This is a genomic window from Microbacterium sp. Root1433D1 (assembly GCF_001426835.1).
Classification (GTDB): domain Bacteria; phylum Actinomycetota; class Actinomycetes; order Actinomycetales; family Microbacteriaceae; genus Microbacterium; species Microbacterium maritypicum.
The window spans coordinates 173,240-230,784 of sequence record NZ_LMFN01000002.1 but is presented as its reverse complement, the minus strand read 5'-3'; the positions used below and the strand labels follow the sequence as shown (position 1 = coordinate 230,784).

The 57,545-nt window shown below is 67.2% G+C and carries 57 protein-coding genes (2 of these 57 running past the window's edge); 12 read left to right on the top strand and 45 right to left on the bottom strand.

The features are described 5' to 3' along the window. The 13 genes from ASD13_RS06985 to ASD13_RS06925 form a co-directional block, all read right to left on the bottom strand. Positions 1–475, bottom strand: the start of a protein-coding gene (locus ASD13_RS06985; RefSeq protein WP_055867482.1) for a phosphoglycerate kinase. The gene continues 740 nt to the left of window position 1, outside the view; only the first 475 of its 1,215 coding nucleotides appear in the window; its start codon is at positions 473–475; the stop codon falls past the left edge of the window. A 10-nt stretch (positions 476–485) separates the two neighbouring features. Next, on the bottom strand, positions 486–1,496 hold the full coding sequence (gap, locus tag ASD13_RS06980; RefSeq protein WP_017830288.1) for a type I glyceraldehyde-3-phosphate dehydrogenase: 1,011 nt from the start codon (positions 1,494–1,496) through the stop codon (positions 486–488). 115 nt (positions 1,497–1,611) lie between these two features. Continuing rightward, positions 1,612–2,238 carry a superoxide dismutase gene (locus ASD13_RS06975; RefSeq protein WP_017830287.1) on the bottom strand — a complete coding sequence of 209 codons (627 nt, stop codon included), beginning with the start codon at positions 2,236–2,238 and terminating at the stop codon, positions 1,612–1,614. Between the two features lie 188 nt (positions 2,239–2,426). Beyond that, on the bottom strand, positions 2,427–3,404 hold the full coding sequence (gene whiA / locus ASD13_RS06970) for a DNA-binding protein WhiA (RefSeq protein WP_017202788.1): 978 nt from the start codon (positions 3,402–3,404) through the stop codon (positions 2,427–2,429). A gap of 67 nt (positions 3,405–3,471) precedes the next feature. Next, positions 3,472–4,344, bottom strand: a complete 873-nt coding sequence (rapZ, locus tag ASD13_RS06965; protein ID WP_017830284.1) for an RNase adapter RapZ — start codon at positions 4,342–4,344, stop codon at positions 3,472–3,474. Positions 4,345–4,378: 34 nt separating this feature from the next. Next, positions 4,379–6,283 carry an excinuclease ABC subunit UvrC gene (gene uvrC, locus ASD13_RS06960; protein WP_055867479.1) on the bottom strand — a complete coding sequence of 635 codons (1,905 nt, stop codon included), beginning with the start codon at positions 6,281–6,283 and terminating at the stop codon, positions 4,379–4,381. Then, on the bottom strand, positions 6,283–9,171 hold the full coding sequence (gene uvrA, locus ASD13_RS06955; protein ID WP_055867475.1) for an excinuclease ABC subunit UvrA: 2,889 nt from the start codon (positions 9,169–9,171) through the stop codon (positions 6,283–6,285). Before uvrA ends, uvrC begins: the two co-directional genes overlap by 1 nt. A gap of 57 nt (positions 9,172–9,228) precedes the next feature. Then, entirely contained in the window at positions 9,229–9,774 is a 546-nt protein-coding gene (locus tag ASD13_RS06950) for a hypothetical protein (protein WP_055867471.1), read from the bottom strand. Then, on the bottom strand, positions 9,771–11,084 hold the full coding sequence (locus ASD13_RS06945; RefSeq protein WP_235562491.1) for a DUF58 domain-containing protein: 1,314 nt from the start codon (positions 11,082–11,084) through the stop codon (positions 9,771–9,773). The genes ASD13_RS06950 and ASD13_RS06945 overlap by 4 nt, the downstream gene beginning before the upstream one ends. After that, a complete protein-coding gene (locus tag ASD13_RS06940; protein WP_055867457.1) occupies positions 11,081–12,052 on the bottom strand; it encodes an AAA family ATPase in 972 nt (323 codons plus the stop codon). Before ASD13_RS06940 ends, ASD13_RS06945 begins: the two co-directional genes overlap by 4 nt. After that, positions 12,049–12,522, bottom strand: coding sequence for a hypothetical protein (locus tag ASD13_RS06935; RefSeq protein WP_235562490.1), 474 nt, complete (start codon positions 12,520–12,522; stop codon positions 12,049–12,051). Before ASD13_RS06935 ends, ASD13_RS06940 begins: the two co-directional genes overlap by 4 nt. After that, a complete protein-coding gene (locus ASD13_RS06930) occupies positions 12,519–13,277 on the bottom strand; it encodes a DUF4129 domain-containing protein (RefSeq protein WP_055867452.1) in 759 nt (252 codons plus the stop codon). Before ASD13_RS06930 ends, ASD13_RS06935 begins: the two co-directional genes overlap by 4 nt. A 60-nt stretch (positions 13,278–13,337) precedes the next feature. After that, the gene (locus ASD13_RS06925) at positions 13,338–13,781 is read right to left on the bottom strand and encodes a MarR family winged helix-turn-helix transcriptional regulator (protein WP_017830276.1); all 444 of its coding nucleotides are present in this window, start codon (positions 13,779–13,781) and stop codon (positions 13,338–13,340) included. A gap of 45 nt (positions 13,782–13,826) precedes the next feature. Here ASD13_RS06925 and ASD13_RS06920 point away from each other — a divergent pair, with 45 nt between their 5' ends. Then, entirely contained in the window at positions 13,827–14,069 is a 243-nt protein-coding gene (locus ASD13_RS06920; protein ID WP_017830275.1) for a hypothetical protein, read from the top strand. Positions 14,070–14,071: 2 nt separating this feature from the next. On the opposite strand, the gene ASD13_RS06915 is transcribed toward ASD13_RS06920, so the two are convergent. From ASD13_RS06915 to rpsA, 11 genes are all read right to left on the bottom strand, one after another. Beyond that, positions 14,072–14,422: a TfoX/Sxy family protein gene (locus tag ASD13_RS06915; RefSeq protein ID WP_235562489.1), complete on the bottom strand. Its 351-nt coding sequence runs from the start codon at positions 14,420–14,422 to the stop codon at positions 14,072–14,074. A 14-nt stretch (positions 14,423–14,436) separates the two neighbouring features. Further along, positions 14,437–16,509, bottom strand: a complete 2,073-nt coding sequence (uvrB, locus tag ASD13_RS06910) for an excinuclease ABC subunit UvrB (protein WP_055867449.1) — start codon at positions 16,507–16,509, stop codon at positions 14,437–14,439. 58 nt (positions 16,510–16,567) lie between these two features. Further along, on the bottom strand, positions 16,568–17,785 hold the full coding sequence (locus ASD13_RS06905; protein ID WP_082531436.1) for an MFS transporter: 1,218 nt from the start codon (positions 17,783–17,785) through the stop codon (positions 16,568–16,570). Further along, positions 17,782–18,381, bottom strand: coding sequence for a dephospho-CoA kinase (gene coaE / locus ASD13_RS06900; protein WP_055867444.1), 600 nt, complete (start codon positions 18,379–18,381; stop codon positions 17,782–17,784). Before coaE ends, ASD13_RS06905 begins: the two co-directional genes overlap by 4 nt. Positions 18,382–18,413: 32 nt before the next feature. Next, a complete protein-coding gene (locus ASD13_RS06895) occupies positions 18,414–18,905 on the bottom strand; it encodes a CoA-binding protein (RefSeq protein WP_055869131.1) in 492 nt (163 codons plus the stop codon). 86 nt (positions 18,906–18,991) lie between these two features. Then, complete coding sequence (locus tag ASD13_RS06890; protein ID WP_055867441.1) at positions 18,992–20,296, bottom strand: O-acetylhomoserine aminocarboxypropyltransferase/cysteine synthase family protein; 1,305 nt, start codon at positions 20,294–20,296, stop codon at positions 18,992–18,994. Continuing rightward, the gene (gene acs / locus ASD13_RS06885; RefSeq protein ID WP_055867438.1) at positions 20,293–22,302 is read right to left on the bottom strand and encodes an acetate--CoA ligase; all 2,010 of its coding nucleotides are present in this window, start codon (positions 22,300–22,302) and stop codon (positions 20,293–20,295) included. Before acs ends, ASD13_RS06890 begins: the two co-directional genes overlap by 4 nt. Beyond that, entirely contained in the window at positions 22,293–23,153 is an 861-nt protein-coding gene (locus ASD13_RS06880; RefSeq protein ID WP_055867435.1) for an ABC transporter permease, read from the bottom strand. Before ASD13_RS06880 ends, acs begins: the two co-directional genes overlap by 10 nt. After that, positions 23,150–24,190 (bottom strand): aliphatic sulfonate ABC transporter substrate-binding protein, encoded by a 1,041-nt coding sequence (locus ASD13_RS06875; RefSeq protein ID WP_055867432.1) that lies wholly within the window; start codon positions 24,188–24,190, stop codon positions 23,150–23,152. The genes ASD13_RS06880 and ASD13_RS06875 overlap by 4 nt, the downstream gene beginning before the upstream one ends. Next, positions 24,187–24,954 carry an ABC transporter ATP-binding protein gene (locus tag ASD13_RS06870; protein ID WP_235562541.1) on the bottom strand — a complete coding sequence of 256 codons (768 nt, stop codon included), beginning with the start codon at positions 24,952–24,954 and terminating at the stop codon, positions 24,187–24,189. The genes ASD13_RS06875 and ASD13_RS06870 overlap by 4 nt, the downstream gene beginning before the upstream one ends. A 223-nt stretch (positions 24,955–25,177) precedes the next feature. Continuing rightward, positions 25,178–26,632, bottom strand: a complete 1,455-nt coding sequence (gene rpsA / locus ASD13_RS06865) for a 30S ribosomal protein S1 (RefSeq protein WP_017830264.1) — start codon at positions 26,630–26,632, stop codon at positions 25,178–25,180. A 239-nt stretch (positions 26,633–26,871) separates the two neighbouring features. Here rpsA and ASD13_RS17150 point away from each other — a divergent pair, with 239 nt between their 5' ends. Together ASD13_RS17150 and ASD13_RS06860 are read left to right on the top strand one after the other, a co-directional pair. Continuing rightward, positions 26,872–27,423: a hypothetical protein gene (locus ASD13_RS17150; protein WP_235562488.1), complete on the top strand. Its 552-nt coding sequence runs from the start codon at positions 26,872–26,874 to the stop codon at positions 27,421–27,423. 14 nt (positions 27,424–27,437) lie between these two features. After that, complete coding sequence (locus tag ASD13_RS06860) at positions 27,438–28,214, top strand: hypothetical protein (protein ID WP_235562487.1); 777 nt, start codon at positions 27,438–27,440, stop codon at positions 28,212–28,214. Positions 28,215–28,229: 15 nt separating this feature from the next. On the opposite strand, the gene ASD13_RS06855 is transcribed toward ASD13_RS06860, so the two are convergent. Further along, positions 28,230–28,955, bottom strand: a complete 726-nt coding sequence (locus tag ASD13_RS06855) for a hypothetical protein (protein WP_055867429.1) — start codon at positions 28,953–28,955, stop codon at positions 28,230–28,232. Positions 28,956–29,044: 89 nt separating this feature from the next. On the opposite strand from ASD13_RS06855, the gene ASD13_RS06850 reads away from it, so the two are divergent. Then, entirely contained in the window at positions 29,045–29,983 is a 939-nt protein-coding gene (locus tag ASD13_RS06850) for a 5'-3' exonuclease (protein ID WP_055869129.1), read from the top strand. A gap of 18 nt (positions 29,984–30,001) precedes the next feature. Here the strand turns inward: ASD13_RS06850 and ASD13_RS06845 are convergent, their stop codons facing one another. Together ASD13_RS06845 and trpD are read right to left on the bottom strand one after the other, a co-directional pair. Next, positions 30,002–30,988 carry a PHP domain-containing protein gene (locus tag ASD13_RS06845; RefSeq protein ID WP_200935122.1) on the bottom strand — a complete coding sequence of 329 codons (987 nt, stop codon included), beginning with the start codon at positions 30,986–30,988 and terminating at the stop codon, positions 30,002–30,004. 2 nt (positions 30,989–30,990) lie between these two features. Then, positions 30,991–32,061, bottom strand: a complete 1,071-nt coding sequence (gene trpD, locus ASD13_RS06840; RefSeq protein WP_017830258.1) for an anthranilate phosphoribosyltransferase — start codon at positions 32,059–32,061, stop codon at positions 30,991–30,993. Positions 32,062–32,253: 192 nt separating this feature from the next. On the opposite strand from trpD, the gene ctaE reads away from it, so the two are divergent. The 7 genes from ctaE (at position 32,254) to ASD13_RS06805 (ending at position 38,196) form a co-directional block, all read left to right on the top strand. Beyond that, positions 32,254–32,907, top strand: a complete 654-nt coding sequence (gene ctaE, locus ASD13_RS06835) for an aa3-type cytochrome oxidase subunit III (protein WP_131491265.1) — start codon at positions 32,254–32,256, stop codon at positions 32,905–32,907. A 20-nt stretch (positions 32,908–32,927) separates the two neighbouring features. Further along, positions 32,928–33,731: a cytochrome bc1 complex diheme cytochrome c subunit gene (gene qcrC, locus ASD13_RS06830; protein ID WP_055867422.1), complete on the top strand. Its 804-nt coding sequence runs from the start codon at positions 32,928–32,930 to the stop codon at positions 33,729–33,731. A gap of 36 nt (positions 33,732–33,767) precedes the next feature. Then, positions 33,768–34,844 carry a cytochrome bc1 complex Rieske iron-sulfur subunit gene (qcrA, locus tag ASD13_RS06825; protein WP_055867419.1) on the top strand — a complete coding sequence of 359 codons (1,077 nt, stop codon included), beginning with the start codon at positions 33,768–33,770 and terminating at the stop codon, positions 34,842–34,844. Continuing rightward, the gene (gene qcrB / locus ASD13_RS06820; RefSeq protein WP_055867417.1) at positions 34,841–36,652 is read left to right on the top strand and encodes a cytochrome bc1 complex cytochrome b subunit; all 1,812 of its coding nucleotides are present in this window, start codon (positions 34,841–34,843) and stop codon (positions 36,650–36,652) included. Before qcrA ends, qcrB begins: the two co-directional genes overlap by 4 nt. Before the next feature lie 81 nt (positions 36,653–36,733). Beyond that, positions 36,734–37,138 (top strand): RidA family protein, encoded by a 405-nt coding sequence (locus ASD13_RS06815; protein WP_055867414.1) that lies wholly within the window; start codon positions 36,734–36,736, stop codon positions 37,136–37,138. A 2-nt stretch (positions 37,139–37,140) separates the two neighbouring features. Next, positions 37,141–37,653: a GNAT family N-acetyltransferase gene (locus tag ASD13_RS06810; protein WP_055867411.1), complete on the top strand. Its 513-nt coding sequence runs from the start codon at positions 37,141–37,143 to the stop codon at positions 37,651–37,653. Between the two features lie 123 nt (positions 37,654–37,776). Beyond that, positions 37,777–38,196 (top strand): rhodanese-like domain-containing protein, encoded by a 420-nt coding sequence (locus ASD13_RS06805; protein ID WP_055867402.1) that lies wholly within the window; start codon positions 37,777–37,779, stop codon positions 38,194–38,196. 68 nt (positions 38,197–38,264) lie between these two features. Here the strand turns inward: ASD13_RS06805 and ASD13_RS06800 are convergent, their stop codons facing one another. The 5 genes from ASD13_RS06800 to ASD13_RS06780 form a co-directional block, all read right to left on the bottom strand. Beyond that, positions 38,265–38,699 carry a cytochrome c oxidase subunit 4 gene (locus ASD13_RS06800; protein WP_017830250.1) on the bottom strand — a complete coding sequence of 145 codons (435 nt, stop codon included), beginning with the start codon at positions 38,697–38,699 and terminating at the stop codon, positions 38,265–38,267. Between the two features lie 3 nt (positions 38,700–38,702). Then, on the bottom strand, positions 38,703–40,436 hold the full coding sequence (ctaD, locus tag ASD13_RS06795; RefSeq protein ID WP_017830249.1) for an aa3-type cytochrome oxidase subunit I: 1,734 nt from the start codon (positions 40,434–40,436) through the stop codon (positions 38,703–38,705). 3 nt (positions 40,437–40,439) lie between these two features. Beyond that, positions 40,440–41,342, bottom strand: a complete 903-nt coding sequence (ctaC, locus tag ASD13_RS06790) for an aa3-type cytochrome oxidase subunit II (RefSeq protein ID WP_055867399.1) — start codon at positions 41,340–41,342, stop codon at positions 40,440–40,442. A 140-nt stretch (positions 41,343–41,482) separates the two neighbouring features. Further along, positions 41,483–41,845, bottom strand: coding sequence for an iron-sulfur cluster insertion protein ErpA (erpA, locus tag ASD13_RS06785; protein WP_017830247.1), 363 nt, complete (start codon positions 41,843–41,845; stop codon positions 41,483–41,485). 70 nt (positions 41,846–41,915) lie between these two features. Then, on the bottom strand, positions 41,916–43,319 hold the full coding sequence (locus ASD13_RS06780; protein ID WP_055867396.1) for a dipeptidase: 1,404 nt from the start codon (positions 43,317–43,319) through the stop codon (positions 41,916–41,918). Positions 43,320–43,365: 46 nt separating this feature from the next. Here ASD13_RS06780 and ASD13_RS06775 point away from each other — a divergent pair, with 46 nt between their 5' ends. Next, entirely contained in the window at positions 43,366–43,938 is a 573-nt protein-coding gene (locus tag ASD13_RS06775; RefSeq protein WP_017830245.1) for a DUF3043 domain-containing protein, read from the top strand. Here ASD13_RS06775 and ASD13_RS06770 read toward each other — a convergent pair. The 13 genes from ASD13_RS06770 to ASD13_RS06705 form a co-directional block, all read right to left on the bottom strand. Beyond that, positions 43,913–44,950 carry a quinone-dependent dihydroorotate dehydrogenase gene (locus tag ASD13_RS06770; RefSeq protein WP_055867392.1) on the bottom strand — a complete coding sequence of 346 codons (1,038 nt, stop codon included), beginning with the start codon at positions 44,948–44,950 and terminating at the stop codon, positions 43,913–43,915. The genes ASD13_RS06775 and ASD13_RS06770 overlap by 26 nt on opposite strands. A gap of 10 nt (positions 44,951–44,960) precedes the next feature. Then, entirely contained in the window at positions 44,961–45,431 is a 471-nt protein-coding gene (gene nrdR, locus ASD13_RS06765) for a transcriptional regulator NrdR (protein WP_017830243.1), read from the bottom strand. 10 nt (positions 45,432–45,441) lie between these two features. Continuing rightward, positions 45,442–46,746 (bottom strand): histidinol dehydrogenase, encoded by a 1,305-nt coding sequence (gene hisD, locus ASD13_RS06760; RefSeq protein WP_055867390.1) that lies wholly within the window; start codon positions 46,744–46,746, stop codon positions 45,442–45,444. A 1-nt stretch (position 46,747) separates the two neighbouring features. Further along, the gene (locus tag ASD13_RS06755; protein WP_055867386.1) at positions 46,748–47,983 is read right to left on the bottom strand and encodes a hypothetical protein; all 1,236 of its coding nucleotides are present in this window, start codon (positions 47,981–47,983) and stop codon (positions 46,748–46,750) included. Between the two features lie 72 nt (positions 47,984–48,055). Next, positions 48,056–51,574 carry a DNA polymerase III subunit alpha gene (gene dnaE / locus ASD13_RS06750; RefSeq protein WP_055867383.1) on the bottom strand — a complete coding sequence of 1,173 codons (3,519 nt, stop codon included), beginning with the start codon at positions 51,572–51,574 and terminating at the stop codon, positions 48,056–48,058. Positions 51,575–51,635: 61 nt separating this feature from the next. After that, positions 51,636–52,763 (bottom strand): hypothetical protein, encoded by a 1,128-nt coding sequence (locus ASD13_RS06745; RefSeq protein ID WP_055867380.1) that lies wholly within the window; start codon positions 52,761–52,763, stop codon positions 51,636–51,638. Continuing rightward, complete coding sequence (locus ASD13_RS06740; RefSeq protein ID WP_055867377.1) at positions 52,738–53,343, bottom strand: RNA polymerase sigma factor; 606 nt, start codon at positions 53,341–53,343, stop codon at positions 52,738–52,740. Before ASD13_RS06740 ends, ASD13_RS06745 begins: the two co-directional genes overlap by 26 nt. Before the next feature lie 41 nt (positions 53,344–53,384). Then, positions 53,385–54,515 (bottom strand): hypothetical protein, encoded by a 1,131-nt coding sequence (locus ASD13_RS17370; RefSeq protein WP_157535603.1) that lies wholly within the window; start codon positions 54,513–54,515, stop codon positions 53,385–53,387. After that, entirely contained in the window at positions 54,502–55,092 is a 591-nt protein-coding gene (locus ASD13_RS06725; RefSeq protein WP_055867365.1) for an RNA polymerase sigma factor, read from the bottom strand. The genes ASD13_RS17370 and ASD13_RS06725 overlap by 14 nt, the downstream gene beginning before the upstream one ends. 31 nt (positions 55,093–55,123) lie before the next feature. Next, on the bottom strand, positions 55,124–55,723 hold the full coding sequence (locus ASD13_RS06720) for a GNAT family N-acetyltransferase (protein WP_055867362.1): 600 nt from the start codon (positions 55,721–55,723) through the stop codon (positions 55,124–55,126). Positions 55,724–55,771: 48 nt separating this feature from the next. Further along, positions 55,772–56,692, bottom strand: a complete 921-nt coding sequence (locus ASD13_RS06715; protein WP_055867358.1) for an RluA family pseudouridine synthase — start codon at positions 56,690–56,692, stop codon at positions 55,772–55,774. Positions 56,693–56,694: 2 nt separating this feature from the next. Then, the gene (gene lspA, locus ASD13_RS06710) at positions 56,695–57,375 is read right to left on the bottom strand and encodes a signal peptidase II (RefSeq protein ID WP_235562485.1); all 681 of its coding nucleotides are present in this window, start codon (positions 57,373–57,375) and stop codon (positions 56,695–56,697) included. Positions 57,376–57,384: 9 nt separating this feature from the next. Continuing rightward, on the bottom strand, positions 57,385–57,545 hold the 3' portion of the coding sequence (locus ASD13_RS06705; RefSeq protein ID WP_055867351.1) for a DivIVA domain-containing protein. 436 nt of this gene lie beyond the right edge of the window; only the last 161 of its 597 coding nucleotides appear in the window; its start codon lies off the right edge, out of view; its stop codon occupies positions 57,385–57,387.

The following is a 57,545-nucleotide window of genomic DNA, read 5'->3' as shown; positions in this document are numbered from 1 at the left end:
CCTGCTTGCGGTGAACGACTCCGAACCCGTCGGAGACGAGAACGTCCCCGAGCGTGGCCAGCTCCGCGGCGAACGCGGCGCGGGTGGCGTCATCCTTCGACGTCTCTCCCGCGTTGAACCGCAGGTTCTCGATGACGACGACCCCGCCGTCCTCGAGCGAGGCGACGGCCTCCTGAGCCGACTCGCCGACGGTGTCGCGTGCGAAGGCGACAGGAGCGCCGAGCAGCTCGGACAGCCGCTGGGCCACCGGCTCCAGGCTGTACTGAGGATCGGGCGCGCCATCCGGGCGGCCGAGGTGGGAGCACACGACCACGCGGGCACCCGCGTTGATCAGTGCATTGAGGGTCGGCAACGAGGCGCGGACACGGCCATCGTCCGTGATGATCCCATCCCGCAGGGGGACGTTGAGATCACAACGGACGATGACGCGCTTGCCCTCGAGCGACCCCAGTGTGTCCAGGGTGCGCAGAGTCATGTGTCTGAGCTTAGAGGCGCTCGGCCACGTACTCGGTCAGGTCGACGAGACGGTTGGAGTAGCCCCACTCGTTGTCGTACCAGCTGGAGACCTTGATCAGGTTGCCGCTGACGTTGGTGAGCGTCGAGTCGAAGATCGACGAGTGCGGGTTGTGCACGATGTCGCTCGAGACGATCGGGTCCTCGTTGTACTGGAGGAAACCGGCGAGGCGACCCTCGGCAGCAGCCTTCTTGTACGCCTCGTTGACCTCGTCGACCGTCAGGTTCTCGCGGTCCGTGATGAGGGTGAGGTCGACGATCGAGCCGGTGGGAACCGGGACGCGGTACGAGGAGCCGCTCAGCTTGCCCTGGAGCTCCGGCAGCACCTCGCCGATGGCCTTGGCGGCACCGGTGGAGGCGGGAGTGATGTTGATCGCGGCGGCGCGTGCACGGCGGAGGTCGCTGTGCGGGCCGTCCTGCAGGTTCTGGTCGGCGGTGTACGCGTGCGCGGTCATCATGAAGCCGCGGTCGATACCGAAGGCGTCGTTGAAGACCTGTGCCAGCGGTGCGAGGCAGTTCGTGGTGCAGGACGCGTTGGAGATGATGTGATCCGTCTCCGGGTTGTACGTGTCCTCGTTCACGCCCATGACGAACGTGCCGTCGACGCCGGTGCCCGGTGCCGAGATGAGGACCTTCTTCGCGCCGGCCTCGATGTGCTTCTTGGCGAGCTCGGCCTTGGTGAAGAAGCCGGTCGACTCGATCACGATGTCGACTCCCAGCTCGCCCCACGGGAGGCCTGCGGGGTCGCGCTCGGCGAACGCCTTGATCGTCTTGCCGTTGACGGTGATGCTGTCCTCGTCGTAGCTGATCTCGGCGTCGAGGACGCCGCCCACCGAGTCGTACTTCAGCAGGTGCGCCAGGGTCTTGTTGTCGGTGAGGTCGTTGACGGCGACGATCTCAAGGTCCGCTCCCTGCGCGAGAGCCGCGCGGAAGTAGTTGCGTCCGATGCGGCCGAAGCCGTTGATACCGATCTTGACAGACACTCAGGTCTCCCTGTTTCTCGTGCGCTGCACGCAGCTTTCCAGCAAGCGTGAAGCGCGGGGTTTTTTGGCTGAGAGGGCGTCCCGACGAGCCGTGGCCCGTCGGGACGCGACCCGATTACGACAGTACCAGCAGGCCGTTCGTCTGCTTACGGGCGACCTCGAGGCGCTGGGCGACGTTCTCCCAGTTCGCGATGTTCCACGCGGCCTTGACGTAGTCGGCCTTGACGTTGAGGTAGTCGAGGTAGAAGGCGTGCTCCCACATGTCGAGCTGGAACAACGGGATCGTGCCCTGCGCGGTGTTCGACTGCTGGTCGAACAGCTGCTGGATGATCAGGCGCGAGCCGATCGAGTCCCAGCTGAGCACCGCCCAGCCGGAGCCCTGGATGCCGGTCGCTGCAGCCGTGAAGTGGGCCTGGAACTTCTCGAACGAGCCGAAGTACTCATCGATGGCCGCCTTCAGCTCACCCTCGGGCTGGCCTCCGCCGTTCGGCGAGAGGTTCGTCCAGAAGATCGAGTGGTTGACGTGACCGCCGAGGTTGAAGGCGAGGTCCTTCTCGAGCTTGTTGACGTTCGCGAGGTTGCCGCTCTCGCGGGCCTCGGCGAGCTGGTCGAGCGCGGTGTTCGCGCCGGCGACGTAGGCCGCGTGGTGCTTGTCATGGTGCAGTTCCATGATCTTGCCGCTGATGTGCGGCTCGAGAGCTGCGAAGTCGTAGGGAAGGTCGGGGAGCGTGTAGGTCGCCATATCGCTTTCATCCAATCCGCGCCGCGCCGCGGCGCTTGCCGATCCTCCGCGCCGCCGATGTGCGGCGTAGAGCGGACGTGATTCATCCTACTGACGACAACACGGCTGCGTCCCCGATCCTTCCGTCGTATGACGAAGACCCGCCGCCCTCATGTCGGGCGGCGGGTCTTCGTCGAAGGGGTGCGGGGTCAGACGTCGAGTCCGACGGGGACCGCGGCTTCCGTTCCGGGGATGCCCTCCTGCTGGGCGCGCTTGTCGGCCATCGCGAGCAGGCGGCGGATGCGGCCGGCGACGGCGTCCTTCGTCAGGGGCGGGTCGGCGTGGTGGCCGAGCTCATCGAGGCTGGCATCGCGGTGCGCGAGACGCAGCTCGCCGGCCACCTTCAGATGATCGGGCACCTCGTCGGCCAGAATCTCCAGCGCACGCTCGACGCGCGCGCACGCGGCGACGGCAGCCTGCGCGGAACGGCGCAGGTTCGCGTCGTCGAAGTTCACCAGACGGTTGACGCCGGCCCTCACCTCACGGCGCTGACGGAGCTCTTCCCACGCGATCGCGGTCTTCTGGGCGCCCATCTCGTTGAGGATGGTGCGGATGGCCTCCCCCTCGCGCACGACCACGCGCGGCATGCCCCGCACCTCGCGCGCCTTGGCGGCGACGCCGAGTCGGTGAGCGGCGCCGACGAGCGCCATCGCCGCCTCCGAGGACGGGCAGACGACTTCCAGCATCGCCGAGCGTCCGGGCTCGCTCAGAGTGCCCGCAGCGAGGAACGCACCGCGCCAGAGACCCGCGACCTCGGCGCGCGAGCCGGTGGTGAGCCGGTTGGGCAGCCCCCGCACAGGACGCCGACGCTGGTCGAGCAAGCCGGTCTGACGAGCGAGGGTCTCCCCCTGCGCGATCACACGCACCGCCCAGCGGGCGCCGTCGTTCGCGGTGCTCGACTGCACCTGGGCGATCTCGGGTCGCACACCGTAGATCTCGGCGAGGTCACGCGCGACGCGGCGCGCGAGAGTCTCGGCATCCACCTCGGCCTCCACGGCCACACGACCGGCGATCGAATGCAGACCGCCGGCGAACCGGAGGATGGCGGTCACTTCCGCGACTCGCACCGTCGGGGGTGCATTGCGGATGCTGACCAGCTCGGCCTTGACGTCGGTGGTTAGTGCCACGACACTCCTTCACGTTCACGCGCCGGATCGCGACGCAAACGTCCAGCTTACTCGGCCGGGCGGCCCACTACTCTCGGCCGAGGTCCCGGTGACGGACGTTCACGGCGACGCCGGGGATCGCGGCCAGACGGCGGCCCAACTCCTCCGACATCGCCACGGAGCGGTGCTTTCCCCCCGTGCAGCCGATCGCGATCGTCGAGTGGCTCTTGTTCTCGCGCTGATATCCCTCGAGCACCGGCGCCAAAGCCGCGGAGTACGCATCCAGGAATTCCATCGCGCCATCGCGGGAGAGCACGTAGTCCCGGACCTCCTCGTCCTGGCCCGTCAAGCCTCGAAGCTCCTCGTTCCAGAACGGGTTCGGCAGGAACCGCATGTCGGCGACGATGTCGACATCGGTCGGCAGCCCGTACTTGAACCCGAAGCTCAGCAGGGTGACGCGATGGCGCGCCTGGCCCTCCTCCGAGAAGATGTCGGAGACCTGGGTCGCGAGCTGGTGGATGTTGAGGGTCGAGGTGTCGATGACGAGGTCGGCCGCTTCGCGGATCGGCGCGAGCCGGGCACGCTCGATGCGGATGCCGTCCAGCAGGGTTCCTTCGCCCTGCAGCGGATGCGGTCTGCGCACGGACTCGAACCGACGCACCAGCACGTCGTCGGACGCGTCGAGGAAGAGCACCCGCACGGAACCCCGTGAACGCAGCGCACGCGCCACCCCGGGGAAGTCGTCGAAGAGATTGCGGCCGCGCACATCGACCACGGCCGCGACCTTCGGAAGAGCGGTGCCGCCCATGTCGGTCAGATCCAGCAGCGGACGCAGGATCTGCGGGGGCAGGTTGTCGACCACGTACCAGCCGAGATCCTCGAGTGCGTTCGCCACCGTCGTCCGACCCGCGCCGGACATTCCCGTGACGATGAGGAACTCGCCCTTTTCCCCGTCAGCCATTGCTCAGTGCTCCCTCTCCCCCTCGGCCTCCAGCCTAGCGAGTGGACAGGTGCGTGTGGATGTTCTGAGCGAGCACGGGACCGATTCCCTGGACTTCTTCGATCTGCCCCGGCTCGGCCGCACGCAGAGCGGTGACCGAGCCGAAGTGCTTGAGCAGCACCTTGATGCGCGCGGCGCCGAGCCCCGGCACCTCGGCGAGCACCGAACCGATGTCGTTTCGCCGCTTCTTGCGCTGATGTGTGATCGCGAACCGGTGCGCCTCGTCGCGCAGACGCTGCAGCAGGTAGAGCGCCTCACTCGTGCGGGGCAGGATCACGGGGAAGTCGTCTCCGGGGAGCCAGACCTCTTCGAGTCGCTTGGCGATGCCGCAGACCGCGATCTCGGTGTGTCCGGCATCGCGCAGCGCTCGCGCCGCAGCTTCGACCTGCGGTTGGCCGCCGTCGACCAGGAGCAGCTGAGGCGGGTAGGCGAAACGGGGCTTGCGGCGCACCGTCGCCTCGCCGACGTCTTCCGCGACGACCTCGTCGGTCGTCGGGTCGATCGTCTCCGACTCGTCAGGACGATCGAGGTAGGCGAGCCGACGACGGAGCACCTGGTACATCGAGTCCGTGTCGTCCGTGGTCTCGGCGATGTTGAACGATCGGTACTGATCTTTGCGGGGCAGCCCGTCTTCGAAGACCACCATCGACGCCACGACATTCGTGCCGCCCAGGTGCGAGATGTCGAAGCACTCGATGCGCAGGGGCGCCTCGTCCATGCCGAGCGCCTCCTGCAGGTCTGTGAGTGCCTGGGTGCGCGCGACATAGTCGGTGGTGCGACGGGTCTTGTGCCGGATGAGCGCCTGCTGCGCGTTCAGAGTCGCGGTGCGCATGAGGTCGGCACGCTGACCACGCTGTGCGACCGCGATCTCGACCTTCTTGCCCCGACGCTCGCGCAGCCACTCCTCGAGCTCCGCGGCGTCGTCGGGCAGGGTGGGGACCAGGATGCGCCGCGGAACGTCCTGTGCCTCGCCGTAGGCCTGCTGCAGCACCTGCTCGACGAGCTCGCCGCTCGAGATGTCGATCTCCTTCTCGATCGTCAGCGCGCGCACACCGCGCACTCTGCCACCGCGGATCACGAAGTGCTGCACCGCAGCGGCCAGCTCGTCCTCGGCGATGCCGAACAGGTCGGCATCCTCGTCACTGGGGAGCACGAGTGCGCTCTTGCCGAGTACCGCCTCGATCGCGGAGAGCTTGTCGCGATACTTCGCCGCCGCTTCGTAGTCCATCGCCGCGGAGGCCGCCAGCATCCGCTTGGTGAGTTCACGGGTGAAGCGCTCGTCGCCACCGGCCATGAACGCGACGAAGTCGTCGACCATGGCGCGGTGCTCCTCGATGCTCACCGTCATCGAGCACGGACCACCGCACTTGCCGATCTGGCCGGGGAAGCACGGCCTGCCCGTCTGCATCGCGCGCCGGTAGCTGGAGTCGCTGCACGTACGGATCGGGAACGCCTTGACCATCAGGTCGATGGTCTCGTGCACCGCCCACACCTTCGGGAACGGACCGAAGTACCGCGCCCCCGGGATCTTCCGGTTGCGGGTCACGATCACGCGGGGCGCTTCGTCCGCGAGCGTCACCGCCATGAACGGGTACGACTTGTCGTCTTTGTAGCGCACGTTGAAGGGCGGATCGAACTCTTTGATCCACATGTACTCGAGCTGCAGCGAATCGACGTCGGTCGGCACGACGGTCCATTCGACGGAGGCCGCGGTGGTCACCATGCGCCGCGTGCGCTCGTGCAGCGTGCGCAGCGGCGCGAAGTAGTTCGAGAGGCGCTGACGAAGGTTCTTCGCCTTGCCGACGTAGAGCACCCGACCGGCGGCGTCGCGGAAGCGGTACACGCCGGGGTCGGTGGGGATCTCCCCCGGCCTCGGCTTGTACGACAGGACGTCGGCCATCAGCTGGCCTTCCGCGCGGAGCGCCCCTCACCCAGGATCTCGGAGAGGAACAGACCGGTGTGACTCTCCTCGACGCGCGCGATCTGCTCCGGTGTGCCCGTGGCGATGATCTGTCCGCCGCCGGAACCGCCCTCGGGTCCGAGGTCGATCACCCAGTCGGCCGACTTGATCACATCGAGGTTGTGCTCGATGACGATGACCGTGTTGCCCTTGTCGACCAGACCGCCCAGCACCTCGAGGAGCTTGCGGACGTCTTCGAAGTGCAGACCCGTCGTCGGCTCGTCGAGCACGTAGATGCTGCGCCCGTTGCTGCGGCGCTGAAGCTCGGTCGCCAGCTTGACGCGCTGCGCCTCACCGCCCGAGAGCGTCGTCGCCGACTGGCCGAGCCGCACGTAGCCGAGCCCGACGTCGACGAGCGTCTTCATGTAGCGGTGGATCGCCTGGATGGGCTCGAAGAAGTCGGCTGCCTCCTCGATCGGCATCTCGAGCACCTCGGCGATGTTCTTGCCCTTGTAGTGCACGGCGAGCGTGTCGCGGTTGTAGCGCTTGCCGTGGCAGACCTCGCAGTCGACGTACACGTCGGGCAGGAAGTTCATCTCGATCTTGATGGTGCCGTCGCCGGAGCAGGCCTCGCAGCGGCCGCCCTTGACGTTGAAGCTGAACCGGCCGGGCTGGTAGCCACGGACCTTCGCCTCCGGCGTCTCGCTGAACAGTGTGCGGATGCGGTCGAACACACCCGTGTAGGTGGCCGGGTTCGACCTCGGCGTACGGCCGATCGGCGCCTGGTCGACATGCACGACCTTGTCGAGGTTGTCGAGTCCGGTCACCCGTGTGTGCTTGCCGGGAACGGTGCGCGCACCGTTGAGCCGCGATGCCAGCACCTGGTAGAGGATGTCGTTGACGAGCGAGGACTTGCCGGAGCCGCTGACCCCGGTGACCGCGGTGAGCACGCCGAGTGGGAAGTCGGCCGTGACGTTGCGCAGGTTGTTCGCACGAGCGCCCACGACGCTCAGCATCCGCTTCTTGTCGATCTTGCGCCGCTTCGCCGGCATGGGGATCTCGCGGCGACCGGAGAGGTACTCCCCCGTCATCGACGCACGGTCCTCGAGCAGGGCCGAATAGGGCCCGGAGTGCACGACCTCGCCGCCGTTGACGCCGGCGCCGGGGCCGATGTCGACGACCCAGTCCGCCGCTTCGATGGTCTCTTCGTCGTGCTCGACCACGATCAGCGTGTTGCCGAGGTCGCGCAGCGCGAGCAGCGTCTCGATCAGACGGCGGTTGTCACGCTGATGCAGACCGATCGACGGTTCGTCGAGCACGTAGAGCACCCCGGTCAGGCCGGAGCCGATCTGCGTCGCCAGGCGGATGCGCTGGGCCTCTCCGCCCGAGAGCGAGCCCGCCGAGCGACTGAGGTTGAGGTAGGACAGACCGACCTGCAGCAGGAAGTCGAGACGGAGACGGATCTCGCGAAGCACCTGCGCGGCGATCTTCGCCTCACGGTCGGTGAGCGTGAGGGTCTCCATGAAGGCGCGCGCGTCGGCCAGGCTGAGATGCGAGACCTCGGCGATCGAGTGACCGTGCACCTGCACGGCGAGGACCTCCGGCTTGAGACGGTTGCCGTCGCACACCGGGCACGGCACCTCGCGGAGGTACTCGCCCCAGCGATTGCGCTGGTTGTCGGACTCGGCCTGCAGGTACTGCCGCTCGATGTACGGCACCACGCCCTCGAACCCGGATGTGTACCGCATCTCTCGGCCGTAGCGGTTCTTCCACTTGACGGAGACCTTGTAGTTCTCGCCGCGCAGCACCGCGTTCTGCACATCGGAGTGGAGTTTGCGCCAGGGGGTGTCCAGCGAGAAGTCGAGGTCGTTCGAGAGCCCCTCCAGCAGGCGTTCGTAGTACTGGAACAGTCCCTTGCCCTGAGTGGTCCACGGGATGATGACACCTTCGCGGATCGAGAGGTCTTCATCGCCGAGCATCAGGTCGACGTCGACAGACATGCGCGTGCCGAGTCCGGAGCAGGCGGGGCAGGCGCCGAAAGGCGCGTTGAACGAGAACGTGCGCGGTTCGATCTCGGTGAGCGTGAGCGCGTGCCCGTTCGGGCACGCCAGCTTCTCGGAGAAGGTCTGCCAGGCGTCGTCGCCTTCGCCGTCGACGTAGTTGATCTGCACCACGCCGCCGGCGAGGCCCAGAGCGGTCTCGACCGAGTCGGTGACGCGTCCGAGGATGTCGTCGGAGGCGACGAGACGGTCGACGACCACCGCGATGTCGTGCTTGTAGCTCTTCTTCAGCGTGGGCGGCTCGGCCAGCTGGATGAGCTCGCCGTCGACGATCGCGCGGGAGTATCCCTTCGCGCCGAGTTCACGGAAGAGGTCGACGAACTCGCCCTTCTTCTGCGACACGATCGGCGCGACGACCTGGTAGCGGGTGCGCTCGGGAAGCTCCATGAGCTGATCGGCGATCTGCTGCACGGTCTGACGCTGGATCCGCTCACCGCATTCGGGGCAGTGCGGGATGCCGATTCGCGCCCAGAGCAGACGCATGTAGTCGTAGATCTCGGTGATCGTGCCGACGGTCGACCGCGGGTTGCGGTTCGTCGACTTCTGATCGATCGAGACGGCGGGGCTCAGGCCCTCGATGAAATCGACGTCCGGTCGATCGACCTGACCGAGGAACTGGCGCGCGTACGCGCTCAGCGATTCGACGTAGCGACGCTGCCCCTCGGCGAAGATCGTGTCGAACGCCAGGCTGGACTTCCCCGATCCGGACAAGCCGGTGAACACGACGAGCGAGTCGCGCGGGATATCGATGTCGACGTTCTTGAGGTTGTGGACGCGGGCACCGCGGACACTGAGTTTTCCGGAGGAGGCAACGGGGACGATGGGCACCGAACAAGTCTACGAGGGGCCACGGACATTGGCTCCGCGAGGACGCTGACCCACACCTCAGTCCTGTACCTGAGGCACCTTCCGCGGAGCATCCGACCTCCGCACGGCTCGCACCGCGAGCAGCACCCCGAGCACGAGCGCCACGGCGGCGAGCGGGGCGAGCGCCGCGATCCCATGGTCGACGTTCGAGGGCGCGAGCACCCACACGCCGAAGACGACAGGTTGCGCCAGCAGCTGCACGACGAGGAAGCGCGCAAGGCTCGGCCACAGCACGGCGAGGGCGACGCGCGAGGAGATCGGGATCTCGAGACTCACCGATGCGAGGACGTGGATCGCGGGAACGAGCAGCACGGCGAGGGCTGTGCGTCCCGGATCCGATTCGGTGAGGAGGACGCCCAGAACGAGGCAGGCGGCCCCGAACCACGCCGCCAGTGATCGTGGGAGCACCACCGCGACGAGAGCGGCGACGACCGCCACCCCCTGCCACAGCGGGAAGGGAACGAGCACGACAGCGCCGCCCCACACGATCGCGAGGATCAGGAGGCGGACGGTGATCCCGGGAACAGCGGCACGCACCCGGAACGAACGGAGACCGCGCGTCATCGCCGCACCGTCCGCATCCGTCGCTGGCGAAGGGCAGCGAGCCGCATCGCGACGTCGATGTCGGGATCCGTCCATGCGACGACCTCGACCCCGGCATGTCGGAGCTCGACGAGGATGTCGGAGCGTTCAGCGAGCAGCGTGCGCAGTGCGATGCGCTGCTCACGAGTGAGCCGACTCCGGTCGGGAATCGGGAGCACATCGACCGCGACCACGACATGACCCGCCGCCCGCCACCGGGTGGCCAGCTGAGCGGCGACGCCGTCGAAGAACGTCGAGAGCACGAAGACGATGGATCCCGACGGCACCACCGGCGACCGGCGGTACCGGGACACCTCCGCGCTCTGTCCGGTCGCCGCGATCATGTCCCGCACGCGTGCGAGGTGGCGCGGGCCGCCACCCGAGGGAAGACTGCGGCCGCCGGGCGACAACGCGTGGTACGCGACCCGATCACCGACACCGACCGCCGCTGTGGCGATGGAGAGGGCAGCCTCACGCGCGAGATCCAGCGAGGTGACTCCTGACCGGTCGGCGTCGTCCGCTCCCCAGGAGGCGACCACGGTCCCCAGATCCTCCGCGGTGTCCACGGCGATCACCACCGAGGAATCGCTGAGGGTCGTGCTGCGTCGAACGAGGAGTTCGCCAGGTCGACGGGCCGCGCGAGCCGTCGCCCGCCAGTCGACGCGGCGCAGCTCGTCGCCGGGGACGAACGGATGGATGTCGCGGAAGTCACCGCCCTGACCGGGGCGGACACCTTCGTGGGCGCCGTGCAGACCCGTCAGCCGGGGAGCGACCGGAAGCTGCCCGATCCGGACCTGCCTGGGCGGGGTGTTCCACTCCAGCACGACGCGGGGGCCGGCTTCCGAGACCCATGCGCCGTCGAGCGCGACGCCGCGCACGGTCACTCCGAGGAGCTCCACAGGACCGGAGTGCTGCAGGCGGTTGCGGGTGAGGAGGATGGAGTGCCCCGGTCGCGCATCGGCGAGCCCGGACCGCCGCGCCTCCTGATCGATCGCCACCTGGACCCAGTCGCCGTCGAGGATCGCATCGACTTCCGCCAGTACCTCCGACGAGTCTCCCGAACCCTCGACATGCGCACGCAGTTCGATCGACATCGTGGAATCCCGAGGCCGACGCATCAGCATCCATGCTGTCCCGAGGGCGAGCGGAAGTCCGATGCCGACGACATCGGGCCGCGAGAACACGAGCCCCACGGCAGCCAGGAGCGCCGAGCCGGCGACGCCGATCGCGATCACGGGCGTCCGGCTCCAGCGCGCAGAGGAGCGCGCCGTGACGCGGACCGGCTCGGTCACCGCACCGCGGCCACGGTCGGCGGCACGGGCGTGCTCTCGACCACCGCGGCCACGACAGTCCGGGGGTCGATTCCCTGTGCCCACGCCTGCGGCGTGAGCGTGAGGCGGTGCGCGAGCACCGCCTCCGCGATGCGTTTGATGTCGTCAGGACGGACGAAGTCTCGTCCGTCCAGCGCCGCGAGTGCGCGACCGAGCAGCACGAGAGACTGCGATCCGCGCGGCGAGGCTCCGACGGCGACATGCGTCGCCTCCCGCGTGGACTTCGTCAGCTCCACGCAGTACCTGGCGACATCGGCGTCGACATGGATCCTCTCGACGGCTGCTTGGATAGCGAGGAGACCTGCCGCGTCGACGACGGAATCGACAGACGTATCGGGACTCTGTCGGCGGACGCGGTCGAGGATGATGCGCGTCTCGTCCTCCGGTGCGGGGTAGCCGACGGCGAGGCGCACCATGAAGCGGTCGAGTTGCGCCTCGGGAAGCGCGTACGTCCCCTCGTACTCGATGGGGTTCGAGGTCGCGATCACGTGGAACGGCAGTGGGAGCGGGAAGCTGTTCCCCTCGACGGTGACCTGATGCTCCGCCATGGCCTCCAGCATCGCCGACTGGGTCTTGGGTGTCGTGCGGTTCACCTCGTCGGCGAGGAGCAGCCCGGTGAAGATCGGCCCGGGCCGGAACACGAAGTCGCCGGTGGCCGGCGCGTAGACGTAGGAGCCGGTGACATCCCCGGGGAGCATGTCCGGAGTGCACTGCAGGCGACGGAAGTCGAGGCCGAGCGCCGACGCCAGACTCCGTGCGGCGAGCGTCTTCCCCAACCCCGGAACATCCTCGAAGAGCACATGGCCACCCGCGAGGATCGCAGCGAGGGCGATCGTAAGGGGCTCGTCCATCCCGACGACGGCGCCGCGGACGCTGTCGAGCACTCGACGCCCGGTCTCGGCGATCTGGGTGGTCTCCTGGCTGCTCATCCGGTCTCCTCCGTGTCGTTCGGGATTCGTTCGATCGCGTCGAGCACGATCTCGATGTCGGTGCGCTGCACTTCGCGACGGCGCAGGGCGTCGCGCACCCCCTCACCGAGGAGGGCGTCGATGCGAGCGTGCTGCGTGGGGTCGTCGAGGTCGAGTCCACGCAGGGCGAGGCGTCTTCTCAGCACGCTCTGCACCCGGCGCACGACGACGTGGCCGGCCACACCCGTACGCGTGTTGATCGCCCAGGCCATGCGTGACACCTCGGAGCCGCGCGAATCGCGGCCGGGCTTCTCGGGAGGCCACGCAGGCCCGACCTCGATGAACTCCTGGCGGCAGGCGACGACCACTGCGACGACGAGGATCATCCATGCGAGCACGAACGGCACGGGGAAGCCCAGCTGCGCGAGCAGCAGGAGCACGGCCAGGGCGAGAACGCCGCCGATCCCCAGGATCAGCATCCGTCGCTTCATCGCCACCCCTCCTGGATGCCTCGGAGGCACTGGGAGGCGCGGGCTCGATCGCTCTCGTCGGCGTCATGACCGCCGAAGCGGACCTGCTCGTAGAGGGCGAGCAGGGTGACCACGTCGGCGGCGATTCCGGCGCGCCGACCGATGATGCGCACAGTGAACTCCGACGGGGTCTCATTGCGTCCTCGCCCGGCACCGGCGTCCGCCGCCGACTCCTCCAGGCCCACCCACGCTGCCACGATGCTGTCGCCGGGCACGCGGCGGTCGTCGATCGTCCGCAGGGCTTCCGCGATTCCTCGTCGGATCGTCGCCTCGTCCGGCTCGACATCCGTCACGGGCGCGGCCACGACCTGGATGGCGACCTGCGCCGCCTCTCGGCGCGCGAGCGGGCGGTCACGCCACAGCCCCACGAGGTAGCGGATCAGGAGCCGCATACCGAGGTAGGCCATCGCGAGCACAGCGGCGACGACGACCGCGGCGAGGATGGTGCCGATGATCGCGAGCAGCGGCGAATCCTCCGGAGGCTCCAACGGCGGGGGTGCGGTCTCCGTCGGCGCGGTCGGCAGGACATCCTCGCCAGTGCGCCCCTCGGTGTCGTCCAGCCCCCCGCCGAACTGCGGAATCCCCTGCGTGGCCGCCGCGAACATGATCGTCGCGAAGAAACCTGTTATCGCGAGCAGCGGGAGCAGAAGCCTCGTTCGATGCCGTTCTTCACCGGCACGCTGCCCCTCCGGGACCGAGGGCTCGGAGCGCGACATGCCTCCACCCTAGGGGGCTGCTCCCCCGCCACGGGCCCGACCGCGCCGTGAGACGACTCGTCAGGCGAGGTCAGGGCGCCGACCGGCGAAAGGGCCGAGACCGTCCCGAAGGGCCGCGATCTCGTCGACGCCCATGCCCACCGCCGCCATGACCTGGTGCGGAACGTCGATTGCCCGATCACGGAGGGCCGACCCCGCTGCGGTGAGCGTGATCTCCAGACGTCGCTCGTCCTCGCTGCTGCGCTGACGTGCGACCAGCCCCTCGGCTTCGAGCCGTTTCACCAGCGGCGATGCGGTCGCCGGCTCCATGGCGAGGTCGACCGCCAGATCGTTGAGCGTGCGCGGGGCCCTCTCCCACAGCGCCAGCATGACGAGGTACTGCGGATGCGTGAGGCCCAGCGGCTCGAGGATCGGGCGATACAGGGCGACGACGTTGCGCGCCGCTGTCACCAGGGCGAAGCAGAGCTGGTTCTCGAGCCGGAGCAGGTCGTCGGATGCCGTCACAAGGGAGACTATACATCTGCACTAATAGTTAGTACACTAACGAACATGGCAAAGGATTCCGACCGCCCACCCCTCCGCACTCGCATCCGCGACGCAGGAGGGTTGTACTCCTGGGTGAACACGAACCTCATCCGGTTCGCGGGGCCCGCATCCGTCGGCCCGTACGAGAAGACCCCGCCGCCCAGCGCTGCCGAACGCGCAGAGCGCGCCTGCCCGCTCTGCGGCGCCCCGATGACGAAGCACGAGATCGACCGCACCGGGCCCAAGACGCTGGTGCACTGCCCATAGCGTCAGTCCTGCTCCGGCGTCTCGACCGCCGAGCCCGTCGACTCGCGGGCGACATCGAGCCAGAACATGAGCTCCGTGTCGTCTTCGATGGCACCGGGCACCACGTCGATCCACCCCGAACCCATCGTGCGCGAACCCATCACCGCACGTGCGGCTCCGGGGTGCGTGAGCAGCGCCGCGCCGTTCTCGTCGTCGACGCGCACCAGGAGGACTCCACCGGGACGCGCTCCGACGAGGATGTGGCCGTCATCGAGGAACGCCCTGGTGCCGAACATGCGCCGCTCTTCGATCCAGGTGTCGGCCCCCAACAAGGCACGCACCCGGTCGGCCAGCTCGTTCCCCGCAGCGTCCATCGACCAGCCCCCGTCTACGCGTGTCCAGCGCGCTCCATGGCGCGGAGCTCCTTCTTGAGATCCTGCACCTCGTCACGCAGACGCCCGGCAAGTTCGAACTTCAGCTCGGCGGCCGCGGCGAGCATCTGGTCGGACAGGTCCTGGATCGTGGCCTCGAGCTGCTGCGCCCCCTCAGCTGCGATACCCGTGCGCCGCAGGTTGGGCGTCGGCGATTTGCCCTTGCCCGTCGCGCGGCCTCGACCCGACAGCATCTCCGCCGTGTCTGCACCCTCACGGGCGAGCACCTCGGTGATGTCGGCGATGCGCTTGCGGAGCGGCTGCGGGTCGATGCCGTGCTCCTTGTTGTACGCGACCTGCTTCTCGCGTCGCCGGTCGGTCTCCTCGATGGCCTTCGTCATCGAGTCGGTCATCTTGTCGGCGTACATGTGCACCTCGCCGGACACGTTTCGAGCGGCACGACCGATGGTCTGGATGAGGGAGGTGCCCGAACGCAGGAAGCCCTCCTTGTCGGCGTCGAGGATCGCGACGAGGGACACCTCTGGCAGGTCGAGACCCTCACGCAGGAGGTTGATGCCCACGAGGACGTCGTACACCCCGGCGCGCAGCTCGCTGAGCAGCTCGACGCGACGCAGCGTGTCGACATCGGAATGCAGGTAACGCACCCGCACCCCGTGCTCGCCGAGGAAGTCGGTGAGCTCTTCTGCCATCTTCTTCGTGAGAGTCGTGACGAGCACACGCTCGTCACGCTCGACTCGCAGGCGGATCTCCTCGAGCAGGTCGTCGATCTGACCCTTCGACGGCTTCACCACGATCTCCGGATCGACAAGGCCCGTCGGGCGGATGATCTGCTCCACGATGCCGTCGGCGATCCCCATCTCGTACTTCCCGGGGGTGGCCGAGAGGTAGACCGTCTGCCCGATGCGGTTCTTGAACTCGTCCCATCGCAGCGGCCGGTTGTCCATCGCGCTCGGCAGGCGGAAGCCGTGGTCGACGAGCGTGCGCTTGCGAGAAGCATCACCCTCGTACATGGCGCCGATCTGCGGCACGGTCACGTGCGACTCGTCGATCACCAGCAGGAAGTCATCCGGGAAGAAGTCGAGCAGGGTGTGCGGCGGCTCGCCGGGCGCGCGTCCATCCATATGCCGCGAGTAGTTCTCGATGCCGGAGCAGAAGCCCAGCTGCTGCAGCATCTCGAGGTCGAACGTGGTGCGCATGCGCAGACGCTGCGCCTCGAGGAGCTTGCCCTGCCGCTCGAACTCGGCCAGACGCTCTTCCAGCTCCGTCTCGATCGTGCCGATCGAACGCTGGATGACGTCGGTGCCGGCCACGTAGTGCGAAGCCGGGAAGATCGGCACGGCGTCGAGCTTCTCGATGACCTCTCCGGTCAGCGGGTGGAGCGAGTACAGCGCCTCGATCTCGTCGCCGAACAGCTCGATGCGGATGGCGTGCTCTTCGTAGACGGGGATGATCTCGATGGTGTCGCCGCGCACACGGAAGTTGCCCCGCGAGAAGTCGACGTCGTTGCGGTTGTACTGCATCGCGATGAACTGCCGGATGAGCGCGTCACGGTCATAGCGCTCCCCCACCTGCAGAGCGACCATGGCACGCAGGTACTCTTCCGGCGCCCCGAGCCCGTAGATGCACGACACGGTCGAGACGACAATGACGTCGCGGCGGCTCAGCAGGGAGTTCGTCGTGGAGTGACGCAGTCGCTCGACCTCGGAGTTGATCGACGAGTCCTTCTCGATGAAGGTGTCGGTCTGGGGCACGTAGGCCTCGGGCTGGTAGTAGTCGTAGTACGACACGAAGTACTCGACCGCGTTGTTCGGCATGAGTTCGCGGAACTCGTTCGCGAGCTGAGCGGCCAGCGTCTTGTTGTGCGCGAGCACGAGCGTCGGGCGCTGGACCTGCTCGACCAGCCAGGCCGTCGTCGCGGACTTTCCGGTACCGGTCGCGCCGAGCAGGACGACGTCGGTCTCGCCCGCGTTGATGCGTGCCGCCAGGTCGGCGATGGCCTTGGGCTGGTCGCCTGCAGGCTCGTACTCGCTGATGACCTCGAAGGGTCGGACACTGCGCGTGGGTTGCATACCTCCAGCGTATGCCGCCCCTCCGACATCGAGGCCGTCGCCCGATGACGAGATGTGCTCAGGCAGATGACTGGCCGCTCGACGCGCCGCGCAGTGCGGAGAAGGCCGCGAGAGCGGCGGCCGCGCACATCGCGACGATGACGGCGACGAACCACCCCCAGCTCGCGGCCCCGAACACGAGACCGAGCATCCAGCCGAACAGACTCGATCCCGCGTAGTAGGCGAAGTAGTAGAGGGACGAAGCCTGCGCCCTGCTGGCAGGACCGGCAGCGACAGGTGTCCATCCGGAGGCGATGGCATGGGCTCCGAAGAATCCAGCGGTGAAGAGCACGAGCCCCGGCAGCACGATCGCCACCATCGGCACCAGCAGCAGAACCGCGCCCGCGGCCATCACACCGATCGAGGAGAGGAGTACAGGGAAGCGTCCGATCCGCGAGGCGAGCGCGCCGGCCCACGGAGAGGAGGCGGTGCCTGCCAGATAGGCCAGGAAGAGCAGCGGCACCAACCAGGCCGGCAGGGCGAACGGCTCGGCCGAGAGATGGAAGCCGAGGTAGTTGTACACCGCGACGAAGGCCCCCATGAGCAGGAAGCCCTGTGCATACAGCGCCCATTGCAGCGACGAGCGCAACGGCGCGCGGAGCTTCTCCAGGATGCCGGGACCGCGGTCCACCCGCAGGCGTCCGGGGACGAACCCTCTGGCGCGGGGAGTGAGCCAGAGGAACAGTGCAGCAGCCAGCGCGCACATCAGCGCGACGGAGAGGATTCCGGCACGCCATCCGCCCACTTCCCCGACGATCCCCGACGCGATGCGGCCGAGGAGTCCGCCCACTGTGGTTCCGGCGATGTAGCTCCCTGCGGCTGCGGCGGCGTGGCGTGCCTCGACCTCCTCGCTGAGGTAGGCCAGGGCCACAGCCGGCACGGCGCCCAGTGCCACTCCCTCCGCGAATCGGAGGGACAGCAGCGTGATGATCTCGCCGCTCAACGGCGCGGAGAGCCCCAGCACCGTCGCCGTGAGAACGCCCGTGGCCATCGCCGGCACCCGACCGATGCGATCGGCCACGACCGACCAGGGGATGACGGCCAGTGCCAGACCGAGGGTGGCCGCCGACACGCTCAGGGCCGCCGTGGCCGGGCTGACGGAGAGGTCGGACGAGATCTGCGGCAGGACGGCCTGGGCGGAGTACAGCTGCGCGAACGTCGCGATACCTGCGAAGAAGAGGCCGACGATCAGACGCCGATACTCGCGCGAACCCGGCGCGTGACCGGAGAAGGTCACTGTTCGCTGATCCGCTCCCAGAGGGCGTCCGTCTGCTCGAGCGTGCGCTCCAGGGTGTCGGAGGTATCGATCACGACGTCGGCGATCGCGAGACGACGGTCATCGGAGACCTGGGCGTCGATCCGGTCCTGCGCCGCATTCTCGTCCATGCCGCGCAGGTCGACGAGCCGCTGCCGACGCACCTCTGCAGGCGCATGCGCGACCACGATGAGATCCCACGGGTCGTCCACTCGCGCCTCGACGAGAAGCGGCACGTCGTAGATGACGACGGCTTCCGCGTCGTCGGCGAGGGCGGCATCGAAACGTCGCTGCGATTCCTCGCGCACCGCAGGATGCACGATCGCGTTCAGCCGCGTGAGGAGGTCGGCATGGCCGAACACCTTCGCCCCCAGCGCGGCTCTGTCGAGGGAGCCGTCCGGTGCGATGACGGCGGCGCCGAAGGCCTCCGAGATCCTCGCGAGGACCGGCGATCCGGGCGACTGCACGTCCCGCACGATCTGATCTGCATCGACGATCACGGCACCGTGCTCTGCCAGGCGCCGGGCTATGGTCGACTTCCCGGAGGCGATGCCGCCGGTGAGGGCGATGAGGGGCATGCCGCCAGTCTAGGTGTCGTCGAGATCGTGTCTCATCGGGCGAGCAGCTGACGGCGCGAGCTGATCACGCCGGTGTCGAAGCCAGCCAGATGCAGTCCGCCGTGGAATCGCGCGTGCTCGATCTTGATGCAGCGGTCCATGACCACCGAGAGACCGGCACCCTCGGCGATCGCTGCCGCGTCCTCGTTCCACGACCCGAGCTGCAGCCACAGCGTCTGCGCCCCCACCTCGATGGCTTCCTGGGCGACGCCGGGAAGGTCGTCATGACGACGGAACACGTCGACGATGTCGGGCACCACTGGCAGGTCGCGCAAGGTCGCGTAGACGGGCTGTCCGAGGATCTCGGTCTCGCGTGGGTTCACCAGGTACACGTCGTAGGCCGTGCTGGAGAGCAGATACGTCGCCACGAAGTACGACGCGCGTGCGGGGTTGTTGGACGCTCCGACGATCGCGATCGACTTCGCGCGTCGCAGCAGTCCGAAGCGCTCCTGCTGGGTCGGCCCGATCCAGGTCCGCCCCGGCATCGTCGGCACCGCACCGGGGAGGGCGCAGGCCGCCGTCTCATCGGTCACGGAGGGCAGCGCGCACGCATCGCCCGAGGTGGTCGCGCTCATCGGTTCGCTCCTGTCGCCGCGGTGAGGGCCTGATCGAGGTCCCAGACGATGTCCTCGGCATCTTCCAGTCCGACCGAGATGCGGATCAGGTCCGGACGCACACCCGCGGCGACGAGCTGCTCCTCGGTGAGCTGGCGGTGCGTCGTCGAGGCCGGGTGGATCACCAGGGTGCGGGCATCGCCGATGTTCGCGAGGTGTGAGGCGAGCTGCAGGTTCTCGATCAGGCTCTCCCCCGCCGCTCGACCCTCCGGCGACGCGACTCCGAAGGCGAAGACGGAACCGGGTCCGAGCGGCAGGTACTTGGCCGCGCGGTCATGATGCGGATGCCCTTCGAGCCCTGCCCAGGTCACGTACGCCACGCGCGGGTCGGAGGCGAGCCAATCGGCGACGATGCGAGCGTTCGCGAGGTGCGCGTCGATGCGCTGCGGAAGGGTCTCGATTCCCTGGAGCAGATTGAACGCCGACTGCGGACTGAGCGCGGGACCGATGTCACGCAGCTGTTCGGAGCGGAGCTTGGTGAGGAACCCGTACTCGCCGAAGTTGTCCCACCATTTGATGCCGCCGTACGAGTCGACGGGTTCGGTCATCTGCGAGAACTTGCCGTTGCCCCAGTCGAACGTGCCCTTCTCGATGACGACGCCGCCGAGCGTGGTGCCGTGCCCGCCGAGGAACTTCGTCACGGAATGGATGACGATGTCGGCGCCGTGTTCGAGAGGACGTGCGAGGTAGGGGGTCGCCAGCGTCGCATCGACCACGAGCGGCACACCCGCCGCGTGGGCGACGGCGGCGAGCCCCTCGATGTCGGCGATCTCACCCGACGGGTTGCCGATCATCTCGACGTAGACGACCTTCGTCTCCGGGCGGATCGCGGCGGCGAAATCGGCCGGCTCCGTCGAGGCGACGAACGTGGTCTCCACGCCGAAGCGGCGCAGCGTGACATCCAGCTGAGTGATCGTTCCGCCGTACAGCTGCGCAGCGGCGACGACGTGATCGCCCGCGCCGACCAGAGCGGCGAACGTGATGAACTCCGCGCTCATGCCCGAGGCCGTGGCGACGGCGCCGATGCCACCTTCGAGCGATGCGAGACGCTCCTCCAGAGCGGCGACCGTGGGGTTCCCGATCCGGGAGTAGATGTTGCCGTACTTCTGCAGGGCGAAGAGGTTGCCGGCGTCCGCCGCGTCGTCGAAGACGAACGACGTCGTCTGGTAGATCGGCACGGCCCTCGCACCGGTGGAGGCGTCGGGGGTTCCACCGGCGTGAAGTGCTCTGGTGCGAAATCCGAAGCGATGTTCTTCCGTCATGATGTCCTCAGTTCAGCGGCGGCGAGCACGTCGGCGATCTCATCGACGGCCCAGGGGTTCTGCAGCGACGTCGTGTCTCCCAGCGGCTGGGCTTCGCGACCGGCCCGTCGATCCTGCTCGGCTTCCCACAACTGCGCCAGGAGTCGTCGCATGATCTTGCCCGACCGGGTCTTGGGCAGATCGGGCACGACCACGATGTGCTGGGGCTTTGCAACGGGACCGATCGACTGCGCGACCTGAGCGCGCAGGTCGGCCGGATTCACGTCGGCACGGCCGGAAGGCGTCACGAAAGCCACGACGGCCTGACCGGTGACGGGGTCGGAGACCCCGGCGGAGCCCGCCTCGCCGACCGTGTCGTGTGCAACGAGAGCCGACTCGATCTCGATCGTGGAGAGCCGGTGCCCCGAGACGTTGACGACGTCGTCGAGGCGACCGAGGATCCAGATGTACCCGTCGGCGTCCCTGGTCGCGCCATCACCGGCGACGTAGAAACCGCCGAAGCGTCCGTGACCGGAGAATGCCGACCAGTACGCGTCGCGATAGCGCAGCGGGTCGCCCCAGACGGTGCGGGCCATCCCGGGCCACGGGCGGCGGATGACGAGCGTCCCCGAGCGCCCCGGGCCCACCTCGATCCCGTCGGCGTCGACCACCGCGGCGTCGATCCCCGGCAGCGCCACCGAGGCCGAACCGGGCTTGAGCCGCGTGACGCCCGGCAGCGGGGCGATCATCGCGGCGCCGGTCTCCGACTGCCACCACGTATCGATCACCGGCAGCTCGTCACGGCCGAAGTTCTGCCGGAACCAGATCCAGGCCTCGGGGTTGATGGCCTCGCCGACCGTTCCGAGCAGTCGAAGGGTCGACAGGTCGTGGCCGCCCGGCAGCTCGGCGCCGAACCACGTCATGAAGGTGCGGATCAGCGTGGGTGCCGTGTAATACACGGTGACCCCGTACCGTTCGATGATCTCGAGATGGCGCTCCCGATGCGGCGAATCCGGCGTCCCCTCGTAGATGACCTGGGTGAGCCCGTTCGAGAGCGGGCCGTAGATCTCGTAGGTGTGCGCGGTGACCCAGGCGAGGTCCGCCGTGCACCAGTGCACGTCGTCCGGCTTCGCGTCGAAGTGCGCCCAGTGCGCCCAGCTCGCCTGCGTGAGATACCCTCCCGCGGTGTGCACGAGCCCCTTCGGCTTCCCGGTGGTGCCGGAGGTGTAGATGATGAAGAGGGGATGCTCGGCGTCGAACGCCTGGGCCTCGTGGGTAGACGGCGCGGTGTCGACCACGTCGTGCCACCAGAGATCGCGCCCGTCGGTCCACGGCACGTCCTGACCGGTGCGCCGAAGCACGAGCACGTGCTCGAGGTCGGGAAGACCGGCCGCCGCGACGTCGGCCGTGGTCTTGACCACGGTGGCGACGCCGCGACGATACTGCCCGTCGCTCGTCACCAGCAGCTTCGCGCCGGTGTCTTCGAGGCGGAAGCGTACGGCCTCGGCCGAGAATCCGCCGAACACCAGCGAATGCACGGCACCGATCCGGGCGCAGGCGAGCGTGATGACGATCGTCTCCACGAGAACGGGGAGATAGATCACGACGCGGTCGCCCGGTTCGATGCCGAGCGCGACGAGGGCGTTGGCGGCGCGGGAGACCCGCTGCTGCAGGTCGGAATAGGTCACCGCGACGCGGTCGCCCGGCTCGCCCTCGAAGTGCAGGGCCACCCTGTCTCCGTGGCCGGCATCGACGTGTCGATCGATGCAGTTCGCGGCCACGTTGAGCCTGCCGCCGACGAACCAGCGGGCTGCAGGAACCGCGTCGCCGATCGGCGGCTCCCACTCATGGGCGGTATGCCACGGCTCCGACCAGTCGAGGCGGCGGGCAGCATCCTCCCAGAACGCGACGGGATCTGCTGCCGCGCGCGCATAGGCTTCCCCCGTGACGTTCGCGTGCGGGAACTCGTTCGAGGGCTCGTAGACGCGTGTCTCGTGCAGCCGGGCCTCCGTCACGCTCACACCCATCGTCGGAGCAGGTACTTCTCCACCAGCACGAGGAGGCCGTTGGTGAGGGTGCCCAGCAGTGCCAGCAGAACGATCGAGAGCAGGATGCGGTCGACCCGGCCGCTGTTCTGGGAATCGGTCAGCAGGAAGCCGAGGCCCATGGACGACGCGATGAGCTCGGCGGCGACGAGGAACAGCCACGCCTGGGCGAGCGCGAGGCGAAGGCCGGAGATGACGGAGGGCACGACGGCGGGCAGTTGCACGATGCGGAACAGCGACCATCCGCGCAGGCTGAACGATCGTCCGGCCTCGACGAGCTGCGGATCGACATGACGCAGCGCCGAGGCGACCGTGGTGTAGACGGGGAAGAACGCCCCGATCACGATGAGCGTGACCTTGGACTCCTCGCCGATCTGCATCCAGAGGATCAGCAGCGGCACCCAGGCGAGCGAGGGCACCGCACGGACGGCGGCGAGCGTCGGGCTGAGCAGCACGTCTCCCAGCCGCGACAGCCCCACCACGCCGGCCACGGCGAGCCCGATCACGGATCCGATCGCGAATCCGAGCAGCACGCGCTGCACGGAGATGGCGATGTGCGTCCAGAGCTGCCCGCTCTGCGCCAGCTCGACACCGGCCTGGAAGACAGAGGCGGGTGTGGGAAGACGGTACGACGGAATCGCTCCGTTCGTCGTCACGACCTGCCAGACGATCACGATGATCGCCGGCAGTACGAGCCCGGCGATCATCCGCGCCGCGGGTCGATCCCACGTGCGCCGAACGACGGGGTCAGGGCGCCGGAGCTCTCCCCTGGCGAAGTCGAGGGCGTCTTGCGAGTCCGCAGGGACGATCACCCGCTGGTCGAGATCGCTCACTCGCCGTCGACCGCCTTCTTGGCGAACGTGTCGTTCACGATCGACGACAGTGCCTTGTCGACGGAGGCCTTGCCGCCCTGCACGTCGCCGGACTCCACGAGCACGGGAGCGATCTTCTCGAGCACGGCGACCTGGTCGTCTCCGGGGATCCCGCTCACGTCGAGATTCGAGCGCTCCTCGATCACGGTGGTGGCGACCCCGATGTCGATGCCGGCGACCTCGGCGAGAAGCGCCGCGGTCTTGTCGGGGTTCTCGAGCGCCCACTCACGGGCCTGCTCGTACGCGTCGACGACGGCCTGCGCCAGGTCGGGGTGGTTCGTGATGAACTCCTCGGTCGCATTGAGGAAGCCGTACGTGTTGAAGTCGACGTTGCGGTAGATGAGCTTGTCGCCGGACTCCGCCTCGGCCGCGGCCATGATCGGATCGAGACCCGACCACGCGTCGACCGAACCACCGTCGAGAGCGGCACGGCCGTCGGCGTGCTGAAGGTTCTGCACCTCGACGTCGGACAGAGACAGACCGCCCTCTTCGAGCGCCTGCAGCAGGAAGAAGTAGGGGTCGGTGCCCTTGGTGGCTGCGACGGAGGCGCCCTTGAGGTCTTCGATCGAGGTGATGTCGCTGTCGGGTCCGACGACGATCGCCGCCCACTCCGGCTGCGAGAAGATGTCGATGACCTGGATCGGCGAGCCGTTCGCCCGGGCCAGGAGCGCAGCCGATCCCGCAGTCGATCCGACATCGACCGACCCGGAGCGCAGCAGCTCGTTGGCCTTGTTCGAGCCGGCGGACTGCACCCACTCGACGGTGACGTCGTCGCCGAAGATGTCTTCGAGGATGCCCTGGTCGCGGATCACGAGGCTCAGCGGGTTGTAGGTGGCGAAGTCGATCGAGAGCGTGTCGGATGACCATTCGGTTGCGCCGGACGTGGGCTTCGTGTCGGTGGCTGCGGCGTTCTCTCCGGCGACGCAGCCGGTGGCGACGAGCATCATCGTCCCGGCGATCGCGATCGCGGGGATGATTCGGCGGGTGGTGATGCTCATCGGTTCTCCTCGGCGGTGCGGTGGTGGGTGTCGACGCCGAGGCCTTCGAGAAGCTCGGCGCGCAGGTCGGCGAGGCCGCGATCGGCACGGTCTCGGGGGCGAAGGCCCGGCACGGTGATCGTGCGGGCGATGGAGGACTCGTCGGTGCCGGTTCCGTCCAGCGTGCGCAGCAGCAGCACACGGTCGGCGAGGTAGAGGGCCTCTTCCACGTCGTGGGTGACGAGGAGAACCGTGGTCGGCTCCGCGGCATGGATCTTCAGCAGCAGGTCGTGCATGCGCAGGCGGGTGAGTGCGTCGAGCGCCCCGAACGGCTCATCGAGCAGGAGGACGCCGGGGTTACGGGCGAGGGCTCTCGCGAGGGACGCGCGCTGCGCCATGCCGCCGGACACCTCGCGCGGGCGCTGGTTGGCCGCGTGGTCGAGGCCGACCAGGTGCAGCAGCTCGCGCACGCGTTCACGACCGGCACGACGAGCGGTGCCGCGTGGCAGGCCGAGCTCGACGTTCTGGGCGATCGTGCGCCACGGGAGCAGTCGGGGCTCCTGGAACGCGACGGCCGTGCGTTCGTCGACGTCGGCGACGAGCGTGTCATCGAGGCGGATGCTGCCCCGTGTCGGTGCGTCCAGGCCGCCGACGAGGCGAAGCAGGGTCGACTTTCCGCACCCGGAGGGTCCGACCACGGCGACGATCTCGCCCGCGGCGATGTCGAGGTCCACAGTGCGCAGCACGTCGCGGCGTCCGCTCGCCAGCGGAAACGATCGTTCGATTCCGTCGAGCCGGACCGCCTACGCGGTCCCCCACGCCGTCGGGACGGCTGTGGTGCGCGGCGCGGGCAGCAAGGCGGTCATGTGCCCATGCTGGCCGAGTGGATCGATTGCTACGAATACCGGCGTAATGCTGCGTCACGCACGGGAATCCTCCACGCGGACATGCGAAACGGGCCGCCACACCCGCCCGAAGGCGAGGTGACGACCCGTTTCAGAATGCTGCTTACGCGTTGCCGCCCGAGAGCTTCTCGCGCAGAGCGGCGAGAGCCTCGTCGTCCGCGAGGGTGCCGGCGCCGGCAGCCTCGCTGGTGAAGGACTGGCCACCGAAGTCGTCTCCGGCCGCAGCCTCGGCCTCGGCCGCCTTGACGACCTGAGCCTTGTGCGCCTCCCAGCGAGCCTGGGCTGCAGCGTACTCCTGCTCCCATGCCTCGCGCTGGGCGTCGAAGCCTTCCTTCCACGCACCGGTCTCGGCGTCGAAGCCCTCCGGGTACTTGTACTCGCCGTTCTCGTCGTACTCGGCGAGCATGCCGTACAGGGCCGGGTCGAACTCGGTGCCGTTGGGGTCGACCGACTCGTTGGCCTGCTTCAGCGACAGCGAGATTCGACGACGCTCGAGGTCGATGTCGATGACCTTGACGAAGACCTCTTCGCCGACCGACACGACCTGCTCAGCCAGCTCGACGTGCTTGCTGGAGAGCTCGGAGATGTGGACGAGGCCCTCGATGCCGTCTGCGACGCGAACGAACGCACCGAACGGAACGAGCTTGGTGACCTTACCCGGCGTGACCTGACCGATCGCGTGGGTACGGGCGAAGACCTGCCACGGGTCCTCCTGCGTCGCCTTCAGCGACAGGGAGACGCGCTCGCGGTCGAGGTCGACCTCGAGGATCTCGACGGTGACCTCCTGGCCAACCTCGACGACCTCGGAGGCGTGCTCGATGTGCTTCCAGGACAGCTCGGAGACGTGCACGAGGCCGTCCACGCCACCCAGGTCGACGAACGCACCGAAGTTGACGATCGACGAGACGACACCCTTGCGGACCTGACCCTTGTGCAGGTTGTTCAGGAACGTGGTGCGCGACTCCGACTGCGTCTGCTCGAGCAGCGCGCGGCGGCTCAGGACGACGTTGTTGCGGTTCTTGTCGAGCTCGAGGATCTTCGCTTCGATCTCCTGGCCGAGGTACGGCGTGAGGTCGCGGACGCGGCGCAGCTCGATGAGCGAAGCCGGGAGGAAGCCACGGAGGCCGATGTCGACGATGAGTCCACCCTTGACGACCTCGATGACCGTACCGGTGACGACGCCGTCGTTCTCCTTGATCTTCTCGACGTCTCCCCAGGCACGCTCGTACTGTGCGCGCTTCTTGGAGAGGATCAGACGGCCTTCCTTGTCCTCCTTCTGGAGAACGAGGGCCTCGACCAGATCGCCGACAGCGACGACCTCGTTGGGGTCGACGTCGTGCTTGATCGAGAGCTCACGCGAGGGGATGACACCCTCGGTCTTGTAGCCGACATCGAGGAGGACCTCATCGCGGTCGATCTTGACGATCGTGCCTTCGATGATGTCGCCGTCGTTGAAGAACTTCAGGGTCTTCTCGACCGCGGCCAGGAAGTCCTCAGCAGATCCGATGTCGTTGATGGCGACCTGCTTGGTGGCCGGGGCGGTCGTTGCGGTAGTCATGTAGTGGGTTGTCCTTGTTGAATGGAGACTCGGGCTGGGAGGCAACGGCCGCGCACGGCCGACTGCATGCTTCACAGCAGTTGGATTTTGGTTTTCTCGCCACGAGGGCACGCGTATGCACGCCACGAGTGACAGTTAACGCTATCAGAAGTTCCGACACTGCAGGAGTCGGATTCCCCCGAGCATCGCGCTGTGGATAACTCACACGGGCCGTCGACCCTCCGGGTTACCGTGACTGGGTGATCCCGCCGACAGCTTCCTCCGCCATTCCCCGTCGTTCCGGTGCGCTCATGATGGTCTCGATCGTCGTGATGCTCGCGGGCTGCGCGCCGACGCCCGAGCCGACACCCACCCCCACCGCGGCCTTCGCCTCGGAGGAAGAAGCCTTCGCCGCCGCAGAAGAGACGTATCGGGCCTATACAGATGCTCTCAATGCCGTTGACCTCGACGACCCGGCCACTTTTGAGCCTGTGTTCGATCTCACAAGTGGTGACTTTGAGGCGGCGGATCGTCAGACGCTGTCCGAGCTCCATGCCGAGAAGTATGCGTTCACGGGACAGATGACCGTAGTCCGGTTCAACGGAATCAGCAGTCATTCATCATTTGAGCAGGTAGAAGCATCGGTCTGCGTTGATGTGAGTGGCTCCGACGTTGTCGATGAATCCGGCAACTCGGTAACTTCCCCCGACCGTCCCGACATGAACCCGCTCCGCGTCACGTTCGTCTTGTCAGACGGACGCCTGCGAGTGGATCGTGCGGACCGAGACCCTGGAACCGCATGCTCCGGATGAGAACAGCCGCCGTGATGGCCATTCTTGCCTCGCTGGCGGCTGGTAGCGATGGCAGGGGTGTTGGAGGAGCGGACGTTGCAGTCGGCAATGACGACCACGCAGTCGTCATCTCCGGCACGCAGACCCAGACCTCGTCCGACGGCCCCCGCGACAGCGCGCCGCACCCCGACTCCCCGTCCTCCCCCGCCTTCCCCGTGCACGAGTTCGACTTCGACTCATGTCTCGACGACTGGAACAGCTCCCGCGGCTGCTTCCGCACCGTCATCGATGAGGAACCGTCGTCACCGGGTGCGGACTCCCCTGCAGCCCCGGCGATCACGATCGACGACCTCGCGCAGTTCGCTCCGGATCCGGTCGCGAACGAGGGCGAGCCCGACAACGTCGGCGTGGCCGGGATGCCGACGAACTTCATCGCAGCGGCATCGGTGCACACGCGCTCTGGCACGCTTTTCGGCGCACCGCTCAGCGTGCGCTTCACTCCTGTCAGCTATGAGTTCGTGCACGGCGACGGCACGTCCGCCACCTCGAGCACAGGCGGACAGACGTGGTCGGCGCTCGGTCAATCACCGTTCACCCCCACTTCCACCAGCCATGTGTACAGCGAACGGGGCACGTACCAGGCGCACGTCACGGTCCGTTACGCCGCCGAAGTCGACCTCGGCGGCGGCTGGTTCCCGGTGGCCGGCGACCTCACGATCCCCGGCCCCGCGCGGGAGATACGCATCTTCGAGGCGCACACCGCGCTCGTGGCGTTCACCTGCGCGCAGCGACCGTCGGCACCCGGCTGCTGAGACGACGCACCCGGACTAGCGCACGGCGGTCACGACGACCGGAGCACCGTCCGCATCCACATAGCCTTCCAGCGTCAGCTTCGCATCCGCGGCGACGCCCTCCGCCGGCACGAACGTGACCTGCGGAACCAGATCCATCGTGCAGACCTGGTTCGCGCTCGGCTCCATCCGGACGATCCCCTCCGTCTCGCTGACGACTTCGACGGTTCCGGCGGCCGGCATACACGTCGACGACCCCCATGTCAGGATCGCGAGCTCGCGCTCATCGATCCACGTCGCCGCCGGTGTCTGCGGAGACATCCTGTCCGCAGGGATGATCTCCCCGTCCGCGAGCCCGGGCAGAGTGAGCTCGCTCTTCACGCCTGCCGCGTCGGTCACCGTCAGCTCCACCGGGCGTGAGGAATCGAACCCGGCCGGCAAGCCCATGTAGGTTCCGTGCGCGGTCTGCACGTCCGCACACGCCTCGTCCTCCCCGTCGACGAGCACGATCTCGAGCGACTGATCCCCCGCGACGATGTCCCCGATCTGCGGCACGCACGCATCGCCCCATGTCTTCAACACGAATGACGTTCCATCGAGCCACGCCGCCTTCGGGGCATATGACGTGTCAGAGGTGTTCGGATCGGACGTCGACTCCGGAACCGGAGAAGTTCCCGCCGACGTCGCGCATCCGGTCAGTGCCGCGGCGAGCACCACCCCGCCCAGGACGAGGGCCGAGAACGTGCGAAGAGGAGCTTTCATGCCCGTGAGTGTCCCCACCGAGCGGATCGTCTCAGTCTGCGACCGACAAGCGCCGGCCCGCGCCACGTGCCCGTGTCAGACTGTCGTTCGTGACCGATCGCCTCATGCTGCTCGACACCGCCAGCCTCTACTTCCGTGCCTTCTACGGCGTCCCCGACAAGGTGACCGCACCGGACGGCTCGCCGATCAACGCAGCACGCGGTCTGCTCGACATCATCGCCAAGCTCGTCACGCTCTACGAGCCCACTCATGTGGTCGCCTGCTGGGACGACGACTGGCGCCCGCAGTGGCGCGTCGACCTCATCCCCAGCTACAAGACGCACCGCGTCGTCGAAGTCGTCGAGAGCGGGCCAGACGTCGAAGAGGTTCCCGACCCTCTCGAAGCCCAGATCCCCCTCATCCGCGAGACGCTCGCGGCGATCGGGATCCCCATCGTCGGGGTCGCGGAGCACGAGGCCGACGACGTGATCGGCACGCTCGCGACCACCGCGACGATGCCGGTCGACATCGTCACGGGTGACCGTGACCTGTTCCAGCTCGTCGACGACGCCCGCGACGTGCGGGTCATCTACACCGCACGCGGCATGAGCAACCTCGAGATCGTGACCGATGCGACGGTGGTCGCGAAGTACGGCGTGCTCCCCTCGCAGTACGCCGACTTCGCCACCATGCGCGGCGATGCCTCAGACGGACTCCCCGGGGTGGCCGGCGTCGGCGAGAAGACCGCGGCGACCCTGCTCCAGGCGCACGCCGATCTCGAGGGCATCCGCGCCGCCGCGGAGGCAGGCGAGGGCATGAGCGCCGGAGTGCGTGCGAAGCTGCTCGCGGCATCCGCCTACCTCGATGTCGCGCCGACGGTGGTGGCCGTCGCCACCTCCCTCCCCCTCACTGCACCCGACGTTCCGCTTCGAGTGCTCGACCCCGCAGAGGTGGACGCGGCCACGGCGCTCGCGGAGAAGTGGAACCTCGGCGGCTCCATGACGCGTGCGGTCGCCGCGGTGTCCAACGCCGCGCTCAAAGCCGGCTGACAGGGCGACGGAGCGGGTCTACTCCGCCCAGGCGAGCAGACGCGAGAGCCCCCAGGTCGTCACGATCCGCGACGCGGGGATCCCCGCCCGCTCCGCGCGCTCGGCGCCGTGGTCCAGCAGTGAGAGCTGGCCGGGAGCATGAGCATCCGAATCGATGGAGAACAGGCATCCCGCCTCCAGGGCGATCGCGATCAGCTCATCCGGCGGATCCTGACGTTCAGGCCGGGAATTGATCTCGACGGCCACTCCGTTGTCGGCGCAGGCGGAGAAGACCGCTGCCGCATCGAATGCCGACTGCGGGCGCGTGCCCCGCTCGCCCTGTACGAGTCGACCTGTGCAGTGTCCGAGCACGTTCACCCTCGGGTGCGACACCGCGGCGATCATCCGCGCGGTCATCGGGCGCGAGTCCATGCGCAGCTTGGAGTGGACCGATGCCACGACGATGTCGAGCTCGGCGAGCAGGTTGTCTTCCTGATCGAGCGCCCCGTCTTCGAGGATGTCGACCTCGATGCCGGTGAGAAGGGTGAAACCGTCGCCGGATTCCGCACGCACGAGGGGCATCTGCTCGCGCAGCCGCTCCGCAGAGAGCCCTCTGGCCACCCGAAGGCGTGGCGAGTGATCCGTGATCGCTTGATACTCGTGCCCGAGGGCGCGTGCAGCAGCAGCCATCACCGAGAGCGGAGTCGTTCCATCGGACCAGTCGGTATGCGCGTGCAGGTCGCCGCGGAGCTTCGCGCGAAGCTCGGAGACGCGCTCGGGTTCGACATCTCCCCGCAGCTCGACGAGGTAGTCGGGAACCTGCCCCGCCTGGGCCTGACGGATCACCGCGAACGTCGACTCGCCGATGCCCCTCGCCGCACGCAGTCGGGTGGGATCGGCGCTGAGGTCGTCGGGAAGGTCCTGCAGTGTCGCCGCGGCCTGACGAAACGCCTTCGCTCGATACCGCGACGCCCGCTCGCGCTCCAGCAGAGAGGCGATCTCCAGCAGCGCGTCGACGGGGTCCACGGTCACTCCTTCGGAGCAGCCAGTTCGCGACTCACCGAGATCCACTGGTCGAGCTTCGCCAGGGCGCGACCGTCGTCGACCGCCGCCGACGCCTTGTCGTAGCCTTCACGCAGGCGCTCCAGGATCGGCCGCTGCACCTGAGTGGCATCCTGCGAGAGCTCGAAGGCGACGATGCCCGCCGCGGCGTTGAGCAGCACGATGTCACGCACGGCGCCGGTCTCCCCCGCCAAGGTGCGCCGGAGCACCTCCGCATTGTGCTGGGGCGAGCCGCCGATGAGGTCGGCGAGATCGGCGATCGGGATGCCGAGGTCGCGGGGGTCGAGGTCGTGCTCGTGGATGTCCCCGCGGGTGACCTCCCAGATGCGACTGTGTCCGGTGGTGGTGAGTTCGTCGAGTCCGTCATCGCCACGGAAGACGAGCGCCGTCGCACCACGGGTACGGAACACACCCGTGATCAGCGGGACGCGCTCGATCTGCGCGACGCCGACCGCGTTGGCCTCGGCACGAGCGGGGTTGCACAGCGGTCCGAGCATGTTGAAGACGGTCGGCACTCCCAGCTCCGCCCGCACGGGACCGGCGTGCTTGAAGCCCGGGTGGAAGGCTCCGGCCCAGGCGAAGGTGATGCCGGTGCGGTCGAGGATGGATGCGACGGCGGCAGGGTCGAGGGACAGCTCGAGCCCGAGGGCCCCCAGCACGTCGGAGGACCCGGAGGCGGAGCTCGCCGCGCGATTGCCGTGCTTGACCACGGGCACACCCGTCGCGCCGATGATGATCGCCGCCGTGGTCGAGACGTTCACCGTGCCGACTCGGTCACCACCGGTTCCGACGATGTCCAGCACGTCGGGTGAGACGGGAAGGGGAACCGCAGCCTCGAGGATCGCATCGCGGAAGCCGACGATCTCGTCGATCGTCTCCCCCTTCGCACGGAGGGCTACGAGGAAGCCCGCCAACTGCGCTTCGGTGACGCCTCCCTGCATGATCTGACGCATCGCCCACGTGGACTCCCACACACTGAGATCACGGCGCTCCAGCAGAGAGGTGAGCACGTCGGACCAGGTCAGGGAATCAGCCATGTGTGCGATCCTATCGGCGCAGAGAAAACATGCAGATGCTTCCGAACACACGTGCACAGGGGCCTCACCCCTTGTTTCCCGCGGATTCACCGGGTATTCGCAGTGTTTTCTTAGGGTCCCCTAAGTCCAAGGCAGGCTATTCGAGGGCCGTCGGTGCAAGAATCACGCCCGCGGATCGGCCATAATGGAGGGGTGACGACCTCAGCGACGTATGCCCCGGCGGCGAGAACGATTAAGCGGCCCAACCCGGTAGCTGTCGGCACCATTGTGTGGCTCGGCAGTGAGGTGATGTTCTTCGCGGGACTCTTCGCGATCTACTTCACCCTCCGCAGCACCTCCCCGGAGCTGTGGGCAGACCGGACCGAGCTGCTGAACGTCCCGTTCGCCGCAGTGAACACTGCGATCCTCGTGCTCTCCTCGTTCACGTGCCAGATGGGCGTGTTCGCGGCGGAGGACCTGCAGCCCTACAAGATCGGCAAGGGACAGAAGAACGGCGCCGGACGCCGTCGCCTGTTCGGCTGGGGAATGGTCGAGTGGTTCTTCCTCACCTTCGCCCTCGGCGCGATCTTCGTCTCCGGGCAGGTCTGGGAGTACGCCCAGCTGGTCGCTGAAGGCATGCCGATCGGCGCCGACTCCTACGCTTCCGCGTTCTACCTGACGACCGGCTTCCACGCCCTGCACGTCACCGGTGGTCTGGTCGCGTTCCTGCTCGTCATCGGCCGCGCATACGCCGTCAAGAACTTCCGGCACAAGGAGGCGACCTCCTCGATCGTGGTGTCCTACTACTGGCACTTCGTCGACGTCGTCTGGATCGTGCTGTTCCTCGTTATCTACTTCCTGAAATAAGAGCGGAGCTGATCCCCGAGATGGCACGAGAGAAGAAGCGCCGTTCCGGCGGTCGTCGCAGCCCTTTGGCGGCAGCGGCGCTCATCGGAGCAGGCCTCATGATCACCGGCGCTGTGTACGCCGGAGCGTCCGCCGCGTTCGCTGCGTCCGACACCCAGTCGGCCGCGACCACGCAGCTGACCGTCGAAGACGGCGAGAAGCTGTTCACGGCCAACTGCGCCACCTGCCACGGTCTCGACCTGGAGGGAACGGCCAACGGCCCCAGCCTCTACGGCGTGGGCGAACTGGCAACCGAGTTCCAGCTGTCGACCGGTCGCATGCCCCTGCAGATGCAGGGACCGCAGGCGCCGCAGAAGGCACCGCAGTTCACCGAGGACCAGATCCTCGCGATCTCGTCCTTCGTCCAGTCCGAGGCACCCGGCCCGACATTCCCGTCAGACCACATCCTCGACGGCAAGGGTGACGTCTCCAAGGGCGCGGAGCTGTTCCGCGTCAACTGCGCGATGTGTCACAACGTGGCCGCCGCCGGTGGAGCGCTCACCGAGGGCAAGTACGCCCCCGGACTCAGCGAGACCAGCGCACTGCACATGTACGCGGCCATGGTCACTGGTCCGCAGAACATGCCTGTCTTCGGCGACATGAACCTGTCCGACGAAGACAAGCGCGACATCATCTCGGCGCTGCTCTTCCAGCAGCAGTCCGTGCAGGTCGGCGGATTCTCGCTGGGCTCGCTCGGACCGGTCTCCGAGGGCCTGTTCGTGTGGATCTTCGGTATCGGCGCACTCGTCGCCGTCACCGTGTGGATCACGGCCAAGTCCAACTGACGCTTAATCATCGAAGAGGAACGTACGAGGAGCACCATGGCACACGACGACGACTCGCAGGCTCTTGACAGGGCCTACCAGCCCTCTCCGGGGCTGGGTGTCGCAGTCAGCGATCCCGTGCAGAACCCCGGGCTTCCGCCGCACCGCGAGCGGATGACCGACAAGGACCCGCGCGCTGAGAAGGCCGCTGTCCGCACTGTCTACACGCTGTTCTACCTCTCGCTCGCCGGCAGCATCTGGGCGGTCGCCGCCTACATGCTGTTCCCGATCGAGAGCGGCGCGCTCATCGACATCCGGCAGAACAACCTCTTGATCGGTCTCGGCATCGCCCTCGCGTTGCTGGCCCTCGGTATCGGTGCGATCCACTGGTCCAAGGCGCTCATGTCCGACAAGGAGTTCATCGAGCACCGCCACCCCACCCGTGGCACGGACGCAACGCGCGAAGCTGCCATCAAGGCCTTCTCCGACGCGAACGAGGAGTCCGGCTTCGGCCGTCGCTCGATGATCCGCAACTCGCTGTTCGCAGCGATCGTCGCCTCGATCATCCCCGGCGTGACGCTGTTCCGTGGCCTGGCGCCGCACTCCACTCCGGAAGACCCCACGGCGGGCGACCCGGTCGTGCTGCTCAAGCACACGATGTGGGAAGAGGGAGCGCGCCTGGTGCGCGACCCCGACGGCACCCCGATCCGCGCCGCTGATGTCACGCTCGGCTCCGCGTTCCATGTGATCCCGGAAGAGCTCGCGACGCTGAGCCACCACGACGGCTACCTCGAAGAGAAGGCCAAGGCCATCGTGCTGATGATGCGTCTGCGCCCCGAGCAGCTGATCGAGGCCGAGGACCGCAAGGACTGGTCCTACGACGGCATCGTCGCCTACTCCAAGGTCTGCACGCACGTCGGTTGCCCCGTGGCACTGTACGAGCAGCAGACCCACCACCTGCTGTGCCCGTGCCACCAGTCGCAGTTCGACGTCACGGACCACGCAAAGGTCATCTTCGGCCCGGCGGCACGTCCGCTGCCGCAGCTGCCCATCACCGTCGATGACGAGGGCTACCTGATCGCACGCAGCGACTTCACGGAACCCGTCGGCCCGAGCTTCTGGGAGCGCCATTGAGCACCGCAACGCTGTCCAAAGACGACAACGACACCAAGGCACCTCTCGGCGGCCGCTTCGTCGGTGCCGCGTCGAACTACATCGATGAGCGCACCAGCCTCTCCGGCTTCGTCAAGGAGCTCGGACGCAAGATCTTCCCCGACCACTGGTCGTTCATGCTGGGTGAGATCGCGCTGTGGAGCTTCGTCGTCGTGTTCCTCTCCGGAACCTTCCTGACGTTCTTCTTCGACGCGTCGATGGTCGAGACCCACTACACCGGCGCCTACGCGCCGATGCGTGGAATCGAGATGTCCGCAGCGCTGGAATCGTCGCTGCACATCTCCTTCGACCTGCGAGGCGGTCTGCTGGTCCGTCAGATCCACCACTGGGCCGCGCTGGTGTTCATCGCCGGAATCGGCGTGCACATGCTCCGCGTGTTCTTCACCGGTGCGTTCCGCAAGCCGCGTGAGCTCAACTGGGTGATCGGATTCATCCTCTTCATCCTCGCGATGGCAGAGGGCTTCACCGGCTACTCGCTTCCCGACGACCTGCTCTCGGGCAACGGTCTTCGCATCATCGACGGCATGATCAAGGGCCTCCCCCTGATCGGCACCTGGACCTCGTTCCTCCTCTTCGGCGGAGAGTTCCCCGGTACCGACATCGTCGGACGCCTGTACACGCTGCACATCCTGCTGCTGCCCATGCTCGTCATCGCACTGATCGTGGTGCACCTGATGCTCATGATCATCAACAAGCACACGCAGTTCGCCGGCCCCGGCCGCACGAACGACAACGTCGTGGGCTACCCGATGATGCCGGTGTACATGTCGAAGATGGGCGGATACCTGTTCATCGTCTTCGGCACCATCGTGCTGATCGCGACCTTCTTCCAGATCAACCCGATCTGGAACTACGGACCGTACGACCCGTCCCCCGTCTCCGCCGGCACGCAGCCGGACTGGTACATCGGCTTCGCCGACGGCGCCCTGCGTCTGGCACCGTCGAACTGGGACATCGTCTTCCTCGACCACACCTGGTCGTTCGGCATCATCGCGCCGGTCCTCGTGCTCGGTCTGTTCATCGTGCTCGTCGCGATCTACCCCTTCATCGAGGCGTGGGTCACGGGCGACAAGCGCGAGCACCACATCGCTCAGCGCCCGCGCAACGCCGCGACGCGCACGGCGATCGGTGTGGCCGGTGTCATCTTCTACGCGGTGCTTTGGGCTGCAGCCTCGTCCGACCTCATCGCGACGCACTTCATGCTCACGATGGAAGGCGTCATCCACACGCTGCAGGCGATGCTCTTCCTGGGCCCGATCCTCGGCTACTTCGTCACGAAGCGCATCTGCATCGCGCTGCAGAAGAAGGACCGCGAGATCGTGCTGCACGGCTTCGAGTCCGGTCGCATCGTCCGCCTTCCCGGCGGAGAGTTCATCGAGGTGCACCAGCCGGTCGACAAGTACGACCGTTGGAAGCTCATCGACGTCGACACGTACGAGCCCCTCGTGGTCCGCCCGAACGCCAAGGGACGTATCCCGTGGACGGAGAACCTCCGCTCCTCGATCTCCCGCTGGTTCTTCGAAGACCGCCTGGCACCGCTCACGCAGGCCGAGGTCGAGGCAGCAGACGCTCACCAGCACCACGTCACGGCTCACAACGACGAGACCGAGGCCGCGGAGATCCAGGGCGCTCACGAGCGCGCAGGCTTCCCCGACGCCCCGCTCACGGTCGATGAGACGCACGTCGACGAGACGCCGAACACCCCCAGCACGGTCATCGCGACCGAGCCGGTGAAGAAGCCTCGCAAGAAGTCGGAGGACGGCGAGTAGTCGCCACTCCCCCATCTGATGAAGGCCTCGTCCATACGGACGGGGCCTTCATCGTTAGTACCCGAATGAGAGGATCCACCCATGTCATCCGCCGTCCAGCTGATCCGCGCCACCTCCCTCGCCGACACTCCTTACGCCTACGCCGCGACCGCACCGGCGGGATCCCGGCTCATCTTCCTCGCCGGAGCATGCCCCCTGAACGATGACGGCACGACCGCGGCACCGGGCGACTACGCGGCCCAGGCGGCGCGCTGTGTGGAGACCCTGCAGGCGGCGCTCGACGTGGCCGGCGCCACGCTCACGGATGTCATCAGCACCCGGGTCCTGGTGGCCTCCTCCGCGCAGGCCGACCTCGTGACGGCCTGGGACGTGGTCCATGCCGCTTTCGGCGCTCACGACGTCCCCAGCACCCTCCTGGGCGTCACCGTGCTCGGCTACGACCATCAGCTCGTGGAGATCGAAGCGATCGCCGCCGTCACCGACTGATCATGGACATCGTCATACGCCCTTCCACGCCGAGGGACGATGCGCTGACCGAACAGATCGAGCGCGCCGCCGATGCCCTGCTCATCGACCTGTTCGGCGCGGTCACTTGGCCTCCCCCGACGCCGCCGCAGGATCGTACGGAGTCACCGGGGTTCGTCCTGGTCGCCGAGCTCACCCACGACATCACGGCACCGATCGTCGTCGGCTTCGTCCATGTCCTCGAGATCGACGGACACGCCCATCTCGAGCAGCTCTCGGTACTCCCCTCGTTCGGACGTCGTGGCATCGGTCGTCAGCTCGTCGCGGCCGCGCTGGCGGAGGCGCGGCGACGCGGCCACACCGACGTCACGCTGCGCACCTACACCGAAGTGCCCTGGAACGCGCCGTTCTACGCTTCGTGCGGCTTTGTCGAGAGCGAACCGGACACGGCGCTGCTCCGAGAGCTCGTGGCCATCGAAGAGAGTCTGGGACTCTTCGAGCACGGACCTCGTGTGCAGATGACCGCCACGCTCTGACCAGTCGGCGCTCCGAGCACCGTCACGCGCTCTGTTCGGCTGTCGTTGACGGCAATCGGACGCCGGCCGACCGGAATCCGGAATCCGCTGGGGACGACGACGCCGCCTCCCTAGGCTGAGGTCATGATCGATCGCACCGACTTCTTCGCTGCCAAGCTGGCCTATGAGACAGACCCCAGCGACGTGCATGCCGCCCTGGAGTCAGGCGAGAGCATCGTCGTCGTCGACGTCCGCTCCGACGCAGCCTGGGCGCAGGGCCGCGTCGCCGGCGCCGTGCACATGCACTACAGCGAGATCTCCGCTCGTGCACCCGCGGAGGTGCCGAAGGACGCTGACGTCGTCGTCTACTGCTGGAGTCCCGGATGCAACGCCGGCGCGAAGGGCGCGCTCGAGTTCGCCCGTCTCGGCTACCGAGTCCGCGAGATGATCGGCGGCTTCGAGTACTGGGTCAGAGAAGGGTACGCGGTCGAGGACTCGGATGGCGTCCACCACCGTCCGGTCGATCCGCTGACCGGCATCCCCCGCATCCGTGCCCGCGCCTGATCGCGGCGCCGTCCGCACACGAAGAAGGCCCCCGGAGGAATCCGGGGGCCTTCTTCGATGAGGAAGTATCAGCGGGCGAAGTTGCCGCGGTAGTACTCGTACACCCAGCCGACGATGGCGACCACGAAGATCGCGAGACCGATCGGCAGAAGGAAGTGTCCGACCGCGAGACCGACGACGAAGACTCCCGCCGAGGCCGCCAGCACGATCGGCCACCAGGACCACGGGCTGAACTCGCCCAGCTCCGGGTCACCGTCATCGATGTCGGACGTCAGGATGTCCTCGGGAAGCTCGCCCCGCTGAGCCTTGTGCGTGCGGTCGAGGTAGAACGCGATCATGGCTCCCATGAAGGCGCCGAAGAACAGGGCGACCGTTCCGACCCACTCGATCCGCATGGCGAAGTTGTCCGCCGGCGTGGCCAGGATGTGCCAGCCGGTGTAGACCACACCGACGAGGGCGAAGAACGCCGTCAGGATCCACCAGAGAATGACATTGTCGCGCATGACTTAGTGGGCCTCTCGCTCGCCGGGAGCCGTCGTAGCGAACTCGGCGGCTTCGGGGTGATTCAGATCGAACGCAGGACGCTCGCTGCGGATGCGCGGGATCGACGTGAAGTTGTGTCGCGGCGGCGGGCAGGAGGTCGCCCACTCGAGCGATCCGCCGTAGCCCCACGGGTCGTTGACCGTGACCTTCGGAGCCTTGCGCGCCGTGATCCAGACGTTCAGGAAGAAGGGCAGCATCGAGGCGCCGAGGATGATCGCACCGATCGTCGAGACCTGGTTCTGCCAGGTCCAGCCGTCCGCCTCCGAGTAGTCGGCGTAACGACGCACCATGCCGTCAACGCCCAGCCAGTGCTGGATGAGGAAGGTCATGTGGAAGCCGATGAACAGCAGCCAGAAGTGCACGTAGCCGAGGCGCTCGTTCAGCATGCGTCCGGTCCACTTCGGCCACCAGAAGTAGAAGCCGGCGAACATGGCGAACACCACGGTTCCGAACACCACGTAGTGGAAGTGAGCGACGACGAAGTACGAGTCGGAGAGGGCGAAGTCCAGCGGCGGTGCTGCCAGGATGACGCCGGTCAGACCACCGAAGACGAAGGACACGAGGAAGCCGAGGGAGAAGACCATCGGAGTCTCGAATGTCACGGACCCTCGCCAGAGCGTGCCGATCCAGTTGAAGATCTTCACACCCGTCGGCACGGCGATCAGCATGGTCATCAGCGCGAAGAACGGAAGCAGGACCGAGCCCGTCACGTACATGTGGTGAGCCCACACCGCGACCGAGAGCGCCGCGATGGCGATCGTCGCGTAGACGAGGGTCTTGTATCCGAAGATCGGCTTGCGGCTGAAGACCGGGAAGATCTCGGAGACGATGCCGAAGAACGGCAGCGCGATGATGTACACCTCAGGGTGACCGAAGAACCAGAACAGGTGCTGCCAGAGCAGGACACCACCGTTGGCCGGGTCGTAGATGTGAGCGCCCAGGATGCGGTCTGCCGCTGCAGCGAAGATCGCGGCTGCGAGAACGGGGAACGCCATCAGGATGAGCAGGCTCGTGATCAGCGTGTTCCACGAGAAGATCGGCATGCGCCACATCGTCATGCCGGGCGCACGCATCGTGATGATCGTCGTGATGAAGTTCACGGCACCGAGGATCGTTCCGAAACCGGAGATGCCGAGGCCGACCATCCACAGGTTTCCACCCGCCCCCGGCGAGAAGGATGCTCCTGCCAGCGGCTGATAGGCGAACCATCCGAAGGAGGCCGCGCCCTGCGGGGTGAGGAAGCCGGCGACCGCGATGGTGGAGCCGAAGAGGAAGAGCCAGAACGCGAAGGCGTTCAGACGCGGGAAGGCGACGTCGGGAGCACCGATCTGCAGCGGCAGGATGGCGTTGGCGAAGCCGGCGAACAGCGGCGTCGCGAACATCAGCAGCATGATCGTGCCGTGCATCGTGAACAGCTGGTTGTACTGCTCCTTCGTCGGGATGATCTGCATGCCCGGCGCGAACAGTTCGGCACGGATGACGAGTGCCATCACGCCGCCGAGCAGGAAGAACATCACCGAGGCGATCAGGTACATGTACCCGATGGTCTTGTGGTCCGTGGAGGTGATCCACTTGACGACGATGTTGCCCTTCTGCTCCACACGCGAGGAGCTCATCAGAGCAGCCTGGCGTGCAGGCAGGGTGTTAGGACGCGAGCGGGGAGACTCGTCGGTACGGGGAGCTTCTGTGGTCGACATGGCTTACTCCCCTCCTTCCTCGGTGTCGGTCTTCGGGGTCGTCCCCGGGAGGTTCGAGAGACGGTCGTAGGCGCCGGTGATGTCACCGGTGTTGCCCTGCTCCTCGAGCGACGCGAGGTAGGAGTCGTACTCGCTCTGCGAGACGACCTTCACGTTGAAGAGCATCATCGAGTGGTACTCGCCGCAGAGCTCGGCGCACTTACCGGCGTACTCGCCCTCTCGCGTCGGGATGAACGACCAGGAGTTGTCCTTCCCGATGAACATGTCCTTCTTGTAGAGGAAGTCGATGATCCAGAAGGAGTGGATGACGTCACGGGACTGAAGGTTGATCGTCACCTTCTTGTCGACGGGCAGCACCAGCGTCGGCAGCTGCGCCTGGTCGATGTTGCCGTCCTTGTCGGGCTGGGCCTGGATGCCCATGGTCCACACGGCGTCGGAGTTGTCCTTCTCGTCGCCGTCGTACTGGAAGTCCCACGCCCACTGCTTCGCGATCGCGGTGACCTCGACGTCGGGCTGGTCCCACTTGGCTTCGATCTCGGTCTGATCACGAGCGGTGAAGAAGAACATTCCCAGCACGAGGATGAGCGGCACGATCGTGTAGAAGATCTCGATCGGCATGTTGTAGCGCATCTGCACCGGAAGACCGGTCTGGCCCTTGCGGCGGCGGTAGGCGATCGCAGCCCAGGCCATCAGGCCCCAGGTGATGATGCCGACGGCGAGAAGCACGATCCAGGAGTTCACCCAGAGCGAGGAGACGCGCTCGGTCTGGTTGGTGGCTGCGGGGCCACCCTCCACGAAGCCCGGAAGAAAGCCGTTCAGCTCGGTGGGAGAGCATCCCGCCAGGGCCAAGGCTGCCGCAACTCCCACAGGGAGGGCGGCCCAACGAAGGCTGCGTTTCGAGGGCACGATGCACCTTTCAGATCGCGAACAGAGCACACCCAAGTCTAGGGCAACCTCACACCTGATTCATGCCATCCACGCAGGTTCCGGAACCAGAACGGCCGCCGTCACCAGTGGTGACGACGGCCGAGTCGGCGAAGCGAGGGTCAGTGGAAGCTGTCGCCACAGGCGCAGCTGCCCGCTGCGTTGGGGTTGTCGATCGTGAACCCCTGCTCGGAGATGGTGTCCTTGAAGTCGATCGCCGCTCCGTCGAGGTACGGGACGCTCATGTTGTCGATGATGACCTCGACGCCGTCGAAGTCGACGGTCTCGTCGCCCTCGAGGTAGCGCTCGTCGAAGTAGAGCTGGTAGATCAGCCCCGAACACCCGCCCGGCTGCACCGCGACGCGCAGACGCAGGTCATCGCGGCCTTCCTGCTCGAGGAGGTTCTTCACCTTCGTGGCGGCAGCGTCGGTCAGGGTGACGCCGTGTGCGCGGGTGGTCTCTGGGGAGAGTGTGGTGTCGCTCATGTCGCTCCTTGTGACGGGCCGCAGGTGCACGGCTTCTCGGACGATTCTACCGCCGCAGATGCGGGGAGGCTCAGAGTTCTGCGGCATTCATGCGAGCGAGCAGCAGCGCCTCGGTCGCGACCGCGTGGCGGAAGGTGTCGAGGTGCAGCGACTCATTCGGGCTGTGCGCGCGCGAATGCGGGTCCTCGACACCAGTGACGAGGATCTGTGCAGCGGGGAATTCCCGCACCAGGTCGGCGATGAACGGGATCGATCCACCCACGCCCAGGTCCACCGGAGGCACCCCGTACCCGTCGCGCATCGCGTCCCGGGTCAGCGCGACCGCCCAGCCGCTGGTGTCCACGAGGAAACCGTCGCCGAGGTCGACATCCGAGAAGGTGAGCTCGGCACCGAACGGTGCGTGTGCGCGGAGGTGGCGCTCCAAGGCCTCGTATGCCTCCTGGCCGCTCTGGCCAGGAGCCACGCGAGCGCTGATCACGACGGTGACCTCGGGGAGCAGCGTATTGGAGGCTGCCGCCACGCTGGTGGCGTCGATCCCGATCACCGTGACCGACGGCTTGTTCCAGATCCGGCTGAGGATGCTGCCGTCCCCGATGGGAGTGGTGCCGGGAAGGAGTCCCGCCTCGTCCCGCAGCGTCGCCTCGGTGTAGTCGGGAGTGGGGGCGTCGCGCTCGGTCATCCCCTCGACCGCCACCGAGCCGTCGGCGTTCCACAGCGTGGACAGCAGCGTGACGGTCGCCATCATCGCGTCGGGTACGGCGCCGCCGAACATTCCGGAGTGCGAGGCGTGGTCCAGGGTGCGCACGCGCATCGTGAACCGGGCGTTGCCGCGGAGGGAGACGGTGAGACCGGGAGTCACGGAGTCCCAGTTGCCCGAGTCGGCCACGACGATGGCGTCGGCGCGGAGAGCATCCTTGTTGTCGGAGAGGAACTGGGCGAACGAACGGGACCCGTACTCCTCCTCCCCTTCGATGAACATCGCGATGCCGAGGTCGAGGTCATCGCCGAGCACCTCGCTCACCGCGCGGATCGAGGCGATATGCGACATGATGCCGGCCTTGTCGTCGGCCGCACCGCGCCCGTAGAGACGCCCGTCGCGCACCGTCGGCTCGAACGGCGGGGTCTCCCAGAGGGCATCGTCTCCCGGAGGCTGCACGTCGTGGTGCGCGTACAGAAGGATCGTGGGCTTGCCGTTGCGGGCCGCGCGCGTGGCGAGGACGGCCGGCTGCCCCTGCTCGTCGGTGCCGGGAATCGCGGCGCGGAGGACGCGCACCTCGTCGAAGACTCCGGTGCCCGACGCCAGCGCGGCCACGGCTTCCGCGCTGCGCTCCAGCTGGGTCTGATCGAACGCGGGCCAGGCCATCCCCGGAATGCGCACGAGGTGGCCGAGGTCCGACAGCGCTGACGGGATCCCGGTCGCCACCGCCTCGAGGACGGCGGCATCGGACTCACGGGGAGGAACAGGAGAGGTCATGCGAGTAATCTTAAGGTGATCCCCCGCCGGCGAACCGAGGAACTCCGTGTCCACTACCCCTACCTCCCCTTCCACGAACGACGACACCCCCGAGACGACTGCCGTCGGCAAGGGGCGCGCGACGCCGACCCGTGCGGAGCAGGAGGCAGCTCGTCGCCGCCCCCTGGTCGCCAACACCAAGGAGGCGAAGGCGGCCGCGAAGGCGGAGCTCAACGAGCGTCGCGCACGAGCGCAGGCCGGCATGGCCGCCGGCGAGGAGAAGTACCTCCCGGTCCGCGACAAGGGCCCGCAGCGCCGCTGGGTCCGCGACTACGTGGATGCGGGCTGGCACCCGGCCGAGTTCGTGATGGGAGTGATGGTCCTGGTCATCCTCGCCTCGCTGGTGCCGGCGAACACGGTCATCTCGTTCTACGCATACATCGTGATGATGGGTTACCTCGTCATCGCGATCGGCGGCATGATCCTGCTCGGCATGCGCGTCAAGCGCAAGGCCGCGGCGAAGTTCGGCAAGGAGCGTCTCGAGCGCGGTCTGGGCTGGTACGCCGCGATGCGCGCCCTGCAGATGCGATTCATGCGTCTGCCGAAGCCGCAGGTCAAGCGCGGCCAGTACCCCGACTGATCAGTCCCCTGTTGATCTCCCGGCCCCAGAACGGGCCGCGGTACAGGAAAGCGGTGTAGCCCTGCACGAGGGTCGCACCGGCCGCAAGGCGCTCCTGCACGTCGGATGGCGTCTCCACTCCCCCGACGGCGATCACGCAGAAGTCGGCGGGAACGGCTTCGCGCACGACGCGAAGGACTTCGAGCGAGCGCTTCTTCAGCGGTGCACCTGACAGTCCTCCCGCGCCTGCAGCCTCGACCGTCGCGGGATCCGTGAGCAGACCGTCTCGGCTGATGGTGGTGTTGTGCGCGATGATTCCCGCGAGTCCCTCAGCGACGGCCATCTGGGCGATCGCCGTGATCTCCTCGTCGGAAAGATCCGGTGCGATCTTGACGAGCAGCGGGGTCGCGCCGGAAGCCTCTCGAACGGCGCGCAGCAGCGGAGCCAGCGTCTCCACCGCTTGCAGTCCTCGCAGACCCGGAGTGTTCGGCGACGACACGTTCACGGCCAGGTAGTCGGCGAGCGGAGCGAGCCGCGTCGCCGAGGCCACGTAGTCCGCTGTCGCATCCTCGACCTCGACCACGCGGCTCTTGCCGATGTTGACCCCGATGATCGTGTCAGGCGCGCCGCGCCGCAGACGAGCGAGCCTGCGCGCCGCCGCATCCGCTCCGGCGTTGTTGAAGCCCATCCGATTGATCACGGCGCGATCCGCGATGAGACGGAACAGCCGCGGCTTCGGGTTCCCCTCCTGCGCGATCGCGGTCACGGTGCCGACTTCCACATGTCCGAAGCCGAGAGCGGCGAGTCCTCGCACGCCGACCGCGTTCTTGTCGAAGCCCGCGGCGACGCCGAACGGCGAGGGGAAGGTGAGACCGAGCGCCTCGACGCGCAGCGACGGGTCAGGGCGCGTGATCGCGCGCGTGGCCCACGAGAACGGAGGCACACCGAGCACGCGGATCACCGCCATACCGGCGTGGTGGGCGAACTCGGGATCGAAGCGCGAGAGGACAGCGCGGAAGAGCAGCGGATACATCCCTGCCAGATTACCGCTCCTCGGACTCCCGCTTCGTGTGGTCGGCGCGCAGATCTGTGATCGCGGCCTCGAAATCCTCGAGCGAATCGAAGGCCTGGTAGACACTGGCGAAGCGCAGGAACGCGACCTCATCGAGGTCACGCAGCGGACCGAGGATGGCGAGACCGATCTCGTTGGTGTCGAGCTGCGACACCCCTGTCTGTCGGACGGCCTCCTCCACGCGCTGTGCGAGCACCGCGAGGTCGCCCTCCGTCACCGGGCGCCCTTGGCAGGCCTTCCGCACACCCGTGATGACCTTCTCCCGACTGAACGGCTCCATCACACCGGAACGCTTGATCACGTTGAGACTCGCGGTCTCGGTCGTCGTGAAACGGCCGCCGCACTCCGGGCACTGTCGACGACGCCTGATCGAGAGCCCGTCGTCGCTCGTGCGTGAATCGATGACGCGGGAGTCGGGGTGTCGACAGAAGGGGCAGTGCATCTGACCGATCCTACGCGGTGAAACGGGCCTCGATCGCTTCACCGTGCGCGGGAAGCACCTCGGTGTCGGCGAGGGCGACGACCCCGGCGCGCACGGCCGCCAGCGCAGCCCTGTCGTAGGAGATCACCTGCTGCGGTCGAAGGAAGGTGTACGAGCCGAGCCCGGGAGCATAGCGAGCCTGTCCCCCGGTCGGCAGCACGTGATTGCTGCCAGCCATGTAGTCACCGAGGCTCACCGGCGTCTGGTCGCCGACGAAGACGGCTCCGGCGCTGGTGAAGTCGGCGGCCGCCTCTCCGGCATCCACGAGGTGCAGTTCGAGGTGCTCCGGCGCATAGGCGTTGCTGAACGCCGTGGCCATGGCCCTGTCATCGACGAGGACGATGGCGGACTGAGGCCCCGACAGCGCGGCGGCGACGCGTTCGCTGTGCCGGGTGATCGCGGCGATCCGCTGCACCTCGACGGCGACCTGTTCTGCGAGCTCGGCCGCGTCGGTGACAAGCACGGCGGACGCCTGCTCATCGTGCTCGGCCTGGCTCACGAGGTCGGCGGCGATGAGACGCGGATCCGCGTGTGCATCGGCGACCACGAGGATCTCCGTCGCCCCGGCTTCCGAGTCCGTGCCGACGACACCGGCGACGGCACGTTTGGCCGACGCGACATAGTTGTTGCCCGGCCCGGACACGACATCGACCGGATCGAGGCCGAGCGACGGCACGCCGTACGCCAGGGCGCCGATCGCGCCGGCGCCGCCCATCGCGTACACCTCGGTCACACCCAGCAGCGCTGCTGCCGCGAGGATGGTCGGGTGAATTCTTCCACCCTGATCTGCCTGCGGCGGCGAAGCCAGGGCGATCTCCTGGACGCCGGCGACCTGCGCGGGGACGACGTTCATGATCACGCTCGACGGGTAGACGGCCTTGCCGCCGGGAATGTACACGCCCACACGGTGGACCGGTTGCCAGCGCTGCGTGATGACAGCTCCCTCGCCGATCCTGGTGACCTGTGTGGCGGGGACCTGCGCGGCGGAGGCGAGACGGACTCGGCGGATGGCCTCCTCGAGCGCACTGCGCACCTCGGGAGCGAGTTCCGCGAGAGCCGTGGTGATGTGCTCGGCGGGCACGCGCACGGCGTGGTCCGTGACCGCGTCGAAACGCTCGGCCTGCTCGCGAAGAGCGGCCTCGCCGCGGTCACGCACGTCCTCGACGATGCGTGCGGCGGTGTCGAGTGCTTCGGCGCGTGCCTGGGTCGCCCGGGGTACTGCGGCGAGCATGCCTGCGGGCGAGAGCTCGCGCCCTCGCAGATCGATGGTGCGCATTTCAGCCCTTCGTGATGTCGGAGATGTCGTGGAGGTAGCCGATCCGTCCGTCGTCATGTCGGACGACGAACGCACCCCCACGGTCCTCGATCACGAGAGCCCAGGCGTTCGGACCGATACGGAAAAGCGGTTCGCCCCGCTCGTCGTGGACGTCGCGCTCAGAGGGCGCGAGGATCCAGAACGGCTGTGCCACGGCGGCGTTCTCACGCGGGTTCGTCGCCTCGAGATCGGCATCGGTCACGCCCTCGAGCAGCAGCGGCGCAGGCTCTTCCTCGACCGCGCCCGTCTCGTAGGTCGCGGCCGTCTCCAGCAGGGACTCGATGCTTCCGGTGTCCGAGACGATCTCCGGCTCCTGTCCACGCGAACGGCGCGAATAGGCCGGCACATACTCCTCGTCGGTGCTCGCCTGCTCGGTGCCGATGCCGCCGCCCGAGGCGTGCGCCGTCAGCGGCACCTGTGCAGCCAGGTCGAAACGAGCGATCTCGTCGGTCGCCTGCTGACCCGATGCCTCGTCGTCGAGCGCAACGACGAGAGGGGACGCTGAACCGTCCGCGATGACGTCTGTCGGGCTCTCGGCGTGTGCCTCGGGCGCGGCGGAGGATGCCGCCGAGGCGGATGTGTCGACGGATTCTTCGGAGGCTTCCGGGACCGGCACGGGTTCGGGACGCGGTCTCGCGATGACGGGGCGCACCGGATTCGCATTGCGGTGGGCGAGAGTCACCAGGCGACCGTGGAAGTCTTCCTTCAATCCCGGGATGATCGGGGCGAAGACCGTGAGGACGACGAGAGCCAGGGAGGTGATGACCATGGCCACCCCGTTCCACGGGAGGCTCCAGTTCCCGGTGGACACCACAGCGGAGATCGCCAGCCAGAGGCTGCCGGCCCAGACCGTCGCCGACACGGAGAAGGCGACCGAGGCGAACTGATCGATGCCGAGCGAACCGACCCGGCGGATGCCCTCAGGCGAGAATCGGCGCAGCACCAGCAGGAAGACGGCGACCGTCGGGAGGGCGACCGGGAGCACCCATTGGATGCCGACACTCCACAGCGAGAGGTCGCCGATCAGCGGGAAGAACGAGAACACGAACGACAGCAGCCAGACGCCGACGATGAGAAGCTCCCGCAGAGTGAATCCGAGGATGCCGAACTCAGGGGTGACCTCTTCGTCGTACAGGACACCGTCATCGTCGCCGAAAACCTCGTCCTCGGGTTCTGCTTCGGGGAGATCCGTGCTCATGCGTGGTCCTTTCGTCACAGGGCTCGACGGGGTGATTCGTCGTGCTGCCGACGGCTCACGATCCTACCCCGCTCACCCGAGGCAGGTGGGTCCGAGCAGTGACTTGAGGTCACCGAACAGATCCGCGGACACCTTGACCGGCATGGGCACTTCGAAGACCTTCGCCGTGCCGCCACGGTGCACGCGAAGCAGTACCTCGGTGTCGCCGTTGTGTCGTCGCAGCACTTCCGCGAGCTCCATCATCACGCGCTCGGTTGCTCTCTGCTCGGCCAGGACCAATGCCAGAGGGCCGGCAGCATCGAAGGAGCCCACATCGGGTGCGAATGCGGACTGCGCATGGAGGTTGAGCCCGTCGTCGCGCCGGGACACCCGCCCGCGGACAGCGAGGATCGCGTCCTGCTGCAGCGTGTGCTGGAACTCGGTGTAGGTCTTCCCCATGAACATCACGGTGACCTCGCCGTTGAAGTCCTCGACGGTGATCATGCCGTAGGGGTTTCCACTCGCCTTGGCGACACGATGCTGCACGCTGGTCACGAGGCCTGCCACCGTCACCTGGTCGCCATCCTGCAGGTCTTCGGAGTTGTTGAGGTCATGGATCGAGATCGATGCGTGCTTCGCGAGCGGGACCTCGAGCCCCGCCAGAGGGTGGTCCGACACATAGAGGCCGAGCATCTCGCGCTCGAAGGCGAGTTTGTCCTTCTTGACCCACTCGGGACGCGCGGGGACCTTCGCCGGGGCCGCCTCGTCCATGCCGTCATAGAGACTGTCGAAGTCGAATCCGATCGCGCCCTGTGCTTCGTTGCGCTTGCGGTCGACTGCGGCCTCCACCGCATCTTCGTGCACCTCCATGAGCGCGCGACGAGAGTCGCCCATCGAATCGAAGGCGCCGGCCTTGATCAGCGATTCGATGGTGCGCTTGTTCGACACGTGCAGCGGCACTTTGTCGAGGAAGTGATGGAACGACGTGAAGCGCTCATCCTTGCGGGCCTGCACGATGCCTTCGACGACGTTGCTGCCGACGTTGCGCACGGCACCCAGGCCGAAGCGGATGTCGTCGCCGACGGCGGCGAAGAAGTTGATCGAGTCCGACACATCCGGCGGGAGCACCTTGATGCCCATGCGGCGGCACTCGTTCAGGTACAGCGCCATCTTGTCCTTGGAGTCGCCGACGCTGGTGAGCAGCGCTGCCATGTACTCGGCGGGATAGTGCGCCTTGAGGTAGGCCGTCCAATACGACACGAGGCCGTATGCGGCGGAGTGCGCTTTGTTGAAGGCGTAGTCCGAGAACGGCAGCAGGATGTCCCACAGCGCCTTGATGGCCGCCTCACCGAAGCCTCGCTCGGTCATGCCGCCCGCGAAGCCCTCGTACTGCTTATCGAGCTCGGACTTCTTCTTCTTGCCCATCGCGCGGCGCAGGATGTCTGCCTGTCCGAGGCTGAACCCGGCGACCGCCTGGGCGATCGCCATGACCTGCTCCTGGTAGATGATGAGCCCGTAGGACTCCTCCAGGATCTCGGCGAGCGGCGCTTCCAGCTCGGGGTGGATCGGGGTGATCTCCTGCACCCCGTTCTTACGCAGCGCGTAGTTCGTGTGCGAGTTGGCACCCATGGGGCCTGGTCGATACAGGGCGATGAGTGCCGAGATGTCACCGAAGTTGTCAGGCTTCATCAGACGCATGAGCGAACGCAGTGGCGGGCTGTCGAGCTGGAAGACGCCCAGGGTGTCACCACGGGCGAGCAGCTGATACACGCCGGGGTCGTCGAGGCCGAGGTGTTCGAGATCGAGCTCTTCGCCACGGTTCGTGCGGATGTTGTCGAGGGCATCCGAGATGATCGTGAGGTTGCGGAGCCCCAGGAAGTCCATCTTGATCAGGCCGAGAGATTCGCACGACGGGTAGTCGAACTGCGTGACGATCTGCCCGTCCTGCTCGCGTCGCATGATCGGGATGATGTCGAGCAGCGGATCCGACGACATGATCACGCCGGCGGCATGCACGCCCCACTGGCGTTTCAGACCCTCGAGCCCCAGCGCGCGGTCGAAGACCGTCTTCGCCTCGGGATCGGTATCGATCAGCGTGCGGAACTCGCTCGCCTCCTTGTACCGGGGGTGTGCCGAGTCGAACATGCCGTCGAGGGGCATGTCCTTGCCCATCACGGGCGGCGGCATCGCCTTCGTGAGCCGCTCCCCCATGCTGAACGGGAAGCCGAGCACACGACCGGCATCCTTCAACGCCTGCTTTGACTTGATCGTTCCGTACGTGACGATCTGCGCGACGCGCTCGGATCCGTACTTCTCCGTGACGTAGTCGATGACCTCGCCGCGGCGCCGGTCATCGAAGTCGACGTCGAAGTCGGGCATGGAGACACGGTCGGGGTTGAGGAAGCGCTCGAAGATGAGTCCGTGCTCGAGCGGGTCCAGGTCGGTGATCTTCATCGCGTAAGCGACCATCGAGCCGGCACCGGAGCCACGACCCGGCCCCACGCGGATGCCGTTGTCCTTCGCCCAGTTGATGAAGTCGGCGACGACGAGGAAGTACCCGGGGAAGCCCATCTGCAGGATGATGCCGGTCTCGTACTCGGCCTGCTTGCGCACCTTGTCGGGGATGCCGCCGGGATACCGGTAGTGCAGGCCCGCCTCGACCTCCTTGATGAGCCAGCTGTCCTCGGTCTCGCCGTCGGGAACCGGGAAGCGCGGCATGTAGTTGGCCGACGTGTTGAACTCGACCTCGCAGCGCTCGGCGATCAGCAGCGTGTTGTCGCAGGCCTCGGGGTGGTCGCGGAACAGCTGGCGCATCTCGGCCGCGGTCTTGATGTAGTACCCGTCGCCGTCGAACTTGAACCGGTTCGGGTCGTCCATCGTCGAGCCCGACTGCACGCACAGGAGTGCCTCGTGCGCGTCGGCCTCGTGCTGATGCGTGTAGTGCGAGTCGTTGGTGGCGACCAACGGGATGTTGAGGTCTTTCGAGAGCCGCAGCAGATCGGTCATCACGCGCCGCTCGATCGACAGCCCGTGGTCCATGATCTCGGCGAAGTAGTTCTCCTTGCCGAAGATGTCCTGGAACTCCGCCGCTGCCGCCCGCGCCGCGTCGTACTGGCCCAGCCGGAGCCTCGTCTGCACCTCACCCGACGGGCACCCCGTCGTCGCGATGATCCCCTTGCCATAGGTCTGGAGCAGCTCGCGGTCCATGCGGGGCTTGAAGTAGTAGCCCTCCATACTCGACCGGGAACTGATGCGGAAGAGGTTGTGCATGCCCTCGGTGCTCTGGCTCCACATGGTCATGTGGGTGTAGGCGCCGGAGCCCGAGACGTCGTCGCTCTTCTGGTCGGGCGAGCCCCACTGCACACGCGTCTTGTCGCTGCGGTGCGTGCCGGGGGTCATGTATGCCTCAAGCCCGATGATCGGCTTGATGCCCGCGTTGCGCGCCGCGTTGTAGAACTCGAAAGCCGCGAAGGTGTTGCCGTGATCGGTCACCGCGATGGCCGGCATCTTGTAGTCGGCGGCCGCCTGGGTCATCGCATTGATCTTCGCCGCACCGTCGAGCATCGAGTACTCGCTGTGCACGTGCAGGTGGACGAAAGAGTCGGATGCCATGCCTTCGATTCTACGGCGGGGCCCCGACACCGGAGGTCGGTGGCGGGGCCGTCCTGCCGCGTCAGCGTTCCTGCGGAGCGGAGTCCACGACAGTCGTGCGCACAGTGGTGGTGGAGTCGAGAGTGTCCCCCGCTGGCCCCCCGGTTCCGTAGTTCTCCGAGATCGAGGAGACCAACCCCTGGACGGTGTCGATCGCGATAGTCGTCGTCCGGTGACCGGGGACGACGTACCGCAGCGTCGCTGTCGAGCCATCGTCTGCCAGCACTTCGAATCCCGGGATCAGGGCGATCGCGAGGAAGAACGTCGAACGCAGGTCCGCCGGCATCAGATTGATCGCCGACGGGTCGGACAGACTCGCAACGAGCCAGCGGTCCGCGTCTTCGCCCGTCATCCCCGACTGCCCGCGGAGCCAGTCGAGCAATTCCTGTGGCTCGCGGGGCATTTCCGCGTAGAAGGGGCGGTAGCGGTCCGCCAGGTACGGCATCGGAGGTTCGTCTCCCCCGATGGCGAGGTACTCTCCGGCCGGGAGTGTCTCGATCGTGCCATGTTCGATCACCTGGGAACCGGGCCAGGCGGACCAATCTCGCGCCGCCTCCGGTCCCCGTTCCCCGAAGGACTCGACGACCTCGGAGTGACCCCAGTCGTAGAACCAGTCGCCATCCCGGTCCGCCGGGATGTACAGCACCCGAGTATCGCGCACCAGCACGGCGGCGTCGCTCCCCTCTCGAGAGGCGTTGAACGAGAGCGTGTTCTCGTCGTCGTCATCTGCCCACTCGGCCTTCCAGAACTGCAGGTGCTCACCGACGGTCTCGATCCGCAGATACTCACCCGGAACGAGAGTCGTGTCCTGCGCGTCGAAAGTCACCGCGGAGGCGCGCTCCAGCACCTCGGCCGCCGCAGCATCGGGCGTGACCGTCGGCGCGAGAACCGAACCGGCCACGATCGCGAACGCAGCCGCTACGGCCACGAGACCCCCGATACCGAGGCCGGCCCAAGCCCGCCGTCGGACACGATGCGCGAGTTCTGACGCCACGCTCGAGCCCTCATTCGCCAGCGCCGTCGGAGCGGAACCGCCAGCCTTCCGGGACGCGTCGATACCCACCAGGAGCCTGGCACGAGCCCCGGTGATCCGCTCCTCCGTCAGGCCAGCCCCCCGGTTGACCTCACGCACGCGCTCGAAGACGTCCATCGGCTTCTCCTTCCTTCTCGTTCGCGAGTCGTTCCTGACCGCTCCCACGACTTGGATTCAATCGCGTCCGCACTCGGTTGATGCGCGATCGGACGGTCCCCACCGGGACCCCGAGAGCGATGGCGATCTCTTCATAGGTGAGATCCCCCCAGGCATACAGCAGCATGGTCTCGCGATCTTTGGCAGAGAGCGACGCGATCATCGGAGCCAGTTCGCGGGTGGAGATCTCGGCGTCGAGGCGGGCGACCGTCACGTCGAGGTCCCCGTGCGAGATGTGCTCTTCTCTCGCGGCTGCCGCCGCGCTCGATCGCAGATGCTTGGCCTCTCGGGTCCGGTGCTTCTTGATCAGACGGGACGCGATCCCGTACAGCCACGGAAGCGCCGACTCCCACGCGGTGTCGAACGACTTGCGTCGTGCGAATGCGACCAGGAACGTCTCACTGAGGATGTCCTCGCCCGCGTCGGGACCAAGACGGCGAGCGGCATAGCCGCCCACCGTCCTGGCGTGCCGATCGAACAGCTCGGCGAAGGCGCGGGGTTGACCGAGCGACCGCTGAATGATCTCGCTGTCTGTGCTCACACTATTTATTGCCCCGGAGGGCGAGGAGAGTTCGAAACCCGTCACGGCAGACTGTCGACCACGCTCATCTCGAAGGTCATCCGGGAGTCGGGAACATCGCTCGGGATCGTCCCCTCGCCCACTTCGCTGGTGTCCGTGGTTTCCGTCACGAGCCCTGTCGCCATGTCGATCGTCATCGTGGACCGCCGTAGCGACCTCTCCCCGACCTCGGAGAAGGCGAGATGCGAGTCGAAGGTGACGGTGCGTCGTCCGTCATGCTCCACCCCCACCGTCGACCCCGGGAGCGTGCTCAGCGCGCGATACATCGCAGCACGCATCTCCGGGTCACCGACGTTCTGCGACAGCAGACCGATGAGCAGCCACCCGACCTTCCCCTCAGCCCAATCCTGCGTATCGGGGCCCAGGTAGTCGTCAATCCACACGACCATGGCGGCCGGATCCCGCGGCAGCGATTCGAAGAACCACAGAACGTCTTCGGCGCCGCTCTCGGGAAGATATGGAGCATCCGACGGGAACAGCGTGACCGCCGGCCCGTATGCCTGCATCCCCGCATCCTGCCCTGCACGCCCCTGCGCCTGGTCTCCGTAGACGCCGCCCGCAACCGGAGATCCCCACTCCTGGTACCACTGGGAGCGAAGGTCGGCAGGGGCATAGTCGGCGCCACTGCGACTGATCACCCATCCACTCGACGCTGTCGCACGCGAGGCACCGTAGCCGGGCATTCCTGGCACGCCGAGTTCAGGGTCGAACAGGCCCAACGTAGAGGTCGTCCACGCTCGTCGCAGATACTGTCCAGGAGCGAGCACAGGAGGAGTGAAGCCGGCAGCCGCATTCGCCGCCCCGAGCAGGACCTCAGGCCCCGTCATCGGTGTGGGGGCAGGCGACGGAACCGGGCTCGGCACGAGCACCGGCCCCGGCACGCGCGTCGGCACGGCCTCCACTGTCGGCGCCGGAGCCGTGATGCTGCTCACCACGAGCACTCCCGCGGTGACCGCAGCCGCTGCGCCGAGGGCACCGGCGGCGATGAACCACGGCCGCCGCGCCGCCCGCGAGGACGCGGGCTCGCGTTGTCTCTGGATCTCCATCAGGAGGAGCGCACGCGCCGCGGCGAGATTCTCCTCCTCGCCCTCGATCGCGGGCCTGGTGTGCTGAACCTTCTCAAATACGTCCAAGGGTCTCTCCCTTCTGCTGCAGCTGCTCGAATGCCTGAATCCTCCGGGCGGAGTCCAATCGTCTGCGAACCCGGTTAAGGCGCGATCGCACGGTTCCGACGGGAACCCCGAGTGCCGCCGCCACCTCGTCGTAGCTCATCCCCTGCCAGGCGTAGAGCAGCAGGGTCTCGCGGTCCTTCGGCGCGAGGGCCGCGATACGCGCTTTCAGCGTCTCGACCTCGCGCTCGGCATCGACACGCGTCAAGGCATCCTCCAGACCTCCGAGCGATGAGTGCTCATGCTGAGAGATGGATGCGGCGAAGGACCTCCACTGCCTGGCTTCCACCGCGCGGTGCCGGCGGATAAGGCGCGAGGCGATGCCGAGAAGCCACGGACCCGCCGACTCGACGTCCGTGTCGAAGTCGGCGCGTCTGCGGAACGCGACGAGGAACGTCTCGCTCAAGACGTCCTCGGCCGCATGCCGACCTATCCGATATGTCGCGAACGCATTGACCGCGCGCGCATGTCTGTCGAAGAGCTCGGCGAACGCCGCCGGCTGCTGGAGAGATCGCTGGATGATCTCGCTGTCTGTGGTCACGCTATGTATTGGCCGTGCGCCGTCGATCGGTTCACGCTTTCTTCGACGACATCGTGGAGGCGCCCAGATCGAGCCTCATCAATACCCGGGGGAACCCGTCGAGGACCGACCCCGTATCCGCCGCCTTCACGAAGCCTGCGCTCTCGAAAAGCGCGCGCGTACCTACGTAGGCCATGGTCGGGTTCACCTTCTCCCCACCGTTGTCGACCGGATACCCCTCGATGGCGGACGCACCGCGCTCCCTCGCGTACGCGACGGCGCCGTCGATCAATGCGTGGGAGATGCCCTGCTTGCGGTACCCCGGGCGCACGCGGAAGCACCACAGCGACCACACATCGAGATCATCGATGTGCGGGATCAGCCGATTTCGACCGAAGCTCGTCTCCCGTCGGGGATGCACGGCGGCCCACCCGACCGGTTCGTCGTCGAGATACGCGACCACGCCGGGCGGAGGGTCCTGATGGCACAGCTCGCGCACGCGGTCGGCGCGAGCGCTCCCCTTCAGCGCCACGTTCTCTTTGCTGCCGATGCGATAGCTGAGGCAGAAGCAGACATTCGATGACGGGTTCTTCGGCCCGACGAGCGTGGCGACGTCGTCGAACACCGTCGCCGGTCGAACCTCGATGCTCATGCGCCCAGTGTTGCGCACATCACGGACATCGTGTCGGCGCAGCGCGGTCTACTCGCCTCGAAGCACATCCAATGCGTGGCGGAAGTCCTCGGGGTACGGGGATTCGAACTGCACCCAGTCCCCCGTCGTCGGGTGGGCGAAGGCGAGCTGGTGCGCGTGCAGCCATTGACGGGTGAGCCCTAGCCGCGCCGACATCGTCGGGTCGGCTCCGTAGAGCGGGTCGCCGACGCAGGGGTGACGGTGCGCCGCCATGTGCACGCGGATCTGGTGGGTGCGTCCTGTCTCGAGGTGGATCTCGAGCAGCGAAGCGCCGGGAAAAGCCTCCAGCGTCTCGTAGTGCGTGACCGAGGGTTTGCCTTCAGGGACCACCGCGAACTTCCAGGAGTGATTCGGGTGACGTCCGATGGGTGCATCGATCGTCCCCGCGAGCGGGTCGGGATGCCCCTGGACGACTGCGTGGTAGATCTTCTCGACGGTGCGGTCCTTGAAGGCCTGCTTCAAGACGGTGTACGCGTGCTCGGACTTCGCCACGACCATCAGACCGCTGGTGCCGACATCGAGTCGGTGCACGACACCCTGACGTTCCTGGGCACCGCTGGTTGCGACGCGGAAGCCTGCGGCGGCCAGAGCGCCGACGACCGTGGGACCTTCCCATCCGACTGACGGATGGGCGGCGACGCCCGTCGGCTTGTCGACCACGATGATGTCGTCGTCGTCGTAGACGATGCCGAGTTCGGGCACCGCGATGGGAACGATCTTCGGCGCCTCCTTCGGCTGCCACTCGATGTCGAGCCAGCCGCCACCGCGTAGACGGTCCGACTTGTCGAGCGTCACGCCGTCGAGCCTGACTCCGCCGGCCGCGGCGACGTCAGCGGCGAAGGTGCGGGAGAACCCCATCAGCTTCGCCAGCGCCGCGTCGACGCGCGCACCGTCCAAACCGTCGGGGACGGGAAGCGACCGCGACTCCACGGTCAGCGCCCTTCGGGTGCGGGAGTCGCACCCTCCGAAGGCGCATCGTCATCGGACGCACGCAGCGGCACGGAATCGCCTGCGTCGACCATCTCGTCGTCGGTCTCGGTTCCCGTGACAGCGGCCGCGGCAGCCGCCTCGGCTTCTGCCTCGGTCTCGACGATCTCGTGATCGCGCTCCCGCGTGCCGTCGAAACGGAGGCCGAAGACGACCAGCAAAGCCACGGAGATCATGCCCGTGACGATGAAGATGTCGGCGACGTTGAAGATCGCCGGCATCATCCACGGCATCGAGATCATGTCGACCACATGCCCCACCGGGAAGCCGGGCTCACGGAGGAGACGGTCGCTCAGATTGCCGAGCACCCCGCCCAGAAGACAGCCGAGGACGACCGCCCACAGCCGCGACTTGAGTCCGAACGCCTTCCAGACGATCACGCAGGCCACGACGGCGAGGGCGATCGTGAAGATCCAGGTGACCTCGGACCCGAGGGAGAACGCCGCTCCGGGATTGCGGACGTAGTACAGCTGAAGGAACTCCCCCAGGACCGGAACCGGCTCCTGATACGGAAGGTTCTCGATCGTGAGGTGCTTCACAAACTGATCGGCGGCCAGTACGAGCGCTGCGAGAATCGCAACGACCGCACCGGCCGCCGACCGACGAAGGGGACGGCGTCCTGACAAGAGGGCGCCTTACAGACCGATCGCGGAAACGGGCGTCGAGTCCGTGGAGGTCGACTTCTCGTCGAGCTCGCGGAGCTGACCCTCGATGTAGCCGCGCAGCTGCGAGCGGTAGTCGCGCTCGAAGTTGCGGAGTTCGGTGATACGAGCCTCGAGCGTGTTGCGCTCGCGCT

Coding starts and splice junctions, on each gene's coding strand:
- coaE (WP_055867444.1), bottom strand. CDS start 18,381: ATGCCCCTCATCGCCCTCACCGGCGGCATCGCCTCCGGGAAGTCGACC.
- ASD13_RS06810 (WP_055867411.1), top strand. CDS start 37,141: ATGGACATCGTCATACGCCCTTCCACGCCGAGGGACGATGCGCTGACC.
- ASD13_RS06755 (WP_055867386.1), bottom strand. CDS start 47,983: ATGAGCACGGATCTCCCCGAAGCAGAACCCGAGGACGAGGTTTTCGGC.
- dnaE (WP_055867383.1), bottom strand. CDS start 51,574: ATGGCATCCGACTCTTTCGTCCACCTGCACGTGCACAGCGAGTACTCG.
- trpD (WP_017830258.1), bottom strand. CDS start 32,061: ATGGCTGATTCCCTGACCTGGTCCGACGTGCTCACCTCTCTGCTGGAG.
- uvrC (WP_055867479.1), bottom strand. CDS start 6,283: ATGGCCGACGTCCTGTCGTACAAGCCGAGGCCGGGGGAGATCCCCACC.
- ASD13_RS06745 (WP_055867380.1), bottom strand. CDS start 52,763: ATGGACGTCTTCGAGCGCGTGCGTGAGGTCAACCGGGGGGCTGGCCTG.
- ASD13_RS06930 (WP_055867452.1), bottom strand. CDS start 13,277: ATGTCGCGCTCCGAGCCCTCGGTCCCGGAGGGGCAGCGTGCCGGTGAA.
- ctaD (WP_017830249.1), bottom strand. CDS start 40,436: ATGTCGACCACAGAAGCTCCCCGTACCGACGAGTCTCCCCGCTCGCGT.
- ASD13_RS06940 (WP_055867457.1), bottom strand. CDS start 12,052: ATGAGCAGCCAGGAGACCACCCAGATCGCCGAGACCGGGCGTCGAGTG.
- ASD13_RS06950 (WP_055867471.1), bottom strand. CDS start 9,774: ATGACGCGCGGTCTCCGTTCGTTCCGGGTGCGTGCCGCTGTTCCCGGG.
- rapZ (WP_017830284.1), bottom strand. CDS start 4,344: ATGGCTGACGGGGAAAAGGGCGAGTTCCTCATCGTCACGGGAATGTCC.
- rpsA (WP_017830264.1), bottom strand. CDS start 26,632: ATGACTACCGCAACGACCGCCCCGGCCACCAAGCAGGTCGCCATCAAC.
- nrdR (WP_017830243.1), bottom strand. CDS start 45,431: ATGCACTGCCCCTTCTGTCGACACCCCGACTCCCGCGTCATCGATTCA.
- qcrA (WP_055867419.1), top strand. CDS start 33,768: ATGGCACACGACGACGACTCGCAGGCTCTTGACAGGGCCTACCAGCCC.
- ASD13_RS06890 (WP_055867441.1), bottom strand. CDS start 20,296: ATGACGGAAGAACATCGCTTCGGATTTCGCACCAGAGCACTTCACGCC.
- erpA (WP_017830247.1), bottom strand. CDS start 41,845: ATGAGCGACACCACACTCTCCCCAGAGACCACCCGCGCACACGGCGTC.
- ASD13_RS06895 (WP_055869131.1), bottom strand. CDS start 18,905: ATGCCGGGGCGGACCTGGATCGGGCCGACCCAGCAGGAGCGCTTCGGA.
- ASD13_RS06875 (WP_055867432.1), bottom strand. CDS start 24,190: ATGAGCATCACCACCCGCCGAATCATCCCCGCGATCGCGATCGCCGGG.
- ASD13_RS06860 (WP_235562487.1), top strand. CDS start 27,438: ATGGCCATTCTTGCCTCGCTGGCGGCTGGTAGCGATGGCAGGGGTGTT.
- ASD13_RS06720 (WP_055867362.1), bottom strand. CDS start 55,723: ATGAGCATCGAGGTTCGACCGGCGACGGTGTTCGACGACGTCGCCACG.
- ASD13_RS06915 (WP_235562489.1), bottom strand. CDS start 14,422: ATGGACGCTGCGGGGAACGAGCTGGCCGACCGGGTGCGTGCCTTGTTG.
- ASD13_RS06815 (WP_055867414.1), top strand. CDS start 36,734: ATGTCATCCGCCGTCCAGCTGATCCGCGCCACCTCCCTCGCCGACACT.
- ASD13_RS06780 (WP_055867396.1), bottom strand. CDS start 43,319: ATGACCTCTCCTGTTCCTCCCCGTGAGTCCGATGCCGCCGTCCTCGAG.
- ASD13_RS06935 (WP_235562490.1), bottom strand. CDS start 12,522: ATGAAGCGACGGATGCTGATCCTGGGGATCGGCGGCGTTCTCGCCCTG.
- ASD13_RS06855 (WP_055867429.1), bottom strand. CDS start 28,955: ATGAAAGCTCCTCTTCGCACGTTCTCGGCCCTCGTCCTGGGCGGGGTG.
- uvrB (WP_055867449.1), bottom strand. CDS start 16,509: ATGCAACCCACGCGCAGTGTCCGACCCTTCGAGGTCATCAGCGAGTAC.
- ASD13_RS06920 (WP_017830275.1), top strand. CDS start 13,827: ATGGCAAAGGATTCCGACCGCCCACCCCTCCGCACTCGCATCCGCGAC.
- qcrC (WP_055867422.1), top strand. CDS start 32,928: ATGGCACGAGAGAAGAAGCGCCGTTCCGGCGGTCGTCGCAGCCCTTTG.
- ASD13_RS06800 (WP_017830250.1), bottom strand. CDS start 38,699: ATGCGCGACAATGTCATTCTCTGGTGGATCCTGACGGCGTTCTTCGCC.
- ASD13_RS06975 (WP_017830287.1), bottom strand. CDS start 2,238: ATGGCGACCTACACGCTCCCCGACCTTCCCTACGACTTCGCAGCTCTC.
- ASD13_RS06805 (WP_055867402.1), top strand. CDS start 37,777: ATGATCGATCGCACCGACTTCTTCGCTGCCAAGCTGGCCTATGAGACA.
- ASD13_RS06770 (WP_055867392.1), bottom strand. CDS start 44,950: ATGTATCCGCTGCTCTTCCGCGCTGTCCTCTCGCGCTTCGATCCCGAG.
- hisD (WP_055867390.1), bottom strand. CDS start 46,746: ATGCGCACCATCGATCTGCGAGGGCGCGAGCTCTCGCCCGCAGGCATG.
- acs (WP_055867438.1), bottom strand. CDS start 22,302: ATGGGTGTGAGCGTGACGGAGGCCCGGCTGCACGAGACACGCGTCTAC.